The 54,418-nt window shown below is 58.4% G+C and carries 61 protein-coding genes (2 of these 61 running past the window's edge); 17 read left to right on the top strand and 44 right to left on the bottom strand.

Going from position 1 to position 54,418, the window contains the following annotated elements; translation table 11 throughout:
- From ACR3E2_RS01995 to ACR3E2_RS01960, 8 genes are all read left to right on the top strand, one after another.
- On the top strand, nt 1-1,101 hold the 3' portion of the coding sequence (locus tag ACR3E2_RS01995) for an SPOR domain-containing protein (RefSeq protein WP_480481761.1). The gene continues 183 nt to the left of window position 1, outside the view; 1,101 of the gene's 1,284 nt are visible here — the last part of the coding sequence; its start codon lies beyond the left edge, outside the window; the stop codon is at nt 1,099-1,101.
- A 16-nt stretch (nt 1,102-1,117) separates the two neighbouring features.
- Nucleotides 1,118-2,284 carry a D-alanyl-D-alanine carboxypeptidase family protein gene (locus tag ACR3E2_RS01990; RefSeq protein ID WP_480481762.1) on the top strand — a complete coding sequence of 389 codons (1,167 nt, stop codon included), beginning with the start codon at nt 1,118-1,120 and terminating at the stop codon, nt 2,282-2,284.
- A complete protein-coding gene (gene tmk / locus ACR3E2_RS01985) occupies nt 2,281-2,907 on the top strand; it encodes a dTMP kinase (protein ID WP_267362759.1) in 627 nt (208 codons plus the stop codon). The genes ACR3E2_RS01990 and tmk overlap by 4 nt, the downstream gene beginning before the upstream one ends.
- A 3-nt stretch (nt 2,908-2,910) precedes the next feature.
- Nucleotides 2,911-4,032, top strand: coding sequence for a DNA polymerase III subunit delta' (locus tag ACR3E2_RS01980; RefSeq protein ID WP_480481763.1), 1,122 nt, complete (start codon nt 2,911-2,913; stop codon nt 4,030-4,032).
- Nucleotides 4,029-4,835 (top strand): TatD family hydrolase, encoded by an 807-nt coding sequence (locus ACR3E2_RS01975; protein ID WP_480481764.1) that lies wholly within the window; start codon nt 4,029-4,031, stop codon nt 4,833-4,835. The genes ACR3E2_RS01980 and ACR3E2_RS01975 overlap by 4 nt, the downstream gene beginning before the upstream one ends.
- On the top strand, nt 4,832-5,650 hold the full coding sequence (locus ACR3E2_RS01970) for an MBL fold metallo-hydrolase (RefSeq protein ID WP_267362766.1): 819 nt from the start codon (nt 4,832-4,834) through the stop codon (nt 5,648-5,650). Before ACR3E2_RS01975 ends, ACR3E2_RS01970 begins: the two co-directional genes overlap by 4 nt.
- Before the next feature lie 33 nt (nt 5,651-5,683).
- Nucleotides 5,684-6,616, top strand: coding sequence for an AEC family transporter (locus ACR3E2_RS01965; RefSeq protein ID WP_480481765.1), 933 nt, complete (start codon nt 5,684-5,686; stop codon nt 6,614-6,616).
- A 61-nt stretch (nt 6,617-6,677) separates the two neighbouring features.
- Nucleotides 6,678-7,376, top strand: coding sequence for a CbiX/SirB N-terminal domain-containing protein (locus ACR3E2_RS01960; protein ID WP_480481766.1), 699 nt, complete (start codon nt 6,678-6,680; stop codon nt 7,374-7,376).
- A 38-nt stretch (nt 7,377-7,414) separates the two neighbouring features.
- On the opposite strand, the gene ACR3E2_RS01955 is transcribed toward ACR3E2_RS01960, so the two are convergent.
- The 5 genes from ACR3E2_RS01955 to ACR3E2_RS01935 form a co-directional block, all read right to left on the bottom strand.
- Nucleotides 7,415-8,407, bottom strand: a complete 993-nt coding sequence (locus tag ACR3E2_RS01955; protein WP_480481767.1) for a diguanylate cyclase domain-containing protein — start codon at nt 8,405-8,407, stop codon at nt 7,415-7,417.
- On the bottom strand, nt 8,404-8,991 hold the full coding sequence (locus ACR3E2_RS01950; RefSeq protein WP_480481768.1) for a heme NO-binding domain-containing protein: 588 nt from the start codon (nt 8,989-8,991) through the stop codon (nt 8,404-8,406). The genes ACR3E2_RS01955 and ACR3E2_RS01950 overlap by 4 nt, the downstream gene beginning before the upstream one ends.
- 118 nt (nt 8,992-9,109) lie before the next feature.
- A complete protein-coding gene (locus ACR3E2_RS01945; RefSeq protein ID WP_480481769.1) occupies nt 9,110-10,669 on the bottom strand; it encodes a trimethylamine methyltransferase family protein in 1,560 nt (519 codons plus the stop codon).
- 118 nt (nt 10,670-10,787) lie between these two features.
- Nucleotides 10,788-11,480 carry an HAD family hydrolase gene (locus ACR3E2_RS01940; RefSeq protein WP_480481770.1) on the bottom strand — a complete coding sequence of 231 codons (693 nt, stop codon included), beginning with the start codon at nt 11,478-11,480 and terminating at the stop codon, nt 10,788-10,790.
- 24 nt (nt 11,481-11,504) lie between these two features.
- Entirely contained in the window at nt 11,505-11,789 is a 285-nt protein-coding gene (locus ACR3E2_RS01935; RefSeq protein ID WP_267362783.1) for a DUF3572 domain-containing protein, read from the bottom strand.
- Between the two features lie 89 nt (nt 11,790-11,878).
- Here ACR3E2_RS01935 and ACR3E2_RS01930 point away from each other — a divergent pair, with 89 nt between their 5' ends.
- A complete protein-coding gene (locus ACR3E2_RS01930; RefSeq protein ID WP_480481771.1) occupies nt 11,879-13,279 on the top strand; it encodes a diguanylate cyclase domain-containing protein in 1,401 nt (466 codons plus the stop codon).
- A 5-nt stretch (nt 13,280-13,284) separates the two neighbouring features.
- On the opposite strand, the gene ACR3E2_RS01925 is transcribed toward ACR3E2_RS01930, so the two are convergent.
- From ACR3E2_RS01925 to ACR3E2_RS01910, 4 genes are read right to left on the bottom strand one after another with little or no spacing between them, the layout of a single operon-like run.
- Nucleotides 13,285-13,758 carry a periplasmic heavy metal sensor gene (locus tag ACR3E2_RS01925; protein ID WP_480481772.1) on the bottom strand — a complete coding sequence of 158 codons (474 nt, stop codon included), beginning with the start codon at nt 13,756-13,758 and terminating at the stop codon, nt 13,285-13,287.
- A complete protein-coding gene (locus tag ACR3E2_RS01920; RefSeq protein WP_480481773.1) occupies nt 13,755-14,108 on the bottom strand; it encodes a hypothetical protein in 354 nt (117 codons plus the stop codon). The genes ACR3E2_RS01925 and ACR3E2_RS01920 overlap by 4 nt, the downstream gene beginning before the upstream one ends.
- A complete protein-coding gene (locus tag ACR3E2_RS01915; RefSeq protein ID WP_480481774.1) occupies nt 14,098-14,715 on the bottom strand; it encodes an RNA polymerase sigma factor in 618 nt (205 codons plus the stop codon). Before ACR3E2_RS01915 ends, ACR3E2_RS01920 begins: the two co-directional genes overlap by 11 nt.
- A gap of 6 nt (nt 14,716-14,721) precedes the next feature.
- Nucleotides 14,722-15,192, bottom strand: a complete 471-nt coding sequence (locus ACR3E2_RS01910) for an EF-hand domain-containing protein (RefSeq protein WP_267362793.1) — start codon at nt 15,190-15,192, stop codon at nt 14,722-14,724.
- A 219-nt stretch (nt 15,193-15,411) separates the two neighbouring features.
- On the opposite strand from ACR3E2_RS01910, the gene ACR3E2_RS01905 reads away from it, so the two are divergent.
- Together ACR3E2_RS01905 and ACR3E2_RS01900 are read left to right on the top strand one after the other, a co-directional pair.
- Nucleotides 15,412-15,810: a DUF983 domain-containing protein gene (locus ACR3E2_RS01905; protein WP_480476112.1), complete on the top strand. Its 399-nt coding sequence runs from the start codon at nt 15,412-15,414 to the stop codon at nt 15,808-15,810.
- A 25-nt stretch (nt 15,811-15,835) separates the two neighbouring features.
- Nucleotides 15,836-16,537, top strand: coding sequence for an NUDIX hydrolase (locus ACR3E2_RS01900; RefSeq protein WP_480476934.1), 702 nt, complete (start codon nt 15,836-15,838; stop codon nt 16,535-16,537).
- A gap of 10 nt (nt 16,538-16,547) precedes the next feature.
- On the opposite strand, the gene ACR3E2_RS01895 is transcribed toward ACR3E2_RS01900, so the two are convergent.
- The 31 genes from ACR3E2_RS01895 to ACR3E2_RS01745 all read right to left on the bottom strand — a co-directional run bounded on the left by ACR3E2_RS01895 (nt 16,548) and on the right by ACR3E2_RS01745 (nt 45,260).
- Nucleotides 16,548-18,215, bottom strand: a complete 1,668-nt coding sequence (locus ACR3E2_RS01895; RefSeq protein WP_480481775.1) for a ribonuclease J — start codon at nt 18,213-18,215, stop codon at nt 16,548-16,550.
- On the bottom strand, nt 18,212-18,991 hold the full coding sequence (locus ACR3E2_RS01890) for a type III pantothenate kinase (RefSeq protein ID WP_209504438.1): 780 nt from the start codon (nt 18,989-18,991) through the stop codon (nt 18,212-18,214). The genes ACR3E2_RS01895 and ACR3E2_RS01890 overlap by 4 nt, the downstream gene beginning before the upstream one ends.
- 11 nt (nt 18,992-19,002) lie before the next feature.
- Complete coding sequence (locus ACR3E2_RS01885; protein ID WP_480481776.1) at nt 19,003-19,752, bottom strand: biotin--[acetyl-CoA-carboxylase] ligase; 750 nt, start codon at nt 19,750-19,752, stop codon at nt 19,003-19,005.
- 54 nt (nt 19,753-19,806) lie between these two features.
- Nucleotides 19,807-21,249, bottom strand: a complete 1,443-nt coding sequence (gene nuoN / locus ACR3E2_RS01880) for an NADH-quinone oxidoreductase subunit NuoN (protein ID WP_480481777.1) — start codon at nt 21,247-21,249, stop codon at nt 19,807-19,809.
- Nucleotides 21,250-21,264: 15 nt separating this feature from the next.
- Nucleotides 21,265-22,809, bottom strand: coding sequence for an NADH-quinone oxidoreductase subunit M (locus ACR3E2_RS01875; RefSeq protein WP_480481778.1), 1,545 nt, complete (start codon nt 22,807-22,809; stop codon nt 21,265-21,267).
- Entirely contained in the window at nt 22,809-24,962 is a 2,154-nt protein-coding gene (gene nuoL / locus ACR3E2_RS01870) for an NADH-quinone oxidoreductase subunit L (protein WP_480481779.1), read from the bottom strand. Before nuoL ends, ACR3E2_RS01875 begins: the two co-directional genes overlap by 1 nt.
- A gap of 6 nt (nt 24,963-24,968) precedes the next feature.
- Nucleotides 24,969-25,274 (bottom strand): NADH-quinone oxidoreductase subunit NuoK, encoded by a 306-nt coding sequence (gene nuoK, locus ACR3E2_RS01865; RefSeq protein WP_005984024.1) that lies wholly within the window; start codon nt 25,272-25,274, stop codon nt 24,969-24,971.
- Nucleotides 25,275-25,716: 442 nt separating this feature from the next.
- Nucleotides 25,717-26,319, bottom strand: a complete 603-nt coding sequence (locus tag ACR3E2_RS01860) for an NADH-quinone oxidoreductase subunit J (RefSeq protein ID WP_480481781.1) — start codon at nt 26,317-26,319, stop codon at nt 25,717-25,719.
- The gene (locus ACR3E2_RS01855) at nt 26,316-26,726 is read right to left on the bottom strand and encodes a carboxymuconolactone decarboxylase family protein (protein ID WP_152458579.1); all 411 of its coding nucleotides are present in this window, start codon (nt 26,724-26,726) and stop codon (nt 26,316-26,318) included. The genes ACR3E2_RS01860 and ACR3E2_RS01855 overlap by 4 nt, the downstream gene beginning before the upstream one ends.
- The gene (gene nuoI / locus ACR3E2_RS01850) at nt 26,723-27,217 is read right to left on the bottom strand and encodes an NADH-quinone oxidoreductase subunit NuoI (RefSeq protein WP_480481782.1); all 495 of its coding nucleotides are present in this window, start codon (nt 27,215-27,217) and stop codon (nt 26,723-26,725) included. The genes ACR3E2_RS01855 and nuoI overlap by 4 nt, the downstream gene beginning before the upstream one ends.
- A gap of 1 nt (nt 27,218) precedes the next feature.
- Entirely contained in the window at nt 27,219-28,256 is a 1,038-nt protein-coding gene (gene nuoH / locus ACR3E2_RS01845; RefSeq protein WP_117868407.1) for an NADH-quinone oxidoreductase subunit NuoH, read from the bottom strand.
- Between the two features lie 204 nt (nt 28,257-28,460).
- Nucleotides 28,461-30,482 carry an NADH-quinone oxidoreductase subunit NuoG gene (nuoG, locus tag ACR3E2_RS01840; RefSeq protein ID WP_480481783.1) on the bottom strand — a complete coding sequence of 674 codons (2,022 nt, stop codon included), beginning with the start codon at nt 30,480-30,482 and terminating at the stop codon, nt 28,461-28,463.
- A gap of 5 nt (nt 30,483-30,487) precedes the next feature.
- Complete coding sequence (locus ACR3E2_RS01835; RefSeq protein WP_480492677.1) at nt 30,488-30,994, bottom strand: DUF5333 domain-containing protein; 507 nt, start codon at nt 30,992-30,994, stop codon at nt 30,488-30,490.
- The gene (locus ACR3E2_RS01830) at nt 30,991-31,341 is read right to left on the bottom strand and encodes a hypothetical protein (protein ID WP_267362834.1); all 351 of its coding nucleotides are present in this window, start codon (nt 31,339-31,341) and stop codon (nt 30,991-30,993) included. Before ACR3E2_RS01830 ends, ACR3E2_RS01835 begins: the two co-directional genes overlap by 4 nt.
- A gap of 37 nt (nt 31,342-31,378) precedes the next feature.
- Nucleotides 31,379-31,795: an MAPEG family protein gene (locus ACR3E2_RS01825; protein WP_480481785.1), complete on the bottom strand. Its 417-nt coding sequence runs from the start codon at nt 31,793-31,795 to the stop codon at nt 31,379-31,381.
- A gap of 6 nt (nt 31,796-31,801) precedes the next feature.
- Entirely contained in the window at nt 31,802-33,100 is a 1,299-nt protein-coding gene (nuoF, locus tag ACR3E2_RS01820) for an NADH-quinone oxidoreductase subunit NuoF (RefSeq protein WP_209504919.1), read from the bottom strand.
- Between the two features lie 12 nt (nt 33,101-33,112).
- The gene (locus tag ACR3E2_RS01815) at nt 33,113-33,334 is read right to left on the bottom strand and encodes a DUF5337 domain-containing protein (RefSeq protein WP_209598087.1); all 222 of its coding nucleotides are present in this window, start codon (nt 33,332-33,334) and stop codon (nt 33,113-33,115) included.
- Between the two features lie 30 nt (nt 33,335-33,364).
- Entirely contained in the window at nt 33,365-34,465 is a 1,101-nt protein-coding gene (nuoE, locus tag ACR3E2_RS01810; protein WP_480481786.1) for an NADH-quinone oxidoreductase subunit NuoE, read from the bottom strand.
- Complete coding sequence (locus ACR3E2_RS01805; protein WP_480481787.1) at nt 34,465-35,688, bottom strand: NADH-quinone oxidoreductase subunit D; 1,224 nt, start codon at nt 35,686-35,688, stop codon at nt 34,465-34,467. The genes nuoE and ACR3E2_RS01805 overlap by 1 nt, the downstream gene beginning before the upstream one ends.
- Nucleotides 35,688-35,810 carry a hypothetical protein gene (locus ACR3E2_RS01800; RefSeq protein WP_267362849.1) on the bottom strand — a complete coding sequence of 41 codons (123 nt, stop codon included), beginning with the start codon at nt 35,808-35,810 and terminating at the stop codon, nt 35,688-35,690. The genes ACR3E2_RS01805 and ACR3E2_RS01800 overlap by 1 nt, the downstream gene beginning before the upstream one ends.
- A 1-nt stretch (nt 35,811) precedes the next feature.
- Nucleotides 35,812-35,985: a hypothetical protein gene (locus ACR3E2_RS01795; RefSeq protein ID WP_010442775.1), complete on the bottom strand. Its 174-nt coding sequence runs from the start codon at nt 35,983-35,985 to the stop codon at nt 35,812-35,814.
- A complete protein-coding gene (locus ACR3E2_RS01790) occupies nt 35,985-36,590 on the bottom strand; it encodes an NADH-quinone oxidoreductase subunit C (RefSeq protein ID WP_267362853.1) in 606 nt (201 codons plus the stop codon). Before ACR3E2_RS01790 ends, ACR3E2_RS01795 begins: the two co-directional genes overlap by 1 nt.
- Nucleotides 36,591-36,602: 12 nt before the next feature.
- The gene (locus tag ACR3E2_RS01785; RefSeq protein ID WP_209504454.1) at nt 36,603-37,136 is read right to left on the bottom strand and encodes a NuoB/complex I 20 kDa subunit family protein; all 534 of its coding nucleotides are present in this window, start codon (nt 37,134-37,136) and stop codon (nt 36,603-36,605) included.
- Entirely contained in the window at nt 37,127-37,492 is a 366-nt protein-coding gene (locus tag ACR3E2_RS01780; RefSeq protein WP_480481788.1) for an NADH-quinone oxidoreductase subunit A, read from the bottom strand. The genes ACR3E2_RS01785 and ACR3E2_RS01780 overlap by 10 nt, the downstream gene beginning before the upstream one ends.
- A 193-nt stretch (nt 37,493-37,685) precedes the next feature.
- Nucleotides 37,686-38,468 (bottom strand): crotonase/enoyl-CoA hydratase family protein, encoded by a 783-nt coding sequence (locus tag ACR3E2_RS01775; RefSeq protein WP_267362859.1) that lies wholly within the window; start codon nt 38,466-38,468, stop codon nt 37,686-37,688.
- A 1-nt stretch (nt 38,469) separates the two neighbouring features.
- A complete protein-coding gene (locus ACR3E2_RS01770) occupies nt 38,470-39,321 on the bottom strand; it encodes a hydroxymethylglutaryl-CoA lyase (protein WP_267362861.1) in 852 nt (283 codons plus the stop codon).
- A gap of 78 nt (nt 39,322-39,399) precedes the next feature.
- On the bottom strand, nt 39,400-41,331 hold the full coding sequence (locus ACR3E2_RS01765) for an acetyl/propionyl/methylcrotonyl-CoA carboxylase subunit alpha (protein ID WP_480481789.1): 1,932 nt from the start codon (nt 41,329-41,331) through the stop codon (nt 39,400-39,402).
- A gap of 3 nt (nt 41,332-41,334) precedes the next feature.
- Entirely contained in the window at nt 41,335-41,760 is a 426-nt protein-coding gene (locus ACR3E2_RS01760; RefSeq protein ID WP_480481790.1) for an ASCH domain-containing protein, read from the bottom strand.
- Between the two features lies 1 nt (nt 41,761).
- Complete coding sequence (locus ACR3E2_RS01755) at nt 41,762-43,369, bottom strand: carboxyl transferase domain-containing protein (protein ID WP_480481791.1); 1,608 nt, start codon at nt 43,367-43,369, stop codon at nt 41,762-41,764.
- Complete coding sequence (locus tag ACR3E2_RS01750; RefSeq protein ID WP_480481792.1) at nt 43,366-43,740, bottom strand: hypothetical protein; 375 nt, start codon at nt 43,738-43,740, stop codon at nt 43,366-43,368. Before ACR3E2_RS01750 ends, ACR3E2_RS01755 begins: the two co-directional genes overlap by 4 nt.
- Nucleotides 43,737-45,260, bottom strand: coding sequence for an AMP-binding protein (locus tag ACR3E2_RS01745; protein ID WP_480481793.1), 1,524 nt, complete (start codon nt 45,258-45,260; stop codon nt 43,737-43,739). Before ACR3E2_RS01745 ends, ACR3E2_RS01750 begins: the two co-directional genes overlap by 4 nt.
- Before the next feature lie 136 nt (nt 45,261-45,396).
- Here ACR3E2_RS01745 and ACR3E2_RS01740 point away from each other — a divergent pair, with 136 nt between their 5' ends.
- Complete coding sequence (locus ACR3E2_RS01740) at nt 45,397-46,002, top strand: OmpW/AlkL family protein (RefSeq protein WP_209504463.1); 606 nt, start codon at nt 45,397-45,399, stop codon at nt 46,000-46,002.
- Between the two features lie 50 nt (nt 46,003-46,052).
- Here ACR3E2_RS01740 and ACR3E2_RS01735 read toward each other — a convergent pair whose 3' ends face one another.
- The 3 genes from ACR3E2_RS01735 to ACR3E2_RS01725 all read right to left on the bottom strand — a co-directional run bounded on the left by ACR3E2_RS01735 (nt 46,053) and on the right by ACR3E2_RS01725 (nt 49,282).
- Nucleotides 46,053-47,216: an isovaleryl-CoA dehydrogenase gene (locus ACR3E2_RS01735; RefSeq protein ID WP_480481794.1), complete on the bottom strand. Its 1,164-nt coding sequence runs from the start codon at nt 47,214-47,216 to the stop codon at nt 46,053-46,055.
- Nucleotides 47,217-47,380: 164 nt separating this feature from the next.
- Nucleotides 47,381-48,571 carry a DegT/DnrJ/EryC1/StrS family aminotransferase gene (locus ACR3E2_RS01730; RefSeq protein ID WP_480481795.1) on the bottom strand — a complete coding sequence of 397 codons (1,191 nt, stop codon included), beginning with the start codon at nt 48,569-48,571 and terminating at the stop codon, nt 47,381-47,383.
- Between the two features lie 39 nt (nt 48,572-48,610).
- Nucleotides 48,611-49,282: an HAD-IA family hydrolase gene (locus ACR3E2_RS01725; protein WP_480481796.1), complete on the bottom strand. Its 672-nt coding sequence runs from the start codon at nt 49,280-49,282 to the stop codon at nt 48,611-48,613.
- A 134-nt stretch (nt 49,283-49,416) separates the two neighbouring features.
- On the opposite strand from ACR3E2_RS01725, the gene glmU reads away from it, so the two are divergent.
- From glmU to ACR3E2_RS01705, 4 genes are read left to right on the top strand one after another with little or no spacing between them, the layout of a single operon-like run.
- Nucleotides 49,417-50,769 (top strand): bifunctional UDP-N-acetylglucosamine diphosphorylase/glucosamine-1-phosphate N-acetyltransferase GlmU, encoded by a 1,353-nt coding sequence (gene glmU, locus ACR3E2_RS01720; RefSeq protein WP_480481797.1) that lies wholly within the window; start codon nt 49,417-49,419, stop codon nt 50,767-50,769.
- Nucleotides 50,770-50,772: 3 nt separating this feature from the next.
- Nucleotides 50,773-52,596 carry a glutamine--fructose-6-phosphate transaminase (isomerizing) gene (gene glmS, locus ACR3E2_RS01715; protein WP_480481798.1) on the top strand — a complete coding sequence of 608 codons (1,824 nt, stop codon included), beginning with the start codon at nt 50,773-50,775 and terminating at the stop codon, nt 52,594-52,596.
- 3 nt (nt 52,597-52,599) lie between these two features.
- Entirely contained in the window at nt 52,600-53,154 is a 555-nt protein-coding gene (locus tag ACR3E2_RS01710) for a pyridoxamine 5'-phosphate oxidase family protein (protein WP_480481799.1), read from the top strand.
- Complete coding sequence (locus tag ACR3E2_RS01705; RefSeq protein WP_480481800.1) at nt 53,148-53,834, top strand: DNA alkylation repair protein; 687 nt, start codon at nt 53,148-53,150, stop codon at nt 53,832-53,834. The genes ACR3E2_RS01710 and ACR3E2_RS01705 overlap by 7 nt, the downstream gene beginning before the upstream one ends.
- On the opposite strand, the gene ACR3E2_RS01700 is transcribed toward ACR3E2_RS01705, so the two are convergent.
- Complete coding sequence (locus tag ACR3E2_RS01700; RefSeq protein ID WP_480481801.1) at nt 53,822-54,253, bottom strand: hypothetical protein; 432 nt, start codon at nt 54,251-54,253, stop codon at nt 53,822-53,824. The genes ACR3E2_RS01705 and ACR3E2_RS01700 overlap by 13 nt on opposite strands.
- A 90-nt stretch (nt 54,254-54,343) precedes the next feature.
- Here ACR3E2_RS01700 and moaA point away from each other — a divergent pair, with 90 nt between their 5' ends.
- Nucleotides 54,344-54,418, top strand: the beginning of a protein-coding gene (gene moaA, locus ACR3E2_RS01695; protein WP_267362895.1) for a GTP 3',8-cyclase MoaA. 933 nt of this gene lie beyond the right edge of the window; only the first 75 of its 1,008 coding nucleotides appear in the window; it begins with the start codon at nt 54,344-54,346; the stop codon falls past the right edge of the window.

Below are 54,418 nucleotides of genomic sequence, written 5' to 3'. Positions count from 1 at the left end.
GAGGTTTTTCAGGTCACCGAAGCGGGGCTTTGGGATGGCAGGCCCTCGCTGGGCGGGATCTGGGTTGCCTATCCGGAAGTATCCCAGCCCGAGCGTGTCGTAATTACGAACACCGCAAACAACAAGTCTGTAACAGGGGCCCTGTTCCGACGTGAACGCAACCTGCCCGGCCCGGCGCTACAGGTCTCATCTGCGGCTGCGGAACAGCTCGGAATGCTGGCGGGCGCGCCGACAAAGGTCAGTGTGGTCGCTTTGCGCCGTGAAGCTGTAAAGGAATCACCACCCGAGGACGCGCCCAAACCGGAAGACGAGGCGGCAGATACGGCTGCGGTATCGGACACCGCGGCCACCGACGATCCATCCGCGGCAGATACCGAAAAACCGGCCAAGCCGAAATGGTGGCAAAAGAAGGCGCCAGCGGCAGCAGCCGGTTCGGCAGTGGTTGCGGCGGATGCGGCAAGTTCTGCCAACGCAGCGACCGAAGGTACGGACACGACCACAGCTGCGGCATCAGCCACTGAGGACCCAACAGAGCCCGCTGAAGAAAAACCCGCCAAGCGGAAGTGGTGGCAGAAAAAAGAGCCAGCAGCAGCAGCGGCTGCGGGAGCCACCGTGGCTGCGGCGGACGTCGCGACAGACAGTGTTGATGTGGCCGCAGATGTAGCGGTAGCCGCAGCTGCACCGGCGTTGTCGGACGCGCCGGTCGAAGCCCCCGCTGAAAAGCCTGCAAAACGGAAGTGGTGGCAAAAGAAAGACCCCACTGAGATCACCGAAACGCCACTGGATCCCATCGAAGGCGCTGCATCCGCGATTGACGCGACCGAAGCGGTTCCGGCCGCAGCGGCGGCAACAGGCGCTGCGTCTCCGCTGAGCAAACCATTTGTGCAGATCGGCACGTTCAGCGTCGAAGCAAATGCGAATGCCGCCGCCGAGAAAGTGCGCCGGAATGGCATGTCGACTGTTGTGCGGGAACTGAAAACCGAAAACAAAACAGTATGGCGGGTCCTGGTTGGCCCTGCCGCAACCCGGGCCGAACGCAAGGCCATTCAAAAAGATGTAAAGGACCTTGGTTTCAAAGATGCGTTCACCGTGTCCGACTGATACAAGGAGGCATAACATGCTATCCTCATTGCGAACTTCTGTTCTGGCCATTGGGCTTGCCGTTCTGGCAATCCCGGCTCAGGCTTTTGATACATCTGCCCGCGCGGCTTATGTGATCGATCAGACCACCGGTACGGTGCTTTTGGCGAAAGACGCCGATCAGCCCTTGCCTCCTGCATCCATGTCCAAGCTCATGACGCTGTATGTTGCTTTCGAAGCGCTGCGTGACGGAAGACTGACGCTGGACGAAACCCTGCCCGTGTCCGAACACGCGATGAGCTATGGCGGCTCGACCATGTTTCTGAACACGCAGGACCGGGTTCGGGTCGAGGACCTGCTGCGCGGCATCATCGTTCTGTCAGGCAACGACGCCTGCGTGGTCCTGGCCGAGGCGCTAAGCCCTGACGGGACAGAGGCCGGGTTTGCCCGCTATATGACCCAGCGCGCAAAGCAGATCGGTATGAACAACTCGAATTTCGCGAACTCGAACGGTTGGCCTGCCGCCGGACATATGATGTCGGTTCATGATCTTGCGGTTCTGGCCGACAGGCTGATTACCGACTTTCCCGAATACTACCCCCTGTTTTCAGAAGAGGTATTCGAATTCGATGGCCGTGCGCCATCGAATGCCCGTAACCGCAATCCATTGCTGAAACTGAGCATTGGCGCGGATGGCCTGAAAACCGGCCACACGCAGGAGGCCGGATACGGCCTGGTCGGGTCTGCCAAACAAGGCGATCGCCGTGTCATCTTTGTCCTCAGCGGGCTGGACAGCACCGGTCAACGGGCAGAGGAGGCTGAGGCCGTGGTTAACTGGTCGTTTCGAAATTTTGTCGAGAGGACAGTTGCCAACGCGGAAACGCCGATAGCCGAAGCCAAGCTGTGGATGGGCGAGAAAAAGACTGTTGGTCTTGTACCTGACGGCGATCTGACGGTTCTGTTTCCGGTTCTGGGCACACAAAACGTCAAGGCCGAAGTTGTGTATCAGGGTCCCGTCAATGCACCGGTCAAGAAAGGCCAGCAACTGGCCGAACTTGTCATCAAGCCTGAAGGATTGCCGGAAATTCGACGTCCACTGGTGGCAGCGGAAGACGTTGCAATTGGTGGATTTGTCGTCCGTATGCTGACCGTTGGCGGCATAGTTCTGAAAGACGTGATCAATAACCCACTGGAGTCGATGTGACCAAGGCGGGGTTATTTCTGACTTTCGAAGGCATTGACGGATCAGGCAAGTCAACTCAGGCGCGGATGCTGGCGGATCAACTGCGGGCGCAGGGTCATGAGGTCGTTTTGACGCGTGAACCGGGCGGCTCACCCGGCGCGGAGGAAATCCGCAGCCTGGTATTGGAAGGTGATCCCGACCGCTGGTCGGCCGAAACGGAAATCCTGCTTTTCACGGCCGCCCGCCGCGACCATCTGGAACGTACGATCGAACCCGCACTTGCCGCAGGGCAAGTGGTGATCTGCGACCGCTTTGCCGACAGCACACGTATGTATCAGGGCCTGTCGCGGGGCGATCTGCGCGGCCTTGTTGATCAGCTGCACAGCCTGATGATCAAGCGCGAGCCGGACTTGACGCTGCTGATCGACATGGACCCCGATACCGGTCTGTCCCGCGCCAAAGGGCGGCAAGGCGCGGAAGAGCGGTTCGAAGATTTCGGCCCGGACCTACAAAGGAAAATGCGGGCGGGCTTTCTGGCACTGGCCCATGAGTTTTCCGACCGTTTCCGCGTGGTGGACGGTAACCGGGACATGGACAGCGTTGCGCAGGATGTGACAGAAATCGTCCAGGCTGCTTTGCGATAGACGATGAATGACGAAATCCCCTCTCCGGATCAGGTGCCCGGTGCGCCGCATCCCCGCGAGACTGTCCGGCTTTTTGGTCAGGATGCGGCGGAACAGGCGTTTCTGACCGCCTACAACTCGGACCGGCTGCACCACGGCTGGTTGCTGACCGGGCCGCGTGGCGTCGGCAAGGCAACGTTGGCCTGGCGGATTGCGCGGTTCTTGCTGGCAACACCTTTGGCAAACGACGGTGGGCTGTTTGGCGCGCCGCCACCGCCAGAGACGCTCGACATTGATCGCGACCACCCGGTGTCACGTCGCATTCTGGCCGGGGCCGAGCCGGGATTGGCCGCGATAGCCCGGTCGCTGAATGATCAGGGGCGGCTGCGCAACGAAATCGTTGTGGACGACATCCGAAAGCTGGGAAAGTTCTTTGGCCTGTCCTCTGCCGATGGTGGGCGCCGGATTGTAATCGTGGATTCGGCGGATGAGATGAATGTCAGCGCCGCCAATGCTTTGCTGAAGATGCTGGAAGAGCCTCCGGCGCGTACAACTCTTTTGCTGGTATCGCACCAACCCTCGCGCTTGTTGCCGACCATCCGCTCTCGGTGCCGGACCTTGCGTCTTGGGTCCCTGAGTGCCGGGGATATGCAGGACGCGCTGTCGCAAACCGGGACGACCTTACCGACGCATCCCGAATATCTCGCCGCATTGGCCGCTGGCTCGGTCGGGGAGGCCGTTCGCCTGATCAATCTGGGCGGACTTGAAATCTATGCCGAACTGATTGCCATTCTGGGCACCCTGCCCCGCCTGGACCGGCAGCGCGCGCTGGCCCTGGCCGAGGCCGCGGCACAACGCGGCGCGGCCGAGCGCTTTGATCTGCTGCTGACACTGATCGATATCGCCTTGTCTCGGCTGGCCCTGACCGGGGCAACCGGAGCACCGCCGACCTCTGAGGCCGCCCCGAACGAAGCTGAAACGCTGGCCAGACTGTCGGATTCTTCGGATCAGGCCCGTCGCTGGGCCGAAGTCGCAGCGACAATCACAGCCCGCGCGCGACATGGTCAGGCGGTGAACCTTGACCCTGCCGCTCTGGTCCTAGATACGGTGTTCAAGATACAGGAAACCGCCGGCCAGGTCAGATGAGCGACACCCCCCAGATCACCGACAGTCACTGCCATCTGGACTTCCCGGATTTTGACGGTCAGTTGGACGACATCATCTCGCGCGCGGCCGAGGCTGGCGTGACCCGGATGGTGACGATTTGCACCAAACTGCGCAATGAACCCGCAGTCCGTGCAATTGCCGAAGCCCATGCACCGGTATTCTACGCCGCAGGCACCCATCCGATGAGCGCCGCTGACGAGCCTATGGTCTCGGTCGATGAATTGGTTGCGCTGGCACAACATCCCAAATTTGTGGGCATCGGTGAATCAGGTCTGGATTACCACTATACCGCCGACAGCGCTGAGCTTCAGAAGCAATCCCTGCGCATTCATATCGAAGCAGCCCAGCGCACAGGGTTGCCTTTGATCATTCATGCCCGCGCGGCAGACGACGATATGGCCCAAATTCTGGCCGAAGAGTATCGCAATGCGCCCTATTCCTGCGTGATGCACTGTTTCTCGTCCTCGGCCGAGTTGGCCAAAGCCGCGCTGGATCTTGGGTTTTATCTGTCCATGTCCGGCATTGCGGCCTTTCCCAAAAGCCAGGAGTTGCGCGACATTTTCGCAAGCGCGCCGGTGGATCGCATTCTGGTGGAAACCGATGCGCCCTATCTTGCGCCGCCCCCTTATCGTGGCAAGCGAAACGAACCGGCCTATACCGCACATACAGCCCGAAAAGGGGCTGAAGTGTTCGGTCTGGAGTATCCAGCTTTTGCCGCCCAAACTCAGGCGAACTTTGACCGGCTGTTCAGCAAGGCGGCAACGAACAGGGCCGCTGCATGACCGAATTGCGATTTACCATTCTGGGCTGCGGATCGTCAGGCGGCGTACCCCGGTTGGGTGGCCACTGGGGTGCTTGCGATCCTGCTAACCCCAGGAACATTCGCCGGCGCTGTTCCCTGCTTGTCGAGCGTGACGGCCCCGGCGGCACAACCTCAGTGTTGATTGATACGACCCCGGACATGCGCAGCCAGTTGCTGGACACGGGCACCGGGCGGCTTGATGGTGTAGTCTATACACACTCTCACGCGGATCATGTCCATGGAATCGACGACCTGCGCATGATCGTGTTCAACATGAAAACCCGTGTACCGGTCTGGGCCGATGGTGATACTCAGAACGCCCTGCTGGGGCGGTTTGGATACGCCTTCATTCAACCCGAAGGGTCACCTTATCCTCCGATCCTCGACCTCAAGTCCATCGACGGGCCGTTCGAAATCGACGGACCGGGCGGGCCCATTCCGTTTCGTCCATTCAAGGTCAATCACGGCTCGATAGATTCTCTAGGTTTTCGCATGGGACGGCTCGCCTATTTGCCGGATGTTGCCGAAATATACGACGACGCATGGCCTGAAATGGAAGGGTTGGAATATCTTATAATCGACGCCCTGCGCCGAAGCCCTCATCCCACACATGCACATCTGGAAAAAACGCTTGAGTGGATTGAGAAGCTGCAACCAAAACAGGCGATTCTAACCAACATGCACATCGATCTGGATTATATGACCCTCGATGCAGAAACTCCGGACAATATCACCCCCGCCTATGACGGGATGGTGATACATCACGCGTTTCAGGCCCCTGTTCCTTTTGCATAAGATATCGCAACCTGGCCGTTGCACGGGGGCCAAATGCTGCAAAGCCTGATTGACGTCATTCTTCCTGTCTTTCTTGTGATCGGTGCCGGCTACACGGCAACACGAACAGGATATTTCAAAGAAGACCATGTCGACGGGCTGATGAGATTTACGCAAGGGTTCGCGATCCCATGCCTGTTGTTTCTTGCCATCGCGCATCTGGACCTCAGCGCCAGTTTCGATCCCCGGCTTTTGGCCAGTTTCTATTCCGCCGCCGCGTTGTGTTTCATCACCGGTCTTTTTGGTGCGCGCTTCATTTTCGGCCGCGAATGGGAAGACTGCGTGGCAATCGGGTTTTGTTGCCTGTTCTCTAACTCGGTTCTGCTGGGATTGCCGATTACCGAACGCGCTTATGGTCCCGAGAACCTGACAGGCAACTATGCGATTATCGCCTTCCATTCCCCGTTTTGTTACGGCGTAGGGATCACGGTGATGGAGGTTGTTCGCAATCGCGGAAACGGTGGCGTACGCATGGCGCGTTCCGTTCTGTCCGCAATGTTCAAGAACGCGCTGATCCTTGGTATTGCACTGGGATTCGTGGTTAATCTGTCCGGGTTGGCCATCCCGGCTGTGGTGGACGAAGCCCTTGGTCTGATCACGCGGGCCGCCCTGCCCGGCGCCCTGTTTGCACTGGGCGGGGTACTGGTCAAATACAAACCCGAAGGTGATCTGCGCACCATCGCTTTTGTTTGCTGTATCTCGCTGATGCTGCATCCCAGCCTTGTGTGGATATTCGGCAAATCCACAGGGCTGCCACAGGATCTGTTCCGCTCGGGCGTGTTGAACGCAGCCATGGCGCCGGGGTTCAACGCCTATATCTTTGCTAACATGTATGGCCGCGCCAAGCGGGTGGCAGCTTCGGCTGTTCTCATTGGGACAGCCACATCCATCCTGACTGTCTGGCTTTGGCTAACGGTTCTGGGCTAACAGTAGTGTTGACTTCGGTTCGCACAGAGGCACCTAACGCATATCGTGTCAGGAGATCCAAATGCCACATGCCATCATCGTCGCACATGGCCAGCCGTCCGATCCGGAACCGGCCGAGGCTGCTCTGGCTGCCTTTGCGGCTACAGTCGACGCCCTGACCGAGCATGTAACGGTGCATTCAGCAACTCTGGCCGCGCCCGGCGCGTTCGAGGCTAAGCTGAACAGCCTGCCGGAGAACACGGTCATCTATCCGCTTTTCATGGCAAATGGGTGGTTTGTCACCAGCGCTTTGCCCAAGCGGTTAGGGGATCACAAAGCGCGCATCCTAGACCCATTGGGTGTTGACCCAGAGCTACCGGAAATGACCGCGCAAGCCCTGCAATCTGAGTTGTCCGAAAGAAATTGGGTAACTGCGTCGACCGATCTGGTCATTGCCGCACATGGGTCGGGGCGTAGCCGAAACCCGTCGGCCGTGGCACTGAACTTCGCATCTCAACTTGAGGAAATGCTGGTTTTCAAATCTGTCCGCGTTGGGTTTGTTGAAGAGCCGCCATCCATTTCCGACGCCGCAACCGGCACGGGGGCCCAGGCACTGTGCCTTCCGTTCTTTGCCTGCACCGGGGGGCACGCAATTGAAGACGTACCCGCCGGATTGAGCCAAGCAGGGTTCAAAGGCGTTCTGCTGCCAGTGGTTGGAGAACTGCCACCCATCCGGCACCAGATTGCCAAGCAGGTAACAAAGGCCGTTCAGCTCGCGTGATAATTTGCTGAGATCTTTGACCCGAAAACAGGCAAAACTCAGGTTTGCGCTTTGATCAGAGTGGAATACAGGCGATGGCAGGACCGGCCGTCTCGCTTGGCCTGATAAAGGGCAACGTCGGCGGCGTGAAGGATGTCAGCGGCTTTGGCAACCTTGAACTGGGTGGATAAGGCCGTTCCGATACTTGCAGAGATACAGCACGGTTGGTCCTGAAACATCATAGGTTCATTCAACCTCGCGATCAGGCGCCCCGCGATGGACTCCAGAGTTTCTTCCCGCGTCAGGTCTTTGAAAATAATGACAAACTCATCCCCACCAACCCGCGCAACCGTATCGTCGCCACGCGTCTCTTCAAGCATGATGCGGGCCGCCTGTTGCAGAACGTAATCCCCGGCTGCATGGCCCAGCCGATCATTCACGGATTTAAAGAAGTCTAAATCCAGATGCATAAGGGCAAATGTAGAATTTGCCAGGATCAGATGCCCCAACAAATGATCCATCGCGCGGCGGTTCTTCAATCCTGTCAATGTATCGGTATATGCCTGCTCTTCCGCGGCTAGCATTGCCCCCTGAAGCCTGAGATTAAGTGAACGAGACGCTTCCATCGCGGCGGATTTGGCTTCGACCAGATACAACAGCTCGATCGCCAGGTCAGTGCCGGAAAAATCAGCGCTTGTCAGGGCGTAATCCCGAACCGCATCCAAAATCGAAATACCGAATGACAGATTGATGACTGCACCGCCCGAGTCGGGCAAGGGCGCGACCAGGCCTTTCAGGGTCGTACGCGGTTCATCGCGAAATCTCAGATGCAGTTTGGCACCGGCCATCGACATCAACGCGGGAAGGGTGGTGACTGTTCTGGGGCGGATCAGCTCGAACACGTCCAGAACACCCAGCCCGACCAAAGGCAATTCGGGCCGCAGCTTTTGCAGTGTCGGACCCGCTTGTTGAATGCGTCCGCTTCGGTCCACCAACAGGAACATCGGGCAAAGCGTTTCCAGAAGATCTGCCAGTTCCTGAGTATGTTTCATCTGTTCCGAGCCCCCAGATCAAAATGGCGCCCCTCGGCAAAGGCGCTTTCGACCAAAATGATTGAAATGATTTCACAACACTCTTGACGACCCTCATGCGACAGCATCACCAGCGCACCATAATCATCGGCCATCGCGCGCAGGACCCCGACCATAACACTGGAGAATCCCGGTAAGTCCGGAAGGCAGCACAACTGGTATTCCGTGGCTGAAAGCTCTCTCAACTCAAGCGCAGGCAAATTCAGATCAGAGACAGCCAGTCTTACACGATCCGCAAGATCATCGAGGGAATGAAGGAACTCAACATAGGTGACACCCCCAAACCTAAGCAGTCGGCGCAGCCCTTCCATGTTCGGATGGGACACCAGATATGTTCCCAGATCTTCGAGGATTTCCGCCTGTGGTCGATTGAGGTCAATACTCAGGGCCTCAAGCAACCGGGTCGTCATGTCATCATCATAGATGAGCATGGCTTCAAATTCGACAAACCCTAGCCGCGCACCTTCGGTCACGCGAACCCAGCAGGATTGCCCGTAGGTCGCGCCGACAAAGGACTGTATCGCCCGATTGATCAGACCATGCATCGGATGCCTCAGTTTGGTGTCCTTGGCACTGTGGTCTGAGAAACCTTAACAAATAGCCAAAATTCGCCCCGAGTTGCTGTGAAAGCAGCGGAGTATCAAGTCGACACTACCCGCCCAGTCAGAAGTCCGTCGGCGCGCCGCCTTCAGCCTTGCGGCGTTCAACGAACTCGGCCAGTTCCTCGCGGATACCATCGTCCATCGGAGGTGCCTCAAAGCTCGAGATGATCTCTTTGAACATGTGATGCGCACGCTCAGCCGTCCAGATGCCTCCGGCGGCCTCCCAGCCCTCATAGTTCTTCCAGTCGCTCAGGAAGGGCTGGTAGAAGGCCGTGGTGTAGCGATCCTGTGTGTGTTGGATTCCAAAAAAGTGACCGTCATTGCCAACCGCGCGGATGGCATCCAAAGCAATCTCATCCGGTCCGGTCGCGGTTAGATCAGGGTTCATATAACGCTGAATTTGCTGCAAAACCTCGCAATCCATAATGAATTTTTCCGGGCTTGCGATCAGGCCGCCTTCCAACCAACCGGCGGCGTGGTACACCATGTTGGTGCCCGACTGCACGGCCGCCCAGAGCGAATTCGAGGTTTCCCACACGGATTGCCCGTCTGGCACATTGGCCGCACACACACCGGATGAACGCAGCGGCAGCCCATAATATCGCGCCATCTGCCCGGTCATCTGGGTCGAGCGCATGTATTCCGGCGTCCCGAAAGCGGGCGCGCCTGATTTCATGTCCACGTTCGACGTGAACGTTCCGATTACGCAGGGAATACCGGGGCGCACATATTGGAACAAAGCGATAGCGCATAAGGCTTCGGCCAGGGACTGGGCAACCGCCCCCGCCATCGTTACCGGTGCCATTGCCCCCGCCAGCGTAAAGGGGGTTACGACAATCGCCTGCCCGCGCCGCGCCAATCTCAGGCAGCCATCAATCATCGGATGGTCATGCTTCAGCGGCGAGGTCGAGTTGATGTTGGTGTACATCCGTGGCGAGGCCTCGAATTCCTCATGGCTGAGACCGCCCGCGATGCGCACCATTTCCATCACATCTTCGACACGTTCCTTACCCAACGAATAGGCGTGCATCGCCTTGTCGGTCAGGGTCAGCTTGTCATACAGCACATCCAGATGCCGGACGCTGGCATGAATATCGACGGGTTCTACAGGATATCCGCCTGCGAAGTGAATACAGTTGAAGTACTGCGTCAGTTTCAGAAGATTCTGGCACATCTCGCGATTGCCGGGCACTTTCTTTCCAATCTCCATGTCCCAGTAATTAGGCGGCGACGAAACGTTGCCGAACAGGATGTTCTTTCCACCGATCTCGATCCTGTGGTCAACATTGCGGGGCGTGATGGAAAACTGGCTGGGCGCCTTGGCGATCATCTCCATGACGAAATCGCGCCCCATGCGGACGTTGTCACCATCGATCGTGCACCCCGCCTCGCGCAGGATGCCGATTGCCTCTTCGTTGTAGAATTCGATCCCGATTTCTTCCAGAATTCGCATGGCCCCTTCATGGATCGCTTCGATCCCGGCCTGATCCAGCGGTTCAGTCGGGCGATCTATATTGATGGGTGGGTCCCACGGCATCTGGTCAATCACCGCGCTGCCCCTGCGTGCTGCCGCACCTGCGCGTCCTCCGCCGCGGCGTTTGCGTGTGTTGGTCTCGGCCATGGTTGCCTCCGTTCTGGCTTGATACAAGCAAGACCCGAAGACGCATTTCTGGCCGCTCCATCTGCGACAGAGCTTGTCGGTTTTCTATAATTGAGCGTCGATTTTCCGGATCAACGCATCATTTTTCGGCCAGCCATGCAGGAATGTGACCGATATCCGGCAAGACCACATCCGCCATCGGTGCCAGCGCATCTGCTTCTGCCAATCCGGTCAAAACGCCAATGGTGATCATCCCGGCTGCGCGCCCCGCTTGCAGGTCATGAACACTGTCACCCACCATTGCAATACGCGACGGCTCGACCCCGACCTGTGCGGCAAAGGCCAGCAACTGACCGGGCCCCGGTTTGAACCCATGACCACTGTCATACCCAGCGATAAAATCGAAGTGTTCGCGTATTCCAGCAGATTCCAGATGCTGCAATGCCGGGTGCTCACTGTCATTTGTCGCAACGCCCAGTTTGATCCCGGATTGCTGCAACCCTTTCAGGAATGGGCCCAACGGCACGGCAGGGGATTGAGGAGCGGCTGCGGCCTCGGCATTCATCATGTCCACAACTTCCTGCAATGTCACATCGTCAACATGCGCAATAAGCACCTCGGCGATTTCTTCGACCGTTGCGGCGATCACAATGCTATCTGTGGCATACCGCTCTTGCTCGTAGTCAAACCCGATGACGCTCCCGAGTTCCACCGCCCGGTCTACATCCCCCTTTGTCAGACGCATCAGCAACGAGCGCCCGAAGGTTCCCCAGGTTTTGGCAAAATCGAACAAAGTGCCATCCTTGTCGAAGACGATTGCTTCTATTGGCATCGCGTGCTCCTGCGGAAAAGGTGTTCAGGTCCAGTGTACATCGCCACCGCCTGACAGAACGGCCCGCGCTTGGGCCGGGTGATCATAGGCGATCGAGTTGGCGTCACAAAACGCCATGACCCACGAATCGTCAAGCACCAGAAAATCGAGAACCGAAGCCAGAAAGTCCCTATCACCGGCCCGATTGCGAACATCCCCGATCGAAGCGCCTGTCGAGCCAAGAAATACAGGCAAAAGCTCGTCATTGCTGACCAGCCACCCCAGGGCTGTCAGAGCAAGAGTCTCGGCTAAGTCGGGCGATAGGGGCATAAACTGCGCTCAGAGAATGGTGTTGGAAAGAGTTTGTTAACCAGACTCATAAACAATTTGTTCACGCATGCAATCAACGGTGAACGACTATGTCTGTGCAAGGCACCATCCTTGTCCTCGACGGGGTATCAACCAACCGCATAATGCTGAAGGTTCAACTGACTGCTGCCTGGTACCACGTGGTGCAGGGTGGAAAACTTGAAGGGCTACAAGCCCTTGCACGCCGCGTGCAGCCAGACCTTGTTCTGACGGCCCAAACATTACCCGACGGAACAGCCGCAGATGTCAAGAAAGCCCTCACCGAAGTACCAGGCCTTGATGACGTGCCCGTTGTCGTACTGGCAGCACAGAATGACAAAAACGCGCGCCTGCGTGCCCTGAAAGACGGGCTGGACGATGTGTTGACGCACCCTTTCAAAGATACGTTGCTACTGGCACGCATTCGCAGCCTTTTGCGCGCGCGTGCAGCTACTCAAGATTTGCAGGTCAGCAACGGATCGCAACCTATTGGGTTTGGGGAACCCGCCCCTGTCATGATCAGCCCACCGAACGCGGCCCGGGTTGATATCTTGACCGATACTGTCCGAACTGGTGCCCTTTGGCACAAGGCCTTGCAAGGCCACCACCATTTCGATCTGTCCTGGCATCTTCAATCGAACCTGCAAGGCGTTTTGTCCGGGCCGATACCGGACGCGATTGTGGTCGAACTGGGCTCGCCCCCGTCCGCGCTGAATATCCTTGCGGATCTCAGGTCACGCGCAGCAACCCGGAACACTGTCCTGATTGGCATCCTGCAGGACAACGACGCCGTGCAGGCCTCGGAAGCGCTGGACAGAGGAGCGGACGCCGTGTGCCTGGGGGGGTTCTGCGCGCAAGAGATCCTGTTGCGGCTGAACAATCAGATTGCGCGCAAGGCACGGCTTGATCATTTGCGCGTATCACTGAGAAAAGGGATCGCCGAGTCCTGGATTGACCCGCTGACCGGGCTGCACAATCGTCGTTACGCCATGCGGGCATTGGATCAGATCGCGCGCCAGTCTGCCCGTACCGGACGTGGCTTTGCCGTCATGCTGGCGGATCTGGACCACTTCAAGACCATCAATGACTGCCATGGCCATGGCGCCGGTGATTGTGTTCTGACGCAGGCCGCAAAACGCATGCAAAGCGCACTTGGATCCAAAGGTTTTGTCGCCCGTATCGGCGGTGAAGAGTTCATGTTTGCGGTGCCTGATGTGTCACAAAAGCAAGCCAGAAAACTGGCTGAGACCATCTGCGACAGCATTTGTCGCGCCCCGTTCCGGCTATCGGACCAAGGTTTGCAGGTTAACGTCACGATCAGCATTGGGCTGGAGATGCCGCAATCGGGTACGCCGGGAAAAGAACGCACACCCGTTCCTGTAGAAGATATCCTGAAAGCCGCCGACAAAGCCCTTTACGCGGCAAAAAAAGCGGGGCGCAATCAGGTGAGTATCAGGCAAAGCGCAGCCTGAACCCGTCAATCCTTTTTCTTGTGCCCATGCGGCCCGCGTTCGACGATCTTTTGCAACCTGTCCGCATAAGACTGCCGCTCTGCGTCACTCATGGCGGTGACGCGAGCCAGCCATTGTGTCTGCAATGCTAGTTGCAGTTCTGCCGTCGCCTGCGACTGTTGCTGCAACAACACTTCAACGGCGACCGGATCGAAGGGCACCCTGCGCAGTGCCAGGCTCAGGGCTTGAAAGTCCTGTCTGCGCCCCCTTAAGTCTTTTTCGCGCAGCGCAGACAGTTCCCCTCGCAACGCTTTGCGGTCATCTTTCGGCAAAGCGCGATACAGCGCAGGACCGAATCCCGGCGGTGCCTCGGTGTGATCTCCATCCTTCAGGCGCAGCACGGTTCCAACTGCAACACCGACAACCAACAGGTTCAGTGCCAATGACGAAACCAGCAAAACCGTCATCCACCGGCGTTTCGGTTTAGGGGCAGCATTCATTCAGTGCTCTCCAGAAAACTCGTGTCATATCCAAGGTCCGCCACAAAAAGGATCGTCTCCTGCGATGCCAGCAGATTGGCGGGATCAGGCAGGAACCCCGGCGCGGAAAAGCCGATCCAGAGCCCCGCCGCACTGGCGGCGATCAAGCCGCCCAACCCCTGCCAGCCACCTACGTTGTCCATCATTCGATGCCAGATCGAAGATTGAGGACGCGGTTCAGGCCTTAGGCGACTGAGGCGGAGTTTTTCAGCATCTGTCTGAATGCGCACGGCCAGATCGTCGGGCAGCGCCGGTCGGTTTTGCCGAGCCTGCGCAAACAAATGATCCAGTTCCAGGTTTTCATCCGTCATCGTCATACCCCAGTTCTTCACGTCGCCCGGCCAGTATCGCGGTCAGACTTCGTTTGCCCCGCGCGGTCAAGCTTTCGACCGCTTCTACTGAAATTCCCATGATCCCGGCAATTTCAGGGTTGGGCAACTCTTCGATGTGGCGCAGAATCACTGCCTGCCTCTGCCTTTCGGGCAGCTGAGACAGGGCAAGCTGCAACGCATCCACGCGGGCCTCATCCTGCAGTCGGTCGGCTACGCTGGCTTTGCCATCTTCTGGCTCAGGAATATCCGACAACCTGCCGGGGGACTTCCTGCGCCGAATGTCCACACACAGATTCAACGTCACGCGATACAGCCATGTCGACACTTTGGCCTGACCCGGCACCCATTCCGGCGCCATCTGCCACATCCGCATCATCGCCTCCTGCGTTACGTCTTCTGCCTCGGCCCGATTGCCCAACATACGCAACGCGACGGAATAACAAAGCGGCCCAAGGCGATCTGTTAAGACCCGCGCAGCCTGTGCGTCACCCTCAGCAAATTGGCCCAGCAACACATCGTCGCTGAGAGAGCTCGCGGTGCAACCCGCACCGCGAACATCGTGTAGGTGGGAGGTCAGGTCCTCCACCCTGCATCAGTTGTCGATTGCACCCGACTTGTGGTGCTTTTTCTTATGGTGCCGTCCCATCCGGTCTTTGGCATCGGCAAATTCCTGTTCCGATATTCCACCACTGTTATCTGCATCCATCCGGTCAAACATCTTGTCACCCCGGCGCGGTTTCGGCAACTCGTCCTGGCTTAGGAACCCGTCTTTGTTCGCATCGTTGTTTTCGAACATTTTGGTGACGCGGTCGTTTGCTTTTTTCTGAGCGGCGGCCTGCATCTCCTCAAGGCTGAGCTGGCCGTCCCCATCAGTATCCGCGGCCGAGAAACGCTCGGTGCGATGTGCTTCCATTTCCTGCTGTGTCACTTGACCGTCGCCATTGGCATCCAATTCCTGAAAGGACACTGGCTCACGACCACCCGGGCCAGCCGCCAGAACAGACGTGCCGGTGATTGCAACACCCGACAGGACAATCGCCGTGATGAACTTTGCGTTTTTCATTTCGGTTTTCCCTTGTTGACGCGGCCTGAGTGCCGCTGCTCATATCCATTCAAACGCGCGAGGCAGGGAATTCCGTCGCAGTGTCAGCAACTTTTTTTGAACCATCTCGGTATTTCACAACGTGGTTCACCCTAGGTGCGTTGCAAAGCGACGCACCCCCCTTTAAAAACCACCCGTTCAGGCGCATTATCCGCCAAAGATTACTGCGCGAGTTATATTATGACGGATCAGACGATCGACACCACAACCCAGAGCGAGCGTGAAACCTGGCCCGCTTTGGTCAAAGGGTTTCGGTGCAAGTGCCCTAGTTGCGGCGAAGGCAAGCTGTTGCACAGCTACCTGAAAGTGAATGACACCTGCTCGAACTGTGGACAGGAACTGTTTCATCATCGCGCCGATGATGGGCCCGCCTATCTGACGATCCTGCTGGTCGGGCATTTGTTGGCCCCGGCCCTGCACGTCTCGTATGTGAACTGGCGCCCGGACCCATGGGTAATGGCCATCGGGTTTTCCATTGCTTGCATTGCACTGTCGCTGTTTTTGCTCCCCCGTTTGAAAGGCGCTGTGGTCGCCTATCAGTGGGCGCGTCGTATGCACGGTTTTGGCAACGATTCATGAGCCGGAAGAAGCGATTGTTCTGGGCATGATGACCGACAAGACCGCCATCCGCGACGCCGCAACCGTCATCGTTTTGCGGAACAGGTGGACCAATCCGTCGATCCTGATGGGTCAACGTGGGTCCAAGGCTGTGTTCATGCCCAACAAATTCGTGTTCCCCGGTGGAGCGGTCGATCCGGCGGATGCGGATGTACCGCTTGCGACCGCACTGCCTGACCTGTGTTCTGAGCGGTTGGCGGAACAGGCGGAATCCGGAAAACAACACGCCCTTGCCGCCGCAGCAATTCGCGAGCTTTGGGAAGAAACAGGACTTGTCCTTGGCCAGACAGGACACTGGCCGGGCAGCATTCCCGACGACTGGCAGAGCTTTTCCGCCATGGGTTACGTGCCGTCGGCAGCTGCGCTGCAGTTTGTTTTTCGCGCAGTCACACCGCCCGGTCGCCCCCGCCGGTTCGATGCGCGGTTTTTTCTGGTCGATGCCGATGCGCTGCAGGGCGATCTGGATGATTTCAGCCATGCCTCGGACGAGCTGTCGCATCTACAATGGGTGGAACTGGATCGGGCGCGCGACCTGGATCTGCCGTTTATCACCGAAGTTGTTCTGGCCGAAGTAGCAGCCCGGGTGACCTCACCCGAGCCGCCAGTATCGGTTCCGTTCTATCAGAACAACGAAGAAGCTAATCTGTTCCTGCGGCTCAGAGGCTATCCGATGCCCGAGCACGACTGACCGATCAGTTTCACCGCATCCGGCTGACAACCACCGTCACTTCAGGTTTTTTGCCGATTTCCGCTTTTGCCGTCTGACGCACAATCCGGCGCATTTCGTCTTCCAGCTTGTCGTCATCCCGTAGGGTCTTGGCTGCCGCCCGCATCAGGAACTGGTTCAGGTCTTCTTCCAACACCTCGACCAACCCGGCCCGGGACGTTCCGACTTCGGGCAGACCCATCGTATCGCACCACGGTTCGCCCAGCGGCTCGTCTTCTTCGTCCAGAACGACTGTCACAGTTACGTGGCCGTTCAGCGCCATGCGAATACGGTCACGTACCACACCGTCCATCGCACCGATTTTCACCGTACCGTCCAGATAGGTACGCCCGGTTTCGACATAGTCGACCACCACGGGTACATTGCCGCTGAGATCCAGCATGGTGCCGTTCACGGCCAGCACACCCGTTCTGCCACCCTGCTCAGCCAGTTTGACATGCTCGCGCAGGTGCCGGTGCTCTCCATGCATTGGGATCACAACTTGCGGATCGATCAGCGCGTGCACCTTCTCAAGATCAGGCCGGTTCGCATGGCCAGAGACATGATAGAGGCCCGAGCTGTCATCCACCACATCCACGCCCTTTTCACTGAGCTGGTTCATGATGAAAATCACGCCACGTTCGTTTCCGGGAATGGTTTTCGACGAAAACAGGAACAGGTCGCCTTCGGACAGTTCCAGACCACGGTACTTGCCGCGGGCCAGTTGCGCGCTTGCCGCACGGCGCTCGCCCTGGCTGCCGGTCACGATCAGCATCAGGTTCTGGCGCGGCAGGTCCAGCGCCTCTTCCGCGCTGATCACCTTGGGGAAGTCTGACAGGATACCGGTTTCAGTCGCGGCCTCGATCATCCGCCGCATTGCGCGCCCCAGCAACACAACTGAACGCCCCGCGCGTGCGCCCGCCTCGGCCAATGTTTTAACCCGTGCCACGTTCGACGCGAAGGTGGTAGCCACAACCATACCCTCGGCGTTTTCGACTAGCTTTGTAATCTCTGGCCCAACCTCGGATTCCGAACGGCCCGGATGCGCCGAGAAAACATTCGTGCTGTCGCAAACCAACGCCTTGACACCCGGCTTGGCAATCTCGGCCCATAGATCGGGGTCAAAGGCTTCGCCCACGACCGGGTTTGCATCCAGCTTGAAATCACCCGAATGCACCACGCGCCCTGCGGGCGTGTCGATGACCAAAGCAGCACTTTCTGGGATCGAGTGTGAAACAGGAAGGAAACCGACGGTAAACGGTCCGACTGAAACCGTTTCAGGCCAAGCGGACACGGTTGTCACCGCATCGGTCGGGTGCGCATATTCTTCCATCTTGCGACGCGCGATATTGGCCGTGAAAGCCCGGGCATAAACCGGGGCTCCCAGTGCCTCATAGCAATGCGCCACGGCGCCGACATGGTCTTCATGCGCATGGGTGATGAAAACGCCATCCAGCCGGTCGGCTCGTTCTTTCAACCATGAAATATCCGCGTAGATCAGGTCGACACCCGGTGTTGTGTCCATATCGGGAAAAGTGACGCCCAGGTCCACCAGGATCAGACGTTCCTGCCCGGGTTGACCATATCCGTACACGTAGGCATTCATGCCAATTTCGCCCGCGCCACCCAGCGGCAGGTAGATCAATCTTTCACTGCTCATATCGAGCCATTTTCCTTGTTGTAGCGATGAATCACGGTCAAGCCGTGCATCGTCAAATCATCTTCGATTACGTCGAACCCCACGTCGGCCTGATCGAACAAGGGGGCCAACCCTCCGGTTCCCACGACTTTCATCGGCATTCCATATTCGGCCTTGATCCGCGCGATCAGCCCCTCAATCAGGCCGGAGTATCCCCAATACACGCCCGACTGGATACAACCAACCGTATTTGTACCGATCACCTTCTCGGGGCGCGTGATGTCGATATGCGGCAGTGCGGCTGCGCCCTGATGCAAAGCCTCAAGGCTGAGGTTTACACCCGGAGCGATGACGCCCCCTACATAGGCACCGTCCGCGGCGACAACATCGAAATTTGTTGCGGTACCAAAGTCCACCACGACGACATTGCCGCCATGACGGTCAAATGCGCCAACCGCGTTGGCCAGTCGATCCGGGCCCGGCACAGTTCCTTGATCCACACGCGGCGGCACGGGCAACAGGCAGTCCGGCCTTCCCACCACCAGCGGCCTGCACCCAAAAAAGCGATCAGCAAAGATGCGCAGGTTGAACACGACGCGTGGCACGGTCGACGCAATGATGACATCCGAGATATTCGCCTCGATCCCGTAATGTTTCACCAGCGTCGAATACCAGGTGAAATAGGCGTCCGCCGTGCGTGCATGATGGGTCGAGGTGCGCAGGGTGCACAGAAATTCCTGACCGTCCCAGATCGAGAAGACTGTATTGGTATTGCCGCAATCAATGGCCAGAAGCATTTGCGCCCCTTTCAGAAATAGACATCCGCCGCAGGAATGCTTACGCGGCCTTTGGCGGTGTTTAAGACAAGGTTACCGCTTGCGTCTACCGTTTCGAAGGTCCCAACCGTCTCGGACGTTCCGGTACGGGCCGTGATAACCTCGCCCAGCCGGGCAGCACGGGACAGCCACGCAGTGCGAATGGGTTCGAACCCGTAGGTAACAAACTGAGTTTCATATTTGGCATAGGCCGAGGCAAGCTCGGTCAGAAAATCCTCGGGCGTGACGTTTGCACCGGTTTCCGACAACAGCGAGACGGGACGGATCGCGCCCGGTTCTACCGCGTCGGCGTCTGGGGCGTTGGCCAAATTCACGCCAATACCGATCGACAGATGTGCTACACCGCGCCCCTGACCGGCGCTTTCCAGCAAAATACCAGCAAGCTTACCACCGTTCAGCAGTACGTCATTGGGCCATTTCAACGACAACCCCGCGGCACGCCCTGTCACAGAGACGCAAGCGTCAAACAGAGCCAGTGCCGCAACAAAACTGCGCAGTGCCGCCTGTTCTGGTGCACCTTCGGGGCGCATCAAAAGGGTCGCGGCAAGGTTGCCCATGGGGTTGGCCCATGACCGTCCGCGTCGCCCACGCGCAGCCGTCTGATGATGCGCCATGATCCAGACAGGACCACGGGCATTGGGGGCAATCCGCGCCGCTTCGTTGAGTGTGCTATCGACTTCCTGCACCTCGTGCAGGCCATAGCCTTTTGGCCACTTGGTCATATCAAAAAGGCCCGGTCACGCGACCGAGCCCCTCTCTCTGATTGTGCAAAACGTTCAGTTGACAAGAGTCGCCGCCGCGGCCGCGGCCGCGCCCTCGATCCCGAACTGATAGAAGACCCCGATCAGCATCAGCGCCGCGGACCCCATCAGGGCGACCCATAGAACGGGTGTCGACCGCGTTTCGATCGGGTCCTCGTTCTCGGCCCCGAAATACATGTAGAACACGATCCGCAGGTAATAGAAGGCGCCAATTACCGATGCGATGGCTGAGACCACAACAAGGCCTGTCAAATCGGCACTTACACCAGCCCGCCAAACACCAAACTTCGCAAAGAAACCCAGCATCGGTGGGACACCGGCAAGCGAGAACATCAGGATCAGAACAGCAAGGGCCTTGCCCGGATCACGTTTGGAATACTGGCGCAGCGCATCAATGTCAGTGACGGGTTTGCCGTCGCGTTCCATCATCAGGATAAACGCAAACGTGCCAATGTTCATGGTCACGTAAATCGCCAGATACATCAGCATCGCCTGAATACCCAACTCGGTGCCAGCCGCCAGACCGATCAGCGCATAGCCCATATGGGCAATCGACGAGAACGCCATCAGTCGTTTGATGTCGCGCTGACCAATTGCGGCAACCGCCCCCAGCAGCATCGACAGCACCGACAGCAAAACAATCACTTGCTGCCAGTCTTTGACCACGCCTCCGAAGGCGTCATGCAGAAGACGTGCAAACAAGGCCATTGCCGCGACTTTCGGCGCGGTGGCAAAGAAGGCCGTAATTGGCGTCGGCGACCCTTCATAAACATCCGGTGTCCACATATGGAACGGAACCGCCGAGACCTTGAATGCCAGACCCGAGATCAGGAAGATCAGGCCAAACAACAGACCAACCGAGATGTCCCCATGATGGACCGTCTGAATAATGCCCGAGAACAGTGTCGTGCCGGTGAACCCATAGACCAGCGACGCACCATACAGCAGCAGACCTGAACTGAGAGCGCCAAGAACAAAGTATTTCAGCCCTGCTTCGGTTGATTTTGCACTGTCACGACGCAGCGCGGCAACAACATAAAGCGCAAGGGATTGCAGCTCGAGCCCCATGTAAAGAGACATCAGATCGCCCGCGCTGACCATCATCATCATACCAACGGCAGCAAGCGCCACCAGCAGCGGATATTCAAAGCGCAGCAGACCCCGGCGTGCCATGTATTCCTGGCTCATCACCAGAACGGCACCTGCCGACAAAAGGATGGCAACTTTGGCAAAACGCGCGAACCCGTCATCTACGAACATGCCGTTGAAGGCCACGTTGGTGCCACTGCCCTGGGTGGCGATCCAGATCGCCAGGACCGCCATCAGGCCCGCCGTGGTCCAGACCAGAACCGAAGCCAGCCCGTCTTTCGACGTGTAGACTGCCCCCAACAGAGCCACCATCGCATAGATCGCCAGAACGATTTCCGGCAGGATAATTGTCAGATCAGCCTGGATCATGTCTCCAAAGCTCCCTTAATGCGAAGCGGCAGTCTGGGTCGCAGCCTCAGCCGCGGCCAGAGCCGTGTCATAGTTCGAAATGAGTGCCGTCGTCGATTGCCCGATCACATCGGTCACCAGCGACGGGTAGACCCCCAACAGGATCGTCATCACGATCAGCGGGGCAAAAATCAGCCGCTCGCGAGAGCTCATGTCGGTCATCGCCTTCAGGCTTTCCTTGATCAGGTCCCCAAAGACAACGCGTCGATAGAGCCACAACGCGTAGGCTGCCGAAAAGATCACACCGGTCGCCGCAACGGCGGTCACCCAGGTGTTAACCTGGAATGTACCCATGAGTGTCAGGAACTCACCAATAAACCCGCTGGTGCCCGGCAGTCCGACATTGGCCATGGTGAACAGCATGAAGACCAGCGCATAGGCGGGCATCCGGATGACCAGACCGCCATAAGCCTCGATATCGCGGGTGTGCATCCGGTCATAGATCACGCCGACACAGAGGAAGAGCGCGGCAGAGATGAACCCGTGGCTCAGCATCTGGAAAATCGCGCCGTCAATGCCTTGCTGGTTCGCAGCAAAGATGCCCATCGTGACAAAGCCCATATGCGCCACCGAGGAATACGCGATCAGCTTTTTCATGTCTTCCTGCACCAGTGCCACCAGCGAGGTATAGACAACCGCTATGGCTGACATCCAAAGCACAAGATCAGTCATCACCGCCGTGCCAACCGGGAACATCGGCAGGCTGAACCGCAGGAAGCCGTAGCCGCCCATCTTCAACAGGATCGCCGCCAGCACGACCGAGCCCGCCGTCGGCGCTTGAACGTGCGCATCAGGCAACCAGGTGTGCACCGGCCACATCGGCATTTTCACCGCAAAAGATGCGAAGAAGGCCAGGAACATCAGCGTCTGCATACCGCCGGTGATATAGATGCCCAACACGCTGAAACTCTCGGATGCGAACTGATGGGCCATCAGCGCTTCGATATCCGTAGTGCCTGCGTCAGCATACATTGCGACCATGGCTACCAGCATCAGCACCGAGCCGAGGAAGGTGTAAAGGAAGAACTTGAAGCTGGCATAGATACGGTCCTTGCCGCCCCAGATGCCAATGATCAGGAACATCGGGATCAGACCTGCCTCGAAGAACAGGTAGAACAGCACAAGATCCAGCGCCATGAACACGCCCAGCATCAGCGTTTCCAGCAGCAAGAAGGCAATCATGTATTCCTTGACGCGGTCTGTCACATTCCAGCTGGCAAGAATGGTCAGCGGCATGATGAAGGTGGTCAGCAACACGAACAGAACGCTGATGCCATCCACACCCATCTTGTATTTCAGACCCATCAGCCATTCACCCTCTTCCACCATCTGGAAGCCGGTGTTCGAAGGATCAAAGCCTGTGTAGATGCCAATTGACACCAGAAACGTCACAGTTGTCGCCAGCAATGCAATCCACTTGGCGTTGCGCTGCGCTGCGACGTCGCTGCCGTGCAGGAACAGCGCCAGAATGCCTGCTGCGATGGCGGGGATAAAGGTGACAATAGATAGGATATTGTCCATTAGTGTGCGCCTCCGCCGATCGACATCCAGGTGACAAGGGCCGCTATGCCCAAAACCATCCAGAAGGCGTAAGTAAAGATATACCCGGTCTGCGCCTTGCCTGCGAGGCGGGTGAAGAAGGGAACAACGCCCATTGCAACCCCATTCAGGAAGCCGTCGATTGTATTGCCGTCACCGCGTTTCCACAGGAACCGGCCAAGGGCGACAGTGGGTTTTACGAAGATCGCATCGTAGATTTCGTCGAAATACCATTTGTTCAGAAGGAACAGGTACAGCGGGCGCTGATTTGCGGCCAGACGTGCGGGTAGCGACGTGTTCACGATGTAGAACCAATAGGCCACGATAAAGCCAAGCACCATCGCAACAAATGGCGAAACCTTGACCCATTTCGGAGCCGCATGCGCATCGTCCAGAATGTGGTTGTCCGGCGCCATATAAAGCGCCCCTTCACCCGGCTCACCCGCAAACACATAATGGTGGTCCCCGCCCACTGCGGCATTCTCACCATGCGCGGCCTCATCAGCATGGCTGTCAGCCGCATGGCTTTCATCCGCATGGCTGTCCTCACCGTGCGACGCATCCGCCGCCGCGTGATCACCGGCCTCGGCATGCTCTGAAGCTTCTGCAACCGGAATACCGTAGAATTTGCCAACCTTGTCCGCATGGCCAAAGAAGTTTCCGTACCAGATCATGCCCGCGAATACCGCACCCAGCGACAAAACTCCCAGCGGCACCAGCATGACCATCGGGCTTTCATGTGCGTGATCATGCGTATGCTTGTCCCCACGCGGCTCTCCATAGAAGGTCAGGAAGATCAGACGCCAGCTGTAGAACGAGGTGAACGCCGCAGCGACAACCAGCAACCAGAAGCCATAGCTTGACCCGCCCGCATAGGCGCTTTCGATAATTGCGTCCTTTGACAGGAAACCGGCAAACCCAAAGGTGGTCAGCGGGATGCCAACACCGGTAATCGCCAGGGTACCGATCATCATCGCCCAGAAGGTATAGGGGATCTTTTTGCGCAGACCGCCATATTCGGTCATCTCCTGTTCGTGATGCATCGCGTGGATCACGGAACCGGCCCCAAGGAACAACAGCGCCTTGAAGAAGGCATGCGTGAACAAGTGGAACATCGCTGCCGAATACATGCCGACGCCCGCCGCCACAAACATGTAACCCAACTGGGAACAGGTCGAATACGCGATGACACGTTTGATATCGGTCTGAACCAGACCAACAGTGGCCGCAAAGAACGCAGTCGAGGCCCCAAGAACAGTGATGAACCCTGTCGCGCCCGGTGCGAACTCCATCAGCGGGGACATGCGGCAGACCAAAAAGACGCCTGCGGTCACCATGGTCGCAGCGTGGATCAGCGCTGACACAGGCGTCGGGCCTTCCATCGCGTCCGGCAACCATGTGTGCAGGATCAACTGCGCCGATTTACCCATCGCGCCGATGAAGAGCAGAACGCAGATCACTTCGATCGCGGTCCATTCCCCCCACAGGAAATGCAGCTTCTCTTCTGCCAGCGCAGGAGCAGAGGCGAAGATGTCCGAGAAGTTGATACTGTCGGTCAGGAAGAACAGCGCGAAGATGCCCAGAGCAAAACCAAAGTCGCCAACCCGGTTGACCACAAAGGCCTTGATTGCCGCCGCATTGGCCGAAGGCTTGCGATAATAGAACCCGATCAGCAGATATGAGGCGACGCCGACGCCCTCCCAGCCAAAGAACATCTGCACCAGATTGTCCGCCGTCACCAGCATCAGCATGGCGAAAGTGAAGAAGGACAGATAGGCAAAGAAGCGCGGCTTATAGCTTTCGCCTTCGCGCCATTGCGGGTCGTGATCCATGTAGCCGAAGGAATACAGGTGCACGAGCGCCGAGACGGTCGTCACAACGATCAGCATGATTGCCGTCAGTCGGTCCAGACGGACGGCCCAGCTTGTCGAAAGCGAGCCGCTCTCGATCCAGCGCATGATCTCGATCTGCTGCGTGTGGCCGTCGAAGGCAAAGAACACGATCCAGGACAGCAGACAGGCCAGAAACAGCAGGCCCGTGGCGGTCCACATGGCGGCTTTCTCGCCAATGAACTTCCAGCCGAACCCGCAAATCAGCGCGCCCACCAGCGGGGCAAAGAGGATGGTGGTTTCCATGTTCTCTTACCCCTTCATCATATTGACGTCTTCAACCGCGATGGTGCCGCGGTTGCGGAAGAAGCAGACCAGAATGGCCAGCCCGATCGCCGCCTCGGCCGCCGCGACTGTCAGAACGAACAGCGTAAACACCTGCCCGACCAGATCGCCGAGGAAACTGGAAAACGCCACGAGGTTGATATTCACCGCCAGCAGCATCAATTCGATGCTCATCAGCAGGATGATGACGTTCTTGCGGTTCAGGAAGAGACCGAAGATGCCGATGACGAACAGCGTCGCCGCGACCGTAAGATAGTGTTCAAGTCCGATCATAGCTTCGCCTCGCCTTCATTTGAGACAGTTCCCATTTTGCAAAAATTCTCGGGATCAAGCGGCTCGGAGCGTACAATTGGTTCAGCACCGATAGCCTCTAGGTCGGAGATTATTTTGGTCAGTTTCGGAGGTGTGTCGAGACTGGCATATTCTTCTCTAAGCACATCCACGTTGGACCGTAGATCAATCCACTGGTCGTCTGATCGCCGTCCACTTATTCTAACATCCAGAGTTTTGCCCGAGGTGCATGAAACAACGGTCCAAGACGCTCCCGGGTTAGTACAGCCTGCTTCGGCAACGACCCACCAGTCGGCAAGGCCCGGGATTTCGACCTCATACGATCCATCGAACCCATGGCACGGCAGCTCAAGTTGCGGATCATTAGCTTCCGCATGAACCGCAGCACCGCAGATGACTAGGGAAGGAAGAAGCAATGCGTTTCTCACAACCCCTGCCCCGGTTTCACGTCCTTCAGCTCCATCGCCTCAGCCGGGTCGCGCATCATCTGGCCGACGATGTCCTGACGCTTGATGTCCTTGCGATGGCGCAGGGTCAGCACGATTGCGCCAATCATCGCCACCAGCAGGATCAGGCCCGCCAGTTGGAACAGAAGGAAATATTGATCGTAAAGGATGAGGCCAAGCGCCTCGGTATTGTGGCGGTCGGTCGGGACCGGCTGCGCCAGATTGGCCGCCGCACCCTGCGCGCTATCCCATGCCCCGAAGGCCATGACAAACTGCATCAGGATGATCAGACCAATCAGCAGGGCCAGCGGCATATAGCGCGCCATTTCGGCCTTGAGCTCGGCAAAGTCCACGTCCAGCATCATCACCACAAACAGGAACAGAACCGCGACCGCGCCGACATAGACGATGACCAGCAGCATCGCTACGAACTCGGCCCCCAGCAGCACGAACAGCCCTGCCGAGGACAGAAACGCCAGGATCAACCACAGGACCGAGTGCACCGGCTGGCGGCTGATCACCGTGAACAGCCCGCCGGTGATGGCGCTGATGGCAAACAGGTAGAAGGCAAAGACGGTCATTGATCCTCATCCTCGTTGTCGCCCATGACCTCTTGCGCCAGATCCAGCGCGCGGGTCATGGCCGGGATGCCGGCAAAAACCGACATCTGACCGATCGTTTCCACGATCTCTTGTTTCTTTGCGCCCGCTTCCAGCGCATGACGTACGGTCTGGCGCACGGCCGAATCCGCCTGAGCGCCCTGACAGGTCAGCCCGGCCAGCGTCAGCAGCAGGCGTGTTTTGGCATCCAGCCCGTCCTTGTTGACGGTGTTGCCGAACATCATCTCCATGACCTCTTTCGGCATGGTCGGCCACAGCGCCTCGAACCCTTTGGGCGAGAAGCTTTCCATCGCCGGGTTCATCGCCTTGGCCATGTCCTGAGCCTGCTTCATCATCAGCTCGAACGGATTTGTCGGGCTGTCAGTCATCGGTACGGTGCGTCCAGTTCCAGATTGCGCGCGATCTCGGCTTCCCAGCGTTCGCCATTCGACAGGAGTTTTTCCTTGTCGTAGAACAGCTCTTCCCGGGTTTCCGTGGCGAACTCAAAGTTCGGGCCTTCGACGATGGCATCAACCGGGCAGGCCTCTTGGCAGAAGCCGCAATAGATGCACTTGGTCATGTCGATGTCATAGCGCGTGGTGCGGCGGCTGCCGTCTTCTCGCGGTTCGGCGTCGATGGTGATGGCCTGCGCCGGGCAGACCGCCTCGCACAGTTTACAGGCGATGCAGCGCTCTTCGCCATTCGGATAGCGGCGAAGTGCGTGTTCACCGCGGAAACGCGGGGACAGAGGGCCCTTTTCGTGCGGGTAGTTCACGGTGGCTTTGGGAGCGAAGAAATACTTCAGACCCAGTTTCATTCCGACCCAGAAATCCTGCAGTAGGAAGTATTTGGCAGCGCGGGTGTAATTGATGTTTGCCATATCAGCCTCCTACGCTCCAACGGGCAAATGCGCCCCAGAACCAGTCGAATTTCGCCGCAAAGGCCACGAACACCACCCAGACCAGCGAGAATGGCAGGAACACTTTCCAGCCCAGCCGCATCAGCTGGTCATAGCGGTAGCGGGGCGTGATGGCCTTGACCATCGCGAAGATGAAGAAGAAGAACGCCATCTTGGCGACCATCCACAAAACACCATCGGGCAGGCCCGGGATCGGCGACAGCCAGCCGCCGAAGAACAGCAGCGAGGTCAGCGCGCACATCAGGAAAATTGCAATGTATTCACCCGCCATGAACAGCAGGAAGGGCGTGGCCGAGTATTCGACCTGATAACCCGCCACAAGTTCCGATTCCGCTTCGGGCAAGTCAAACGGTGGCCGGTTTGTCTCAGCCAGCGCCGAGATGAAGAACAGAAAGACCATCGGGAAGTGCGGCAGCCAGTACCAGCTGAAGAACCCGAACGACCCATCCTGCGCCCGCACAATGTCACCAAAGTTCATCGACCCGGTCGAGATGATCACACCGATGATGATCAGGCCGATGGAGACCTCGTATGAAATCATCTGCGCGGCAGAGCGCAACGAGCCGAGGAACGGGTACTTTGAGTTCGACGCCCAACCGCCCATGATCACGCCATAAACCTCAAGCGAGGATACGGCGAAGACATAGAGGATTGCGACGTTGATATCCGACAGGACCCAGCCATCGTTGAATGGGATCACCGCCCAGGCGATCATCGCCAGCACGAAAGAGGTGAGCGGCGCGAGTATGAAAACCGTGCGGTCGGCTCCTGCGGGGATAACGACCTCTTTGACGACGTATTTCAACGCATCTGCCACCGATTGCAGCAGACCGTAGACGCCGACCACGTTGGGCCCGCGGCGCATCTGGACAGCGGCCCAGATTTTGCGGTCGCCATAAACAAGGAACAACAGCGAGATCATCACAAAGGCAACAACAGCAAGCACTTGCGCCAGAATGATGATGGCTATTCCGCCGGGGGTGTTAAAGAATTCAGCCATTGGTCCTCACACCGTGGGTATTCCGTTTTTCGCGCGCGATGCAAAGGCCAGATGCCTGCGCAAACTGCGGCTGGGTCGGCGCGTTGGTGTAAACAGCATCTGCCGCCATAGCGCCACCCTTTTTCTTTCGTTTCCCGCACATTTCCGGCGCAGTCAGGTGCGACCCAACCACAGCGCTGGCTTGCGATATGAAACTGCTATGGTTCATTCCGCCGCAATCTTCTCGGCTTTGCGGACCTGCGCCTGCGCCGACAGCTCGGCCATCAGTTGCGAGGCCCGTGCGATCGGGTTGGTCAGATAGAAATCCTTGATCGCGTTGCGGAAGGTCGCCTGGCCCAAAGATCCGGCCTCAAGCGCTTGAACCTCGTTCTCGATCACCTCGTCGATGCGGGCCAGATGGGGGACCGCCTCGATCAAGGCTGTGCGCAACTGCGCCAGCGAGTCATAGGGGAGCGTCGCCCCCAGTTCAGCCGACAGCGCACGAAGGATGGCCCAGTTTTCCTTGGCCTCACCCGGCGCAAACCCGGCACGCATCGCCAGTTGCGGACGGCCTTCCGTATTCACGAACAGACCGTTTTCCTCAGTATAGGCCGCGCCCGGCAGGATCACATCTGCGCGGTGTGCGCCCCGATCTCCGTGGCTGCCCTGGTAGATCACAAACGCGCCTTCGCCGATTTCGACCTCATCCGCACCAAGGTTATAGATCACATCCGCAGCATTGATCGCTTCCATGCCGCCTGCGTTTGTGGCGTCCACATCCATCGCGCCCACGCGCGACGCCGCAGTATGCAGAATGATCAGGCCGCTTTCCGTATTTGCGGCAATTGTTTGCGCGGCAGCCAGAACAGCGGCACCATCCGCCTCCTGCAGCGCTCCCTGCCCGATGATGACCAGCGAGCGTTTGCCCCTGATTTCATCGTCGCCCCCCATGTCGACAACCTTTTGCAGCGCCGCGCGGTCATCGCCCACATGATGGTACGCATAAGTCAGATCGACCGCTGGACCTACCAAAGCGACTTCGGCCCCGTGCGCCCACGCCTTGCGGATACGCGCGTTCAAAACCGGTGCTTCATCGCGCGGGTTGGTGCCAATCAGAAGAATACGCTCGGCCGTATCGATGTCTTCAATCGCGGCGGTCCCGGCATATGCGCCACGGTTCCCGACCGGAAGCTTGGCTCCATCGGTGCGGCATTCGACAACACCGCCCTGTCCTTCGATCATCTGTTTCAATGCGAACGCAGCCTCGACCGGTGCCAGATCACCGACGATACCGGCTGGCTTCTCAGCGCTTTTCAGCGCCTCTGCGGCCTTGGTCAGTGCTTCGGACCATGAGGCCGGGCGCAGCTTGCCGTTTTCACGGATGTAAGGCTTGTCCAGACGCTGACGCCGCAACCCGTCCCAGACAAAGCGGGATTTGTCGCTGATCCACTCCTCGTTCACTCCGTCATGATTGCGAGGAAGGAATCGCATCACCTCGCGCCCTTTGGTATCGACACGAATGTTCGATCCCAGCGCGTCCATGACGTCGATGCTTTCGGTCTTGGTCAATTCCCACGGGCGCGCGGTAAACGCATAAGGTTTCGAGGTCAGTGCCCCAACCGGGCACAGGTCGATAATGTTGCCTTGCAGGTTCGAATCCAGCGTCTGGTTCAGATACGAGGTAATCTCGGCATCCTCACCGCGCCCTGTCTGACCCATCTGAGTGATCCCGGCGACTTCGGTGGTGAAGCGCACGCAGCGGGTGCAACTGATGCAGCGGGTCATTGCGGTGCCCACAAGCGGTCCCAGATCCAGATCATCAACCGCGCGTTTGGCTTCCTTGAACCGCGAACCGGACAGGCCATAAGCCATCGCCTGGTCCTGAAGATCGCACTCTCCGCCCTGATCACAGATCGGGCAATCCAATGGATGGTTGATCAGCAGGAACTCCATCACCCCTTCGCGGGCCTTCTTGACCATGGGAGAGTTCGTCTTGACTACCGGCGGCTGCCCTTCCGGCCCCGGGCGCAGATCGCGCACCTGCATCGCGCACGAGGCAGCCGGTTTCGGCGGACCGCCCACTACCTCAACCAGACACATCCGGCAGTTTCCCGCAATCGACAGACGCTCGTGATAGCAGAAACGCGGTACCTCGACCCCGGCTTGTTCACAAGCCTGTATCAGGGTCATCGCACCATCGACTTCGATTTCCTGCCCGTCGATATTGATCTTGCGGAGGTCAGACATGGCTCTCAATTCGCTCTCAAATAAACGCCAATGGCGCTGTTTCTTTGGATTTCTTTCTGCCCCAGAGAGCAGAATGTTTTGGGGTTGTCGTAGGACACGCCGTTATTCGCCAGATAAGCCTCGCCCTTGGTCCGCATCCGATCCTTTTCAGCATCCGACTCGACATAGGAGCGGATTTCCGTGTCCGAGTACCCCAGATTATTCGCTTTGGACCGCAGTCCCCACATCACACTGATCGCTTTCAATCGCCGCCCGCTGATCGACGGGCAGAACTCGGAAATCTCATTTGCAATGGCGATGTAGTAGAGTTCGTTGTCGATCTCTTTGACATCCCTCAAGGGCGGCTTTGCTTCTGTCACCGTCGGCAAGGCCATCAGCGATGCGAGGGCAACTAGTTTTACAACAGACATGGGTTTTCCTTTCGTCTTGGACTGTCCAAGACGAAGCGGTTTGCCGCTGCTAGGCAATAACACCCTGCCCGCCCACCGAAGATATGGAAAAACACCGGTCATGGCCGCTGGCAGGTTCCTGCAAATGTCAGTTGATCATTGCTGACGCTGAGGTTCTGCGGGTCAGTATCCGGACCCACCTTCCAAGCAATCCGAGACGATCCGAAGTTCTGGATGCAGAATTTGGTACCTTCATGACGTCCGGCCTCGCGCGCACCATCGAGTGAAGCAGAGACGCCTTTGACGACAACCGTAAAGTCCGCGGGCGAGGTTTTCTTGTTGACCACCTTCGCCTTGGCCCTGAACGACTTGCCGTCGAACAAAAGCCGGTCTGCCGACGGCTTCACCAGACCGCATGCAGAAACACCAGCCAGCGCCAACACAACAATAAGGGCTTTGGGGGCCTTCATACTTTCCCTCTTTGTTTTCTGTTCCGCTGCGTCGCCATCAAAACGCCGCCACCAATGCCATAAGCCCGATCACGACCATGCACACCCAGCCGATCACATACAGAATTGTCCGCGGACCGCTGCTTGGCTTGCCAATCCCTTTCAGGTGCACAACCAGCATCGCCAAGCGCGCAACCAACGCCACTGAGGCCAGCAGGTTTACCCAGAACGGGCTGACGCCCAGCAAAATCGCCGCTGTTATGACAGTCACAAACGCAGGAAGTGTTTCCGTTCCATTCAGATAGGCCCGGTTCAGACGATACGCCTTGTCGGCATAGTCCTGCTCGGGTGTCGCACCGGGTGCCAGCCCTTTGGCTTGTTTGGCCAGTGCCGAAAACGGCGCCAGAAACAATACAACCAGCGTGAATAGCACAACCGACGCAATCGCGTGGCTATATTCAGCAAACACTTCCATCTTCGTTCACTCCGCTGCCATCGCACCCATACGGCCCGATTTCTGAGCCTTGATGCGGTCTTCGATCTCTTCCCGGAAATTGCGGATCAGGCCTTGGATCGGCCAGGCGGCCGCATCGCCCAAAGCGCAGATAGTGTGTCCTTCGACCTGTTTGGTCACGTCAAACAACATGTCGATCTCTTCCAGTTCAGCCTCGCCGCGCACCAGACGATCCATCACACGCATCATCCAGCCGGTGCCTTCGCGACACGGCGTACACTGGCCACAGCTTTCATGCTTGTAAAACTTCGACAGGCGCCAGATCGCCTTGATGATGTCGGTGGATTTGTCCATCACAATCACCGCTGCCGTACCCAGACCCGACCCCAGGTCGTTGCGCAGGTAATCGAAATCCATGATCGCGTCGCGCATGTTTTCACCGCGCACGCAGGGAACCGAGGATCCACCAGGGATAACCGCCAGAAGATTATCCCACCCGCCGCGAATGCCGCCGCAATGGGTTTCGATCAGCTGTTCGAACGGGATCGACATCGCCTCTTCGACGACACATGGGTTGTTCACGTGGCCCGAGATCGCAAACAGCTTGGTACCGGCGTTGTTCTGGCGACCAAATCCAGCGAACCAATCCGCACCCCGACGCAGAATGGTCGGCACCACCGCGATGGATTCCACGTTGTTCACAGTGGTTGGACATCCGTACAGCCCGGCACCCGCCGGGAACGGAGGTTTCATCCGCGGCATGCCCTTTTTGCCCTCAAGGCTTTCAATCAGGGCGGTTTCCTCGCCACAAATATAGGCCCCTGCCCCGTGATGAAGGAAAAGATCGAAATCCCAGCCCGAACCAGCGGCATTTTTGCCAAGAAGCCCCGCGTCATAGGCCTCATCAATCGCAGCCTGCAATGCCTCACGCTCGCGGATGTATTCGCCGCGCAGGTAGATATAGCAGGTATGTGCGTTCATCGCGAAAGAGGCGATCAGACACCCTTCAATCAACGTGTGGGGATCATGGCGCATGATCTCACGGTCCTTGCAGGTGCCGGGCTCGGATTCATCGGCATTCACAACCAGATAGGAAGGGCGACCGTCGCTTTCCTTTGGCATGAACGACCATTTCAGGCCAGTTGGGAAGCCCGCACCGCCGCGTCCGCGCAGCCCCGAATCCTTCATTGTCTGAATGATCCAGTCCCGGCCCTTTTCAATCAGGCCAGCTGTGCCGTCCCAATGCCCGCGGGCTTGCGCGCCTTTCAGCGTGCGTTCGTGCATCCCGTAGATGTTGGTAAAGATCCGGTCCTGATCCTTCAGCATCATTCGTTACCTTCAGCTGTCCTGACGCATGCGCCAGAGTTGAAAAATGTTCACACCCGCATAAATGAATGCCGCCAGAGCGGCAAAATCAAACAGCAGCGCGTGCCGGGCCGTTAAACCCAGCGCAGGGCCAATGAACAGGTTCATGGCAAGCCAGATCACCATCGTCACCGCAATGACGATGCCGATATGTCGGCCCTTTCGGGCTATAGCCTGATCCTTGTCCTTGTCCATCATCCCCCGATGCCCGGATAGGGCACCCGTTTAGTCTTTGTAGGTGCCATCTTCCTTGGCACGTTTGGCAAATTCGGTTTCCTCACCCGCCGCAAGCTTGGCTGCCTGTTCAATCCAGCCATCGCGTTCGATCCGGCCCTTGAACTTCAACCGTGCATCGACCCAGGCGACCTGTTCCGGTGTCCAGGCAGCGATCTGATCATAGTGGAAGAAGCCCAGCTCGTTCAGCGTCTGCTCCAGCTTGGGGCCTACGCCTTTCAACAGTTTCAGGTTATCTGCCTTGCCGTCGCGCGCGCCTGCCAGTGTTTCGGGCTGGTCCTCTTTCGCTGCCTTCGCCTCAGCGGCCTGTTTCGCAGCAGGTTTCGCCGGGGCTGGCGCTTTGGGCGGCTTCGGTGCCGCTTTTGTCGCTGCCGCCTTGCCATCCTTGCCCAACCAAGGGGTGAGGATCGGAACCTCGGTCCCGTCGATGCGCTTGACCGTATCGCCAATACCGGTGGCCAGTTCGACGCTGGCGTTATACCGGGCCTTTCCGGCCTCATGATCGGTCAGACTGGTCAGCCCTTTGAGCGGTTCAGCAGCATAACGTCCGTTTTGTGGGCCCGGCGTCGGAACTTTCCCCGCCACCAGATCATCGAGGATCTTGCCAAAGCTCTCGGCGGTCAGGTCTTCGTAGTAATCCTTGCCGATCTGCGCCATCGGCGCATTGGTGCAGGAGCCAAGGCATTCGACCTCTTCCCAACTCAGCTTGCCATCAGCCGACAGTTCGTGCGGTTTCGCCGAGATCTTTTCCTTACAGACCGCAATCAGGTCCTCTGCTCCGCAGATCATGCAGGAGGTCGTACCACAAACCTGAATATGCGCAGCCGACCCAACGGGTTGCAGTTGGAACATGAAGTAAAACGAAGCAACCTCAAGCACACGGATATAGGCCATACCCAGCATGTCGGCGACGGATTCAATCGCCGGACGGCTCAGCCATCCCTCTTGTTCCTGCGCGCGCCACAGAAGCGGAATGACCGCGCTGGCCTGACGGCCTTCGGGGTATTTGGTGATCTGCGCTTCGGCCCATTGCTGGTTGGCAGTGGTGAAGGCAAAGCTATCGGGTTGTTCGGGGTGAAGACGGCGGAGCATTAGCGGTCAATCTCTCCAAATACGACGTCCATGGTGCCGATGATTGCGGCGACGTCGGCCAGTTGGTGGCCCTTGGCAACGTGGTCCATGGCTTGCAGGTGCAGGAAACCCGGCGCGCGCAGTTTGGCGCGGTAGGGTTTGTTGGTGCCGTCGGCGACCAGATAGACGCCGAACTCGCCCTTGGGGGCTTCGACGGCAGCATAGACCTCACCGGCAGGCACGTGGAAGCCTTCGGTATACAGCTTGAAGTGATGGATCAGGCTCTCCATCGAGGTCTTCATGTCCGAGCGTTTCGGTGGAGTGATCTTGCCGCGGGCCAGAACGTCACCGGGACACTCGCGGATTTTGGCGATGGCCTGACGGATGATCAGCAGCGACTGGCGCATTTCCTCCATGCGGACAAGATAGCGGTCATAGCAATCGCCGTTCTTGCCGACCGGGATCTGAAACTCGAACTCGTCGTAGCACTCGTAGGGTTGCGCGCGGCGCAGGTCCCAGGCCAGCCCCGATCCACGGACCATCACGCCCGAGAAGCCGTATTTCTGGATGTCATCTTCGGTGACAATGCCAATATCGGCGTTACGCTGTTTGAAGATACGGTTTTCGGTCAGCAGCCCGTCAATGTCATCAAGGACGCTTGGGAACTCGTGACTCCAGGCCTCGATATCGTCCAGCAGTTCGGGCGGCAGGTCCTGATGGACACCACCGGGGCGGAAATAGGCGGCGTGCAGGCGGGCGCCACAGGCACGCTCATAAAACACCATCAGCTTTTCGCGTTCTTCAAAACCCCACAGCGGCGGGGTCAGAGCGCCCACATCCATCGCCTGCGTGGTCACGTTCAACAGGTGGTTCAGAATGCGCCCGATCTCGGAATACAGCACCCGGATCAGCGAACCCCGGCGCGGCACCTCGACCCCGGTCAGCTTTTCGATGGCCAGACACCAGGCATGTTCCTGGTTCATCGGTGCCACATAGTCCAGACGGTCGAAATACGGCAGGTTTTGCAGATACGTCCGGCTTTCCATCAGCTTTTCGGTGCCACGATGCAGCAGGCCGATATGCGGGTCGCAACGTTCGACAATCTCGCCGTCCAACTCGAGCACCAGACGCAAAACTCCGTGCGCCGCGGGGTGTTGCGGGCCGAAGTTGATGTTGAAGTTGCGGATCTTCTGCTCGCCGCTCAGCGCGTCCGTGCTGCCGTCATCATATCTTGAGCCGTCCATCAACGCCCTCGTTTCTTCTTTGCTTCGGCCCGAACCCGGACCTTTTCGGCCTCGACCGCCTTGACCGCAGACCCGGCCAGTAGAACCCCAAACGCGCCCAGAATGATCAACTCACCTATCATCTCAGCGGCGCTCCAACTCTTGCAGTTTCAGCCCGACCCACCACAGCAATGCGATCGTGCCAAAGGGAACCAGACACAGCAGGCACCAGTATTTGTTGATCCCGAAGAACGGCAAAATCTTCACCATCGGAATGATGGTCAGCGCAGACAGGATCAGCCACCAGATGCCACCCATTATTCGGTCTCCTGTTTCTCATCCCCTGGCAGAATGTAGTTCGCACCTTCCCATGGGGACATGAAATCAAACTGACGGTACTCCTGCACCAGACTGACCGGCTCGTAGACGACGCGTTTCTGCGCCTCGTCATAACGCACCTCGGTGTAGCCCGTGGTCGGGAAATCTTTGCGCAGCGGATGGCCACGGAAGCCATAATCCGTCAGGATGCGCCGCAAGTCTGGATGGCCCGAGAACAGGATGCCGAACATGTCGAACACCTCACGCTCGAACCAGTTGGCCGAGGGGTGGATATCGACTATCGAAGGCACCATGTCATCTTCGCGGATCGAAACCCGCAGACGGATGCGCTGGTTCTGGTACATCGACAGGAAGTGATACACCACGTCGAACCGCTTGGCGCGTTCGGGGTAATCGACGCCGGTGATATCCACCAGTGTCGAGAACTTGCAATTTTGGTCCGACCGCAGGAATTCTACGAATTCCACGAGGTTCGACGGCGCCACATCGACGTTCAGCTCACCATGGGTCACATCCCAGGACAGAACACAATCGGCTCGTTTCAGTTCAAGCTGGGTGCCGAGTTCTTTGAGTGCTTCGCTCATCTACCCTTCCCCTCAGCGTACAATTGTGCCGGTGCGGCGGATTTTGCGTTGTAGCTGTAGCAGACCGTAAAGCAGCGCCTCGGCGGTCGGAGGGCAGCCGGGCACATAGATATCCACCGGAACTACCCGGTCACAGCCACGCACGACAGAATAGGAATAGTGGTAGTAACCACCGCCATTCGCGCAGGACCCCATCGAGATCACATAGCGCGGCTCGGGCATCTGGTCGTAAACCTTGCGCAACGCAGGGGCCATCTTGTTGGTCAGCGTGCCGGCCACGATCATCACGTCAGATTGGCGCGGAGAGGCGCGCGGGGCGATGCCGAAACGTTCCGCATCATAGCGCGGCATCGAGGTGTGCATCATTTCAACCGCGCAGCAGGCCAGACCAAAAGTCATCCAGTGCAGCGAACCGGTACGAGCCCAGTTGATGATATCCTCGCTCGAGGTCAGCAGAAAACCTTTGTCCTGCAACTCGGCATTCAGGGCCTGGGTGGCGACTTCCTTGTCGACGCCAGCGGTGTTTGCACCGGTCATCACTCCCATTCCAGGGCCCCTTTCTTCCACTCATAGGCAAAGCCGATGGTCAGCACGGCCAGAAACACCATCATCGACCAGAAGCCGACATCGCTGATATTGCGGAACCCGACGGCCCAGGGAAACAGGAATGCGATCTCAAGATCGAAGATGATGAAGAGAATCGAGACCAGATAGAATCGGACGTCAAATTTCATTCGCGCATCGTCGAAGGCGTTGAAGCCACATTCATATGCGCTGACCTTTTCGGGGTCGGGATTGCGGACAGCCAGTACAACGGCGGCAAGAATCAGGACGATTCCAAGGCCTACGGCAACGGCCAGAAACACCAGAATCGGGAGGTACTCCCGCAGCAGGTCTTCCACGAATAGCTCCTTTCTTGCGCACGCATCTTGTCGGGTGCGCCGTCAATTGGCGTGTTGACTGGACATTCTCTATCCCCGCCGGGTCAGAGGGTCAACCGAACACAGCCCCGTTCACCATCAAACATACGCTTGACAGCGCGGCATAGAATCGCATTTCGCGCGTTTTGCATTGGCTTGCGGAAACTCGGTAAACTTACTTATTCCATGCAGGTTTACGTTTTTCGAAGAACGCCGCGATCCCTTCACGCGCCTCTTCCGTTTCCCAGCGTTCGACCAGTTCGTTGATGGTCTGGTCGATTGTGGCATCATCAATACGAGGTCCCAGAGTTCGAACCAGCGCCTTGGCAGATGCAACCGCCCCCGGCGCGCACGAAAGATAGGGCCGAACTTCCTCTTCTATCGCGGCCGCAAGCTGCTCGGAGGGCACAGCCTTTGCCAGCAATCCCAGATCAACCGCTTCGGGCGCATCGAACAACCGGGCCGACATGAACACACGCCGTGCCCGCGCCTCACCCATACGAGCGATAACATAAGGGCCGATTGTCGCCGGAATCAGCCCCAGCCGGGTCTCGGTCAGTCCCATCTTCAGACTATCTACACCGATGGCAACATCGCACACGGCGGCCATCCCAACGCCTCCGCCAAAGGCGTTGCCTTGTAGTGCCCCGATCAGGGGTTTGGGCATTGTGTTCAACGCCTGCAACATCTCGGCCAGCTTGCGCGCCTCGACAAATCGCGTCGCCTTGTCGGCCGCCATCTGGTCCTGCATCCACCCCAGATCACCACCGGCGCAAAACGTCTTTCCCGCAGCGGCCAGAACGACCACCCTGACAGAGCCATCCTGACCCAGTTGCGACGCGGCCTGTGTCAGCTCGGTGATCATTTGACCCGACAGCGCGTTGTGCTTTTCCGCCCGGTCCAGAGTTAACGTGGCAACACCGCGTTCGTCTGCTGAAATCGAGATTGTTTCGAACATGTTAGCCTCTCAACGCCTTGGCCATCTGCGCGGCCTCTTCGACCACATCGATATCCAGACCGGTTTGGTAGCCCAACCGGTGCAAATGCGCTGCAACGGTTTCAGTCGCGACATTGCCCGCGGCCCCCGGAGCATACGGGCAACCGCCAAGCCCACCCACGGCCGCATCGAACACGCGCACCCCCAGCGAAAGTGCCGCATCGATATTGTCGATTGCACGCCCATTGGTGTCATGAAAATGCCCGGCAAGCCGCGTCACAGGAACCCTTTCCCGCACCGCCAGAAGCATATGAGCGATCTTGTCTGGCGTGCCTTGCCCGATCGTGTCCCCCAATGACACCTCGTAACAGCCCAACGCAAACAGCCGGTCGGCAACTTCGGCCACTTTCTCGGGCGGGGTCGGGCCGTCATAAGGGCAATCCGTCACGCAAGAGACATAGCCGCGAACCGGAAGGTCGATATGGCGCGCCGCTTCGAGAATCGGCGTGAACCGTTCGATTGACTCGGCGATCGAGGCATTGATGTTTGCCTTGGAAAACCCCTCGGAAGCAGACGCAAAAATGGCAATCTCATCCGCTTTGGCGGCCAGCGCATCCTCGTATCCGCGCATATTCGGCGTCAACGCCGCGTACCGCACTCCGTCCGCGCGGGTAATACCGGCCAGAACTTGCGCCGACCCCGCCATTTGAGGAACCCATTTAGGAGAGACAAAGCTTGCAACTTCGATCCGTCGAAATCCGGCGCGGCTGAGGCAATTGATCAGCGCCACCTTGTCGGCAACCGGTATCTCACGTGTTTCGTTTTGTAGCCCGTCGCGCGGTCCAACTTCGTAGATTTCGACCAGATCACCCATGTCAGAACCCCTTATGGCTTGTTCTCATTCCAAATACGGATCGCGCGACCGTGCCACGTCAAACCGCGCGGGTACAGATCACTCTTCTTCCAAACGCACCAAAGCCGCCCCAGCCTCGACCTGCGCGCCATCTTTGACCAGCACCTCGGCCACCACACCATCTCGCGCGGCCAGCAACGAATGCTCCATTTTCATCGCTTCGAGAATAGCCAAACGGTCGCCTTCTTGAACGGTTTGCCCCGCGGTGGCAAAGACTGCCTTGACCAGACCCGGCATCGGCGCCTCGATCACGTTGGTGTCACCCGTCGCGCTGGCATCCCGGTCAAGCGGATCGATAACGTCGAAACTGCGACCGTAGTCAGTAAATACGGTCAAAGTAGTTCCGCTGACAGCCACCCGGGGCATCGGTGCGCCGCTCAGCGCCCACCGCCCCGAGATCCGCTCGGCCACGACACGGTGTTCGCCCAGCTGCCAAAGCTGGCGATCCGACCCGTCGACTTGCACGTCCAGATCAAGAACTTCTCCCTGATCGGACAATTGCACCGCCCGATGCAACGGAGCCCAGAGCGAAAACCCGGTGTCAGGCGCGACATCCACCAGATTCAGTGCGGTCATCGCGGCCGCAACAGCGGTTGTGGCAGACGTCGTCGCTTCCCGCACCAACCCATCAAGATCGCGCCCGATCAGGCCCGTATCCACATCACCCGAGGCAAATCCATCATGGCGGGTCAGCGCGCCCAGAAAGGCGAGATTCGTAACGGTGCCCGCCACTTCGGTTTCCCGCAGCACTCGGTTCAACGTCTCAAGCGCGACGGCGCGGGTCGGACCGTGCACCACCACTTTGGCAATCATCGGATCATACCACGGGCTGATGGTGTCACCTGTGCGAACGCCACTATCCGCACGGCAGTTGGCCGGGAAAACCAGATGGGTCAATGTACCTGTCGCCGGCAAGAACCCTTTTGGTACATCCTCGGCATAAAGCCGGGCCTCGAATGCGTGACCCGAGATCGACAGATCATCCTGTTGCCTGGGAAGGCTCTCTCCTGCCGCAACGCGCAACTGCCATTCGACCAGATCGACGCCAGTGATGGCCTCTGTTACCGGATGTTCCACCTGTAGGCGCGTGTTCATCTCCATGAACCAGAACCTGTCGGGGCGCAGCCCGTCTGAGGCATCGACAATGAATTCAACCGTGCCTGCGCCCTTATACCCGATCGCCTCGGCGGCGCGCACACCAGCCTGACCCATAGCCTCGCGCATCTCAGCCGTCATACCCGGCGCCGGAGCCTCTTCGATCACCTTCTGATGGCGGCGTTGCAACGAGCAGTCGCGTTCGAACAGATGCACGGCATGTTTACCATCGCCAAACACCTGCACTTCGATATGGCGGGGTTTGGCCACGAATTTCTCGACCAGCACGGCGTCGTTGCCAAAAGCGGTCTTGGCCTCGCCCCGCGCGCTGTCGAGCGCGGCGGCGAAATCCTGAGGCCGTTCAACAAGGCGCATTCCCTTGCCGCCACCGCCCGCAACGGCCTTGATCAGAACCGGATAGCCGATGGCGTCAGCCGCCCCCGCCAGGTGTTCGGGATCCTGATTGTCGCCGTGATAGCCGGGCACCACGGGCACGCCAGCCTGTTCCATCAACACCTTGGCCGCATCCTTGAGGCCCATTTTGCGGATCGCATCCTCTGATGGGCCGATAAAGGTCAAACCCGCGGCCTCGACCGCGTCGACAAAATCGGGGTTCTCTGACAGGAATCCATAGCCGGGATGAATAGCCTGCGCGCCGGTATCCAGCGCCGCCTGAATGATCACATCGCCCTTCAGATAGCTTTCCGCCGGGGCGGGGCCGCCGATATGAATGGCCTCATCCGCCATCTGCACATGCTTGGCCGCCGCGTCCGCATCGGAATAAACAGCAACGCAAGATACGCCCATCCTCTGAGCGGTTTCCATAACCCGGCAAGCAATCTCGCCCCGGTTGGCAATCAGGATTTTGTTGAACATAGCTTACCCCTCAACCGCCAGATCTTCGACAAGTCGAAATCGCTCGCATAGCAGCACCATCTCGGGATCAAATCCGCCATTGCGTTCGAAATACTGGCGATGACCCTCTCTCCATCCCTCAAGCGTTTCATTTTCGCCCTCTGCCAACGCGAAATCCTCGGTTACGTCGCAGTATCGGCAGGTCGAGACCTCGACCGTTTCGATCACCAAGGCCGGACGATCATCCCATTCCATCGCAATATCCCTCCGACCGACCACAGGAGTGTCAGGGCTGCCTTCGGGATAGTCGGGCAACGCACCACAGGTTGCCGTTTTCCGCCCTGATCGTACCAATGCCAGCAGCTCAGCACTCAGCCGGGCATTGTCACCAAACTTGAAAGTCTGGGCACCCGGATAGCGTGCCATGACGTCATTCAATGAAACGTTCATCTTACATCCTGAACACGCCGAAACGTGTCTCCTCTATCGGGGCGTTCAGTGCGGCGCTCAGAGACAAGGCGAGCACATCGCGACTTTTGCGCGGGTCGATGATGCCGTCATCCCAGAGACGGGCCGAGGCATAAAGCGGGTGCGATTGCTCTTCGAACATCTCCAGCGTCGGACGTTTGAATTCGGCCTCTTCCTCGGCCGACCAGGTGCCGCCCTGTCGTTCGATCCCATCGCGCCTGACTGTCGCCAATACGCCTGCGGCCTGCTCGCCCCCCATCACCGAAATCCGAGAGTTCGGCCATGTCCACAGAAACCTTGGCTGATAGGCGCGTCCTGCCATGCCATAGTTCCCGGCCCCAAACGAGCCGCCCACCAGCATCGTGATCTTGGGAACGCTCGTCGTTGCAACTGCCGTCACCATCTTGGCGCCGTGGCGGGCGATCCCTTCGTTCTCGTATTTGCGGCCTACCATAAAGCCGGTGATGTTCTGCAGGAAGACCAGGGGCGTTTTGCGCTGCGAACACAGCTCGACAAAATGCGCGCCCTTTTGCGCAGCCTCCGAGAACAGCACGCCATTGTTGGCAATGATCCCGACTGGGCACCCTTTGACATGGGCAAAGCCGGTGACCAGTGTCTCGCCAAAGCGGGGTTTGAACTCATCAAACCGAGAGCCATCGACCAGCCGTGCGATCACTTCACGGATGTCATAGGGCGTGCGCAAGTCGGCGGGAACGACACCCAGAATTTCATCCGGATCATAAGCTGGCTCCTCGGGTGCTTCGAACAGTAGGCCGGGCTTCAGCCCGGCACCCCCCAATGACCCGACAGCCCGCCGCGCCAATGCCAGCGCATGTGCATCATCTTCGGCCAGATAATCCGCCACACCCGACAGGCGTGTGTGCACATCGCCGCCACCCAGATCCTCGGCGCTAACAACCTCACCCGTTGCAGCTTTGACCAATGGTGGCCCTGCCAGAAAGATCGTGCCCTGTTCCTTTACGATGATCGTCACATCGGACATCGCAGGTACATAGGCCCCACCCGCCGTGCATGATCCCATCACCACGGCAATCTGAGGGATACCCTTCGCGCTCATCCGCGCCTGATTGTAGAAGATACGCCCAAAGTGGTCGCGGTCTGGGAACACCTCATCCTGATTGGGCAGGTTCGCGCCGCCACTGTCGACCAGATAGATGCACGGCAGATTGTTTTCCTCGGCAATCTCCTGCGCGCGCAGGTGCTTCTTGACGGTCATCGGATAATAGGTGCCGCCCTTCACGGTGGCATCGTTACACACCACCATGACTTCGCGCCCCTGCACCCGGCCAATCCCCGCGATGACCCCGGCACAAGGTGCTGCATCGCCATACATCCCATGTGCCGCTGTCGCCCCGATTTCAAGGAACGGCGACCCCGGATCAAGCAGGTTCGCCACCCGCCTGCGCGGCAACATCTTGCCTCGGGATTCATGCCGCGCGCGGGATTTCTCGCCCCCGCCCATGCGGGCTGCTTCGGCAGCAGCAGAGATTTGCGCCAGCGCATCGAGATGAGCGGTGCGGTTTGTCTTGAAGCCCTCGGAGCCGGGCATGGCTTTGGATGTGAGTTTCATTTGTAGATATCCACCTTCAATGCCCGATTACTTATGGGCAAGACCACCACTGCGAAGTAAATTATGTAGAAGATTACGCTCTTTGCAGAAGACGAGAGGGGCCAATTGAACAGCCCTTCAGGGTTGTTCAAATTGATACTAATCTCATCCAGTGCCAAGAATGGCAAAGGCAGCGTCATCAGAAAAAGCAATAGTAAGAAATGAAAAACCCCATTCTTGGACTTAACGCGCAGCCAAGCTTCGCAGTTACCACACCTTACAGCTGGCACGTACTCCTCACTGCCAACCATAGTGTTCAAAACACTCAAGGGCTGCGGCACCCCACATTTAGGGCACTTTAACCCTGACAGACGCCGCAGAATCTTATTCATTTCAATTCCCCCGCCGCCCGCGCCTTCAGTTCCTTTCGGATCACCTTCCCCGTCACCGTCATCGGCAGCTCCTCCAGAAACGCCACCTCGCGCGGATACGAATAATGCGCCAGACGGTCTTTGACCCAGTCCTGCAACTCGCGCTCCGTGGCCTCAGCACCCGTCTTCAACACTACATAAGCCTTGACGATCTCGGTCCGCAGCTGGTCAGGTTTTCCGACCACGCCTACCGTCGCCACCGCCGGGTGGGTCAGCAGGCAATCCTCGATCTCAGCTGGGCCAATGCGATACCCGGCGGAGGTAATCACGTCATCGTCCCGACCGACAAATCGCAGATAGTCGCCCTCCCACACGCCGCGGTCGCCGGTGATCAGCCAGTCGCCGCGAAACTTGTCTGCGGTCGCTTCGGGGCGGTTCCAGTATTCCAGCAGCATCGAGGCCGAGCCGTGCCGGATGGCGACGTCGCCCTCGTCCCCGGTCGGGTTTCCGTCCTCATCAATCACCGCAACCTCATGCCCCGGCACCGGTTGGCCGATACAGCCGGGGCGCACAGGGAAATCTTCGGCGCAGGAGGATACGACCATGTTGCACTCGGTCTGGCCGTAAAACTCGTTGATCGTCAGACCAAAGGCCTTCTGTCCCCATGCCAGCATTTCGGCACCCAGCGGTTCACCCCCGGACGCGACCGAGCGCAGACCGGGGATCACCTGATCTGCTGCCTTGAGCATTCGCAGCGCCGTTGGTGGGAAAAAGACGTTCCGCACCCCGCCACGCGCGATGATGTCAGCGCAGGCCTTGGGGGTGAATTTCTCAAGCCGTGCCGCGACAACAGGAATGCCCAGCGCAAGACCCGGCATCAGCACGTCGAACAACCCGCCGATCCACGCCCAATCCGCCGGGGTCCAAAGACAGTCGCCTTCGCGCAAGTGATTATGGCTGATCGAAACGCCTGGCAAATGACCGGTCAGGACCCGGTGTCCATGCAGCGCGCCCTTCGGGCTGCCGGTTGTGCCCGAGGTATAGATCAACACAGCCGGATCGTCAGGGCCGGTCGTGGCGAATGTTACAGCGGGGCCATCTTCGCCAATCACCGATGCAATCAAGGGCGTGGCCAGATCACCCAACAGATCAGCCCCTTCGGCGTCGGTCAGTACAATCCGGGCACCAGCGTCACTGACCCGCGACCGCAACGCGTCCTGCTTGAACAGTTTGAACAAAGGGACCGACACAGCCCCGATCTTCCAGATCGCCAGATGGGCCGCCGCGCACCATGGCGACTGGCTCAGCAACACTCCGACGCGATCACCGGGTTGCACATGGCGCAATAATGCGCGGGCTATTCCGTCTGTCATTTGCGACAGCTGCGCAAAGCTGATGTGCTGCGGGTCAGGTCCGGTCAAATCGATCAGCGCGACCTGGTCCCCCGCATGCCGCAGGCACTGCTGCGCCATGTTCAGCCTGTCCGGCAGATCCCAGCCTCCATCCGGGCGCAAACCTGGTATGCGCTCAACGGTCAGCACGGCGAATTTTCCCTATATTTCCTGCGCTTCGCGGTTCAACTGCACCCAACTCCTTCACATAAACTTGATGCAGATCAGAGTGGGCAGTTCCAATCGCTGCAACACCAAGGTCATCAACAGAACCAAAGGCAATACAATGACCAAGAAACTCGCCGCATTGACCCTTTCCACCGCGTTGGTGGCTCTGGCTGCTCCTGCGTTTGCCCAATCTCAGGGGGATTGGACGCTCGGAATCGGTGTGGGGTACCTGGACCCGAAATCCAACAACGGAACACTGGCCGGCCTGAGCGCCGATATCGACTCGGATACGCGCCCGATCTTCACCGCCGAGTATTTCATCCAGGACAACCTGGGGATCGAGCTGCTGGCCGCGACCCCGTTCAAACATAACGTCACCTTGGGCGGAAGCGTGGACGCTGGCAGCGTCAAGCATCTGCCGCCCACCTTGTCGCTGAACTATCACTTCCCGACCAATAGCGCCTGGAAGCCCTATGTCGGTGCCGGTCTGAACTATACCATCTTCTTTGACGAGCAATCTGCCCTTGGCAACCTCAAGGTCGATGATTCCTTCGGCGTTTCGCTGCAAGCCGGTCTCGACTACATGATCACCGACAAAGGTGCGGTCCGTCTGAATGTACGCTGGTTCGACATCGACTCGGACGTCACGCTGAACGGAGCCGATATTGGCACTGCGAACATCGACCCTTGGCTGGTCGGTATATCCTACGTTCATCGCTTCTGATCCTTTGATCGAAACGCCCCGCTGTAACCTCGTCTGCGGGGCGTCTTCATTCAGCGCATTTCGTTCATCATTTCCCGGCCGATCAGCATCCGTCGAATCTCGCTGGTGCCTGCGCCGATCTCCATCAGCTTGGCGTCCCGGAAGATCCGGCTAACCGGTGCGTCAGACAGAAACCCTGCCCCGCCCAGCGCCTGAACCGCCTGATGCGCCTGAACCATCGCCTGTTCGGATGCGTAAAGACAGCACGCCGCTGCATCCTGCCGGGTGACGTCCCCACGATCACAGGCCTTAGCCACCTCATAGACATAGGCCCGCGCCGAGTTCATCGCGGTATACATGTCGGCAATCTTGCCCTGCATCAGTTGGAAGCTGCCAATCGGTTTGCCGAATTGCTTGCGCTCGGCCAGATACGGCATCACCTCATCCAGACAGGCGGCCATGATGCCGGTGCCGATCCCGGCCAGAACCACGCGCTCATAGTCCAGACCTGACATGAGCACGGCTACGCCCTTGCCCTCTTCTCCCAACACGTTCTCGAACGGCACTTCAACATCTTCAAAGATCAGTTCGGCTGTGTTCGACCCGCGCATCCCCAACTTGTCGAAATGGGGCGAGGTCGAAAAACCCTTCATCTCTTTTTCAATCAGAAATGCGGTAATGCCTTTTGATCCGGCATCGGGGTCCGTCTTGGCATAAACCACCAGTGTATCCGCGTCCGGCCCGTTTGTGATCCAGTACTTGTTGCCGTTCAGGCGGTAATGGTCGTTGCGTTTTTCCGCCCGCAGCTTCATCGACACCACGTCTGAACCTGCGGAAGGTTCCGACATTGCCAGCGCGCCTACGTGTTCGCCCGAGACCAGGCGCGGCAGGTATTTCTGTTTCTGCTCTTCCGAACCGTTCAGCTTGATCTGGTTCACACACAGGTTGGAATGCGCCCCATAAGACAACGAAACCGAGGCCGAAGCACGCGCGACCTCTTCGACAGCAATTGTATGCGCCAAATAGGACATGCCCGCACCGCCGTATTCTTCTGGCACGGTGACACCCAAAAGACCAAGCTCTCCCATTTCTTTCCACAGTTCATTCGGAAAGCTGTTCTTGGCATCAATCTCAGCCGCCATCGGCTTGACGCGCTCCTGCGCCCACCGATGTACCATCTCGCGCAGGGCGTTCACATCCTCACCCAGATCAAACTTCATCGTGGCCATGAACATCTGTGTCCTCCCTCCGCATTAATGAACAAGTGTTCAATAAATCTCTAACAGCGAATCTGTCTCCGGTCAATCTTTGTGAAAGCCTGGACCAAAACACAAAACGCCGCCCGGACCGGGCGGCGCTCTCAAGGGTCGAGCGTGCGCTGAAAGCGCACTCTGTTTGGCTAGGATTGATAAACTGCGCCCACTTCGGCTCGGATGATGCGCGCGATCACTCGGCAATCCTCCAGCGAAAAGGTCAGCGGCACACGCATATCCATGATGCCTGCCAGAACACGGTCACTTTCCGGCATCCGTTCGCTTTCGAAATATCTCCAGCTGTCATAGCGCGACGTGAACCCTGTTGGCTCAGCCCCGCCAAACCATTTGATCTCGACCCCACGCGCGGCGCAGCGGCTGGTAACGTCCGCTATCCGCTCAGGCGACCAATCCAGCAGCAGGAACTGGATCGAAGACCCGACATAGGTTTCCTCTTCGGGTCGCTCGACTATCGTCAGGCCCGGAGTGCCGCGCAGCCCGGTCTCGATCTCGCGATAGCGCTCGTTCCACCGTTTCACCTGCCGGTCCAGATCCCGCAACTGAGGGCGCAGGATGGCGGCACGCAAATTGTCCATGCGACCGGACACATTGGGTGTGGTGTACTTTATCCGCTCGAACACTTCAGGTCCCGGCGCCGCCAGATGGCGTTCATACAGCATGTATGAGCCCGACAGCATTGTAGCCTTGGCCGCCAGTTCCGCGTCATCAGTAACCAGCAAACCGCCCTCGCCCGAGTTTACGTGCTTATAGGTCTGGCATGAATAACACCCGATCGCCCCCTGCCGCCCCGACAACTGACCGCGCCAAGCCGCGCCCATCGTGTGTGCGCAATCCTCGATCACGATAACGCCTGCCGCGTCACACATCTGCATCAGACGATCCATGTCGCACAGATGCCCGCGCATATGGCTGAGCATCAGGACACGGGCCTGATCCAGTTTGCCCTCAAGATCCTCCAGATCGATGGTCAGGTTTTCGGAGACGCCGACAAAGATCGCACGCGCCCCGACCGAGGCAATTGATCCCGGCACCGGGGCCAGAGTGAACGCGTTGGTCAGAACCGGGTCGCCCGGCTGCACACCGACGGCCCGCAACGCGGTGGCAAGCGCATAACCGCCAGAGGAAACCGCCAGACAATACTTGGACCCCATCTGTGCCGCAAATTCCTGCTCTAGCAGGGCCGTTTCCCCCAACTCACCGGGGACCACGTTATAGCGATGCAGCCGCCCGTGACGCAGAACAGCCAGTGCTGCCTCAATTGCGTCGTCTGGAAGGGGTTCCTGCTGTGTGAAATTACCAGTGAATGTTTCCGTCATGGTCTTTTTCTGGACCTCCGACAGGGTCCGGTCAAGGTTTCAGGCTGCCGCACCGATCAGATCAGGCACAAGATCGGGCAAGTCGTCAAAGTGATGCAGCAGGGCTTCGGGCTCCAGCGCTGCCATGTCCTCTCCTGACGGTCCGAAAGTCACCAAAACCGATGGGACCCCTGCCGCTCGGGCGGTATTGCGGTCGGTATCCGAGTCTCCGATCAGCACGCACCAGGCCGGATCCCCCCCGGCCCGTCGCGCAGCCTCGCGCAGAGGGGCCGGGTCCGGCTTGCGCACTGGCAGCGTATCCGCCCCGACCAACGAGGCAAAACGATCCCGCACTCCCATGCGTGTTAGTAACAATTCGGCCAGATGTTCCGGCTTGTTGGTGCAAATGCCGACACCGTAGCCCGCGTTACTCAGCATCTCGACGGCTTGTAACGCTCCCGGATAGAAGCTTGTGTGGGTGTCGATATCCTGCGCGTAAGCCTCAAGCAGAACAGGATAATAGGTCTGAACGGTGTCCTCGTCGTAAGCTCCAACGCGTTTCAGCCCTTGGGTTAACATCATGCGCCCGCCGCGCAACGCAATGCCTGCATCCTGCCCATGGACCAGCACATCACCATGCCCCATTTCGCGAAAACAATGGTTCGCCGCTGTCAGCAAATCGCCCGATGTATCCGCCAATGTGCCGTCCAGATCGAAGATGACGGTCCGCATGTTGCCTCCTGTTTCGGCAGGTTTTCGCCGTGTCCTGTTTCAATCGGCAATCTTGTTTGATGGCCGAACAGCTTGCGCCTTTGCCCTCAGCGGATAAAACGGTCGGCAACAAAACACAAAGAGAAAACGATTTCATGACCATTGCCCTTGTCATCCTTGCCGCCGGAAAAGGCACCAGGATGAATTCGGATCTTCCCAAAGTCCTGCATCCCATCGCTCAGGCTCCGATGCTTGTTCACGCGATGCGCGCCGGGTCTGTCCTGTCGCCCGAACGTACGGTGATCGTTACCGGCCACGGGTTCGAGGCTGTAGCAAAGGTTGCTCAGGACGAAGACGAAGATGCCCGGATAGCCGTTCAGGAAGAACAGTTGGGTACGGCCCATGCGGTCGGTCAGGCCAGGACAGCACTGGAAGGGTTCGACGGTGATATCGTGGTTCTTTTCGGCGACACCCCGTTTTTACAACCCGACACGCTGGAACGGATGGTCGAGGCTCGATCCCAAAATGACCTGGTCATCCTTGGGTTCGATGCGGCTGATCCGGCCCGCTATGGCCGGTTGGTCATGAATGGCGACACGTTGGAACGCATTGTCGAATTCAAAGACGCATCAGATGAAGAGCGCGCCATAACATTTTGTAACTCGGGCCTTTTAGCTTGTAATGCCCAGTTGCTTTTTTCGCTGATTGACGCCGTTGAAAACAACAATGCCTCTGGGGAATACTACCTGACAGACGTAGTTGAGATCGCCCGCAACCGCGGTCTGAACGTAACCGCCGTCGCCTGTGACGAGGCGCAGACGCTGGGCGTGAACTCACGCGCTGATCTGGCCGCCGCCGACGCCGTATTTCAGGCGCGCGCGCGGGCAGAACTGCTGGATATGGGTGTCACATTGATGGCACCGGATACGGTATACCTGTCCGCAGACACTGTGATTGGGCGTGACACAGTTATCGAACCCAACGTGGTCTTTGGCCCCGGAGTGACCGTCGAAAGCGGCGCGAGCATCCGGGCCTTCTCCCATCTGGAAGGGTGCCATGTCAGTCGCGGTGCCATCGTCGGCCCCTACGCGCGGCTGCGCCCCGGCGCGGAACTGGCCGAAAACACGCGGGTAGGCAATTTCGTTGAAATCAAGAATGCCGAAATCGCCGAAGGCGCGAAGGTCAACCACCTCAGTTATATCGGGGACGCATCAGTGGGTGCTGCGACGAATATCGGCGCGGGAACAATCACCTGCAACTATGATGGCGTGATGAAGCACAAAACCACCATTGGTGCGAATGTCTTTATCGGCTCCAACACCATGCTCGTGGCCCCAGTCACTGTGGGCGATGGCGCAATGACAGCGACAGGCACCGTGGTGACCAAAGACGTAGCGCCCGAGGCGTTGGCCGTGGCGCGCGCCAAGCAGGAAAACAAACCCGGCTACGCGCGAAAACTGTTTGATATGTTGAAGGCGAAGAAGGCTCGCCGCGATAACGAGGCCTGAGATATGTGTGGAATTGTAGGTGTCTTGGGCCAGCATGAAGCGGCCCCTATTCTGGTAGAAGCCCTGAAACGGCTGGAATATCGCGGCTATGACAGCGCCGGGATTGCAACCGTTAATGACGGTGTCCTGGGTCGTCGGCGTGCGGTCGGCAAACTGGTCAACCTCAGCGATCTGTTGGTGCATGATCCGCTGCCCGGTAAATCCGGCATTGGTCACACCCGATGGGCCACACATGGTGCGCCTTCCGTCAACAACGCGCATCCCCACAAGGCGGGCCCGGTGGCCGTGGTTCACAACGGAATTGTCGAAAACTACCGCGACCTGAGGGCGGAACTGGCCAAACACGGTGTCGCCTTCAAGACCGAAACCGACACTGAAACCGTCGCGCTGATGACGGAACATCACCTCAACACAGGCATGTCCCCGGTCGAGGCCGCCTTCAAGACTATCGACAAGTTGGAAGGTGCTTTCGCCCTTGCATTCCTTTTCGATGGTGAGGACGACCTGATTGTAGCGGCCCGCAAAGGATCACCCCTGGCCATCGGCCACGGCGATGGTGAGATGTATGTGGGCTCGGACGCCATTGCCCTTGCGCCGCTGACCAACCAGATCACTTATCTTGAGGAAGGCGACCGCGCGGTTCTGACCCGAACATCGCTGGAAATCCGCAACGAAGCCGGTGAACTGGCCAACCGGGAAAAGCGCAAGATCAAGCTGGATCATGCGCGCGCCGACAAGGGCGAGCACAAGCATTTCATGGCCAAGGAAATCGCTGAGCAGCCTATCGTCGTGGCCGAGGCCATCCGATCCTACCTGCCCACGGGCGGTGATCGAGTGGTGTTCCCCAACGCCGAGCTGGATTTCAGCAAGCTGGACCGCCTGACCATGGTCGCCTGCGGCACCGCGTTTTATGCCTGCCTGACTGCGAAATACTGGTTCGAGCAACTGGCAAAGATGCCGGTCGAGGTCGATATCGCCAGCGAGTTTCGCTATCGTGAACCTCCGATCACGGGTCGCACACTGGCGCTGTTTGTCAGCCAGTCAGGAGAAACCGCGGACACCCTGGCCGCGCTGCGCTATTGCGAGGGCAAGGCGGACAAGATCGTTTCTGTCGTCAATGTCCCTGAAAGTTCGATTGCTCGGGAAAGCGATATCGCCCTGCCGATCCATGCTGGCGTTGAAATCGGTGTGGCTTCGACCAAGGCCTTCACCTGTCAACTAAGCGTTTTGCTGATGCTCGCGCTCAAGGCGGCGACAGATCGCGGCACCCTGACGGATGAGGAAATCGCCGATCATGCCGCTGCGCTGCGCGGATTGCCGACCGTGCTGAACACGGCACTGGATCAGAACCGGGCGATCCGCAAGGCGGCCCAACGCCTGTCCGAGGCGCGCGACGTTCTGTTCCTGGGCCGTGGCCTGATGTATCCGCTGGCAATGGAAGGGGCGCTGAAGCTCAAGGAAATCAGCTACATCCACGCCGAAGGTTATGCGTCAGGAGAGTTGAAACATGGCCCCATCGCCCTGATCGACAAACATATGCCCGTGGTTGTCATGGCGCCCCGAGACACGGTGTTCGACAAGACCGTGTCAAACATGCAGGAAGTGATGGCGCGCAAGGGCAAAGTGATCCTTGTGTCTGATGATGATGGAATTGACGAGGCCGGAGACGGAGTCTGGAGCACGATCCGGATGCCGCATGTTCACACCAGTCTTGCGCCGATCCTTTATTCGGTTCCCGCACAGTTGCTGGCCTATCACACAGCTGTAGCCAAAGGGACGGATGTAGACCAGCCGCGCAATCTGGCAAAATCAGTGACGGTAGAGTGACCCATGTCCAAACAGTTTCCCCGGCTTGATGACGCGCATCAAAAGTTCATCGAAGATCAGCATATGTTCTTCGTCGGCACCGCCGGGACCGAGGGAAAGGTCAATATCTCGCCCAAAGGTATGGACTCGCTGCGGGTGCTGGGGCCAAACCGCATCGTCTGGATGAACCTGACTGGCAGCGGCAACGAGACGGCGGGGCATCTGATGCAGGTCAACAGGATGACACTGATGTGGTGCTCCTTCACCACGCGCCCACTGATCCTGCGCACATATGGCACAGCCCGCACTCTGCACGTCAGAGATGAGGGCTGGGATGAACTGGCCAATCTTTTCCCCAACCACCGCAGCGCGCGACAGATCTATGACCAGTCGATCGAAATGGTTCAGACCTCTTGCGGGTATGCAGTGCCGTTCATGGAATTCAAGTCCGACCGCGACACGATGCAGAAATGGGTCGATGGCAAGACGGACGGCGACATCCGGTCTTATTGGGCCGAAAAGAACAGCCAGACGATTGACGGCGAACCGACAGGCGCTCCGGTCTGCCCCCAATGCTGACCCCTTTTCTTGATCAGATCAAAGCCCATGCCGACCCCGAACGTGCGGGTCAGATGGCCAGTTATCACAAGGCGGATCGCGTCTATCTGGGTGTCGCCAATCCGGTTCTCAACGATCTGACCAAAACATGGCGGCAAGAGCTGGATGTGAACAAACGCGTCACGCTGGCCAGGGCGCTGTGGCAAACCGATATCCACGAAGGGCGCCTTGCCGCGGCCAAGCTTCTGACCCAGGCCCGCATCCGGCCCGACGATCAGGTTTGGGACCTGCTTCAAAGCTGGCTACCGGATTTTGACGCCTGGGCCGTCGCCGATCATGCCTGCATGGCGATGCAAAAACGACTGATGGCCGACCCCGAGAGACTGATTGTCGTCGAACAGTGGACTCAGTCCGATCACATGTGGACCCGGCGCGCGGCCCTTGTCGCAACACTGCCCTGGACCAAACAGAACCACCCCAAGCCCGAAGACCTGCAACGTCGCGACTGTATCCTCGGCTGGGCCGCCGGATATGTCCCTGACCGCGACTGGTTTATTCAGAAATCAATCGCCTGGTGGCTGCGGGAACTGTCCAAACACGACCCCGAACGCGTGATCGCGTTTTTGGACAGACATGGTGGTGCCATGAAGCCGTTTGCCCGCCGCGAAGCAGCCAAATACCTGAAAAGTCAGTCGGCATAAACCGCGACTTCGACCAGTTCGTCCAATGGCACCAGAAGGGCCCGCATGGCATCCAGCGACAAGCGACTGCCGCTACTTTCCGGGCCTGCGGCAGGAACCAGAGTGATATAGGCCTGCGCGCCGGTTTTGGGCACAACAACCCGCGCCGTTACCTCGCTATCGACCAGCGGCGTCTGCATCCAGCGTCCTGGCGTGGTCGGATCACCAAGCCCGGCAATGGTTGTTTTGGCCCCGACCCAACTGGGGCGTGCCGCAACCGGTTCGGGCTGAAGAACCTCCTCAGCGACAACCGGCGCAGTTTCGACATCCGATACGGCCTCAGCCGCCTCACCCCCGGACCCGAATACACGTTCCGTCGTTGCCCGGACAGTGTCGCACCCGGTCAAAACAACGCATAGAAATACAAATGTCTTTTTCATGCCCGGAAACTACAACCCCATGCTGGCGTGATCCAGTGCAAAGCGCAGTTCGCACTTGTCGCAGGCAGGTTACAGCTTTACCTATGTCGCATGTCTGCTCCGCTCATCGACCCGTTTGCCCGCGCCATCACATATCTCCGCGTCTCCGTTACGGACCGCTGTGAT

The organism is Ruegeria sp. AL7, from assembly GCF_056536105.1.
The sequence above is the reverse complement of the archived record's forward strand: the minus strand, read 5'-3'. Positions and strand labels throughout refer to the sequence as shown.

What these genes read in the sequence shown, in the direction of transcription:
- ACR3E2_RS01990 (WP_480481762.1), top strand. Translation starts at nt 1,118, where the DNA reads ATGCTATCCTCATTGCGAACTTCTGTTCTGGCCATTGGGCTTGCCGTT.
- ACR3E2_RS01980 (WP_480481763.1), top strand. Translation starts at nt 2,911, where the DNA reads ATGAATGACGAAATCCCCTCTCCGGATCAGGTGCCCGGTGCGCCGCAT.
- ACR3E2_RS01975 (WP_480481764.1), top strand. Translation starts at nt 4,029, where the DNA reads ATGAGCGACACCCCCCAGATCACCGACAGTCACTGCCATCTGGACTTC.
- ACR3E2_RS01970 (WP_267362766.1), top strand. Translation starts at nt 4,832, where the DNA reads ATGACCGAATTGCGATTTACCATTCTGGGCTGCGGATCGTCAGGCGGC.
- ACR3E2_RS01965 (WP_480481765.1), top strand. Translation starts at nt 5,684, where the DNA reads ATGCTGCAAAGCCTGATTGACGTCATTCTTCCTGTCTTTCTTGTGATC.
- ACR3E2_RS01960 (WP_480481766.1), top strand. Translation starts at nt 6,678, where the DNA reads ATGCCACATGCCATCATCGTCGCACATGGCCAGCCGTCCGATCCGGAA.
- ACR3E2_RS01955 (WP_480481767.1), bottom strand. Translation starts at nt 8,407, where the DNA reads ATGAAACATACTCAGGAACTGGCAGATCTTCTGGAAACGCTTTGCCCG.
- ACR3E2_RS01950 (WP_480481768.1), bottom strand. Translation starts at nt 8,991, where the DNA reads ATGCATGGTCTGATCAATCGGGCGATACAGTCCTTTGTCGGCGCGACC.
- ACR3E2_RS01945 (WP_480481769.1), bottom strand. Translation starts at nt 10,669, where the DNA reads ATGGCCGAGACCAACACACGCAAACGCCGCGGCGGAGGACGCGCAGGT.
- ACR3E2_RS01940 (WP_480481770.1), bottom strand. Translation starts at nt 11,480, where the DNA reads ATGCCAATAGAAGCAATCGTCTTCGACAAGGATGGCACTTTGTTCGAT.
- ACR3E2_RS01935 (WP_267362783.1), bottom strand. Translation starts at nt 11,789, where the DNA reads ATGCCCCTATCGCCCGACTTAGCCGAGACTCTTGCTCTGACAGCCCTG.
- ACR3E2_RS01930 (WP_480481771.1), top strand. Translation starts at nt 11,879, where the DNA reads ATGTCTGTGCAAGGCACCATCCTTGTCCTCGACGGGGTATCAACCAAC.
- ACR3E2_RS01925 (WP_480481772.1), bottom strand. Translation starts at nt 13,758, where the DNA reads ATGAATGCTGCCCCTAAACCGAAACGCCGGTGGATGACGGTTTTGCTG.
- ACR3E2_RS01920 (WP_480481773.1), bottom strand. Translation starts at nt 14,108, where the DNA reads ATGACGGATGAAAACCTGGAACTGGATCATTTGTTTGCGCAGGCTCGG.
- ACR3E2_RS01910 (WP_267362793.1), bottom strand. Translation starts at nt 15,192, where the DNA reads ATGAAAAACGCAAAGTTCATCACGGCGATTGTCCTGTCGGGTGTTGCA.
- ACR3E2_RS01905 (WP_480476112.1), top strand. Translation starts at nt 15,412, where the DNA reads ATGACGGATCAGACGATCGACACCACAACCCAGAGCGAGCGTGAAACC.
- ACR3E2_RS01900 (WP_480476934.1), top strand. Translation starts at nt 15,836, where the DNA reads ATGATGACCGACAAGACCGCCATCCGCGACGCCGCAACCGTCATCGTT.
- ACR3E2_RS01895 (WP_480481775.1), bottom strand. Translation starts at nt 18,215, where the DNA reads ATGAGCAGTGAAAGATTGATCTACCTGCCGCTGGGTGGCGCGGGCGAA.
- ACR3E2_RS01890 (WP_209504438.1), bottom strand. Translation starts at nt 18,991, where the DNA reads ATGCTTCTGGCCATTGATTGCGGCAATACCAATACAGTCTTCTCGATC.
- ACR3E2_RS01885 (WP_480481776.1), bottom strand. Translation starts at nt 19,752, where the DNA reads ATGACCAAGTGGCCAAAAGGCTATGGCCTGCACGAGGTGCAGGAAGTC.
- nuoN (WP_480481777.1), bottom strand. Translation starts at nt 21,249, where the DNA reads ATGATCCAGGCTGATCTGACAATTATCCTGCCGGAAATCGTTCTGGCG.
- ACR3E2_RS01875 (WP_480481778.1), bottom strand. Translation starts at nt 22,809, where the DNA reads ATGGACAATATCCTATCTATTGTCACCTTTATCCCCGCCATCGCAGCA.
- nuoL (WP_480481779.1), bottom strand. Translation starts at nt 24,962, where the DNA reads ATGGAAACCACCATCCTCTTTGCCCCGCTGGTGGGCGCGCTGATTTGC.
- nuoK (WP_005984024.1), bottom strand. Translation starts at nt 25,274, where the DNA reads ATGATCGGACTTGAACACTATCTTACGGTCGCGGCGACGCTGTTCGTC.
- ACR3E2_RS01860 (WP_480481781.1), bottom strand. Translation starts at nt 26,319, where the DNA reads ATGACCGTCTTTGCCTTCTACCTGTTTGCCATCAGCGCCATCACCGGC.
- ACR3E2_RS01855 (WP_152458579.1), bottom strand. Translation starts at nt 26,726, where the DNA reads ATGACTGACAGCCCGACAAATCCGTTCGAGCTGATGATGAAGCAGGCT.
- nuoI (WP_480481782.1), bottom strand. Translation starts at nt 27,217, where the DNA reads ATGGCAAACATCAATTACACCCGCGCTGCCAAATACTTCCTACTGCAG.
- nuoH (WP_117868407.1), bottom strand. Translation starts at nt 28,256, where the DNA reads ATGGCTGAATTCTTTAACACCCCCGGCGGAATAGCCATCATCATTCTG.
- nuoG (WP_480481783.1), bottom strand. Translation starts at nt 30,482, where the DNA reads ATGTCTGACCTCCGCAAGATCAATATCGACGGGCAGGAAATCGAAGTC.
- ACR3E2_RS01835 (WP_480492677.1), bottom strand. Translation starts at nt 30,994, where the DNA reads ATGACCGGTGTTTTTCCATATCTTCGGTGGGCGGGCAGGGTGTTATTG.
- ACR3E2_RS01830 (WP_267362834.1), bottom strand. Translation starts at nt 31,341, where the DNA reads ATGAAGGCCCCCAAAGCCCTTATTGTTGTGTTGGCGCTGGCTGGTGTT.
- ACR3E2_RS01825 (WP_480481785.1), bottom strand. Translation starts at nt 31,795, where the DNA reads ATGGAAGTGTTTGCTGAATATAGCCACGCGATTGCGTCGGTTGTGCTA.
- nuoF (WP_209504919.1), bottom strand. Translation starts at nt 33,100, where the DNA reads ATGCTGAAGGATCAGGACCGGATCTTTACCAACATCTACGGGATGCAC.
- ACR3E2_RS01815 (WP_209598087.1), bottom strand. Translation starts at nt 33,334, where the DNA reads ATGGACAAGGACAAGGATCAGGCTATAGCCCGAAAGGGCCGACATATC.
- nuoE (WP_480481786.1), bottom strand. Translation starts at nt 34,465, where the DNA reads ATGCTCCGCCGTCTTCACCCCGAACAACCCGATAGCTTTGCCTTCACC.
- ACR3E2_RS01805 (WP_480481787.1), bottom strand. Translation starts at nt 35,688, where the DNA reads ATGGACGGCTCAAGATATGATGACGGCAGCACGGACGCGCTGAGCGGC.
- ACR3E2_RS01800 (WP_267362849.1), bottom strand. Translation starts at nt 35,810, where the DNA reads ATGATAGGTGAGTTGATCATTCTGGGCGCGTTTGGGGTTCTACTGGCC.
- ACR3E2_RS01795 (WP_010442775.1), bottom strand. Translation starts at nt 35,985, where the DNA reads ATGGGTGGCATCTGGTGGCTGATCCTGTCTGCGCTGACCATCATTCCG.
- ACR3E2_RS01790 (WP_267362853.1), bottom strand. Translation starts at nt 36,590, where the DNA reads ATGAGCGAAGCACTCAAAGAACTCGGCACCCAGCTTGAACTGAAACGA.
- ACR3E2_RS01785 (WP_209504454.1), bottom strand. Translation starts at nt 37,136, where the DNA reads ATGGGAGTGATGACCGGTGCAAACACCGCTGGCGTCGACAAGGAAGTC.
- ACR3E2_RS01775 (WP_267362859.1), bottom strand. Translation starts at nt 38,468, where the DNA reads ATGTTCGAAACAATCTCGATTTCAGCAGACGAACGCGGTGTTGCCACG.
- ACR3E2_RS01770 (WP_267362861.1), bottom strand. Translation starts at nt 39,321, where the DNA reads ATGGGTGATCTGGTCGAAATCTACGAAGTTGGACCGCGCGACGGGCTA.
- ACR3E2_RS01765 (WP_480481789.1), bottom strand. Translation starts at nt 41,331, where the DNA reads ATGTTCAACAAAATCCTGATTGCCAACCGGGGCGAGATTGCTTGCCGG.
- ACR3E2_RS01760 (WP_480481790.1), bottom strand. Translation starts at nt 41,760, where the DNA reads ATGAACGTTTCATTGAATGACGTCATGGCACGCTATCCGGGTGCCCAG.
- ACR3E2_RS01755 (WP_480481791.1), bottom strand. Translation starts at nt 43,369, where the DNA reads ATGAAACTCACATCCAAAGCCATGCCCGGCTCCGAGGGCTTCAAGACA.
- ACR3E2_RS01750 (WP_480481792.1), bottom strand. Translation starts at nt 43,740, where the DNA reads ATGAATAAGATTCTGCGGCGTCTGTCAGGGTTAAAGTGCCCTAAATGT.
- ACR3E2_RS01740 (WP_209504463.1), top strand. Translation starts at nt 45,397, where the DNA reads ATGACCAAGAAACTCGCCGCATTGACCCTTTCCACCGCGTTGGTGGCT.
- ACR3E2_RS01735 (WP_480481794.1), bottom strand. Translation starts at nt 47,216, where the DNA reads ATGTTCATGGCCACGATGAAGTTTGATCTGGGTGAGGATGTGAACGCC.
- ACR3E2_RS01730 (WP_480481795.1), bottom strand. Translation starts at nt 48,571, where the DNA reads ATGACGGAAACATTCACTGGTAATTTCACACAGCAGGAACCCCTTCCA.
- ACR3E2_RS01725 (WP_480481796.1), bottom strand. Translation starts at nt 49,282, where the DNA reads ATGCGGACCGTCATCTTCGATCTGGACGGCACATTGGCGGATACATCG.
- glmU (WP_480481797.1), top strand. Translation starts at nt 49,417, where the DNA reads ATGACCATTGCCCTTGTCATCCTTGCCGCCGGAAAAGGCACCAGGATG.
- glmS (WP_480481798.1), top strand. Translation starts at nt 50,773, where the DNA reads ATGTGTGGAATTGTAGGTGTCTTGGGCCAGCATGAAGCGGCCCCTATT.
- ACR3E2_RS01710 (WP_480481799.1), top strand. Translation starts at nt 52,600, where the DNA reads ATGTCCAAACAGTTTCCCCGGCTTGATGACGCGCATCAAAAGTTCATC.
- ACR3E2_RS01705 (WP_480481800.1), top strand. Translation starts at nt 53,148, where the DNA reads ATGCTGACCCCTTTTCTTGATCAGATCAAAGCCCATGCCGACCCCGAA.
- ACR3E2_RS01700 (WP_480481801.1), bottom strand. Translation starts at nt 54,253, where the DNA reads ATGAAAAAGACATTTGTATTTCTATGCGTTGTTTTGACCGGGTGCGAC.